The sequence below is a fragment of the Streptomyces sp. NPDC047028 genome (assembly GCF_040644095.1).
Taxonomy (GTDB): domain Bacteria; phylum Actinomycetota; class Actinomycetes; order Streptomycetales; family Streptomycetaceae; genus Streptomyces.
Genome location: NZ_JBEYVS010000039.1, coordinates 18,643 through 73,140, shown reverse-complemented (window position 1 = coordinate 73,140; position 54,498 = coordinate 18,643). Strand labels below are relative to the sequence as shown.

Here is a 54,498-nt window from a genome sequence, read left to right as displayed (position 1 = left end):
AACGGCTCGATCACCGCCCACGATTCATCGGTCAACTCATGACGACGCACCACGAACAGACCAACGACGCCACCACTTTGCGGACACGACCTAGGCCGTCGCCAACCTCGCCCCCGTCACGCCCGCCCGCGCACTCGGACGGTGAACTGACGGAGGCCGGTGTCTGATCGGTGCAGAAACATCCTTTATGGGCGCCAATGGCAGATATCGGAGCCGGTATGTGGAAGCAATATTCCCATCATTTCCAAGAATAGAAATGTCGAGTTCCGCATGTGCCAAGCAGAAAAGAGCAGTCGTGTGCAGGGTTGGGCTTGTATGTGCTGACTGTGCATGATCGATTCGAACCAAATACCTGCTATGTTGATGCATGTCGGGCGGGTCGGCATCTCGCCCTTTTCGGTAGGTGTGACTGCCGTCAGCACGAGACCCTTCGGCAGGCACACCGCCGACCTCCGTACGGCAGACCATTCAGAATATGCGACCCTTTTCCGCACGTATGTGCAGACAGTGGTCCCCTTTCACTCAGGAGATTTCGAATATGGCAGGCATTCATAAGAGGCTCGCTGTTGTCAGCTGTACTGGCGCACTGATCGCAACCTCACTGCTCAGTGGCTCGGCTTACGCGGCGTCATCGCATGCTGGGTCTCATCGTCCGGGCCGTCAGTATGTGGCGACGATAAATGTTCAAGGAGAGACCTTCCGGGTGCGTCTGGTGAAGGCCGACGACGTCGTGGATGCCCGATCCCAGATGAACGGGGAAACTGCCACCCACATAAACGGCAGAATTGTTGCCGGGACCGACGTAAACACCGGCTATTCCTGGCACCTGGATCCTGACGATCTTGATTTCGTGGATATGTCCACCGAAGTATGCGACGGGGTCCCCTCCGATGTCGAGGCCGGGACTGTGACGAGTGACCGCTATTGCCCGTGGAGCGGCAAGGTGACTTCACTTTCTCGACTTCGCTGAAACAGTGTGACGAACCCGGGTCGGGTAAGGAGACGGCGGCCAGCGTGAGCGCGCTGGTCAGCACTCGGACATGGCGCTGGCTCCCGCGGGCGACAGGCTGCGGCCGGGCCCACGGCGGCCGCGATGCGCCGCGCGCTGTGGTGCCGTCGGCAGTCTGAGCGACCGCGTCGTGTGCGCGGTCAGGCGGAGTCGGCGGCACAAGTGAGGGGCGGAGGCCGGCTCGGTCACGATCGACCGCCGCCCCTTTCGTCAGCTGGAAGTTGGAAGGCCGTATCGGCCAGCCCCAGCATCTCCGCGGCGATCGTCGCGGGTTCGCCTTCCTGTGGTCGAAGGGACCGCCGTACCCGCTGAGCGCCTGCCGACGCCACCGCGGGCTTCGTCCGGCATTGGCCCCCGGTGCGTGGGGACAGCGGGAACGTCGTGGCCTGTGCGGATGCCGGTGTGGAGTGGATGGCCGGCTTCGCGCATCTGGACCCGGCGCAGTTCCCGATGGTGTGGGCCCTGGCGCCGTATGGGGATGCGGTCTTCAACCAGCGGCAGGTTCCGCTGCTGCCGGCCGAACTCGACGGGCTTTCGGCCGGCTTGGCCGGCGACTGGGTCGGGCAGACTCGCGAACTGTGCCAGGTCTCGCGCGTGGTCTGCACCTGTGTCTGTAATTCTTGGCGATTGACTGCGGTCAGGCGACCATGTACTTCCCACAGGAATGAACAACGTCGTTTCCTACGCGGCGTACGTTCCGGCTCGATCTCTCGCGGCCCGAGGCCGACCCGACCCGGCCCCAGCCGCACCCCGTCGGAGTGCACAGGGGCCGTCGGCGCGTTACCGCTCGTCGCGCCAACCTGCTCAGTCACGCCCTGGTCGGTGCCACGGTGGTCGAAGACGTCCCAAACCAGACTGTGGCGGCGTTGGATTACGGGGCGGGCGACCGCGAGCGGATACGGTTCCCCCATGACGAATACCGCCCGGACCATGAAACGTACGGGATCCCTCGTCGCGGCCACCGCCGCGGCCGCGCTCGCTTTCCCGGCCCAGGCCCACGCCGCTGCGGTCGCCTGCGGCGGCGGGGTATCGACGCAGAGCATCGGCGCTCGGGGTTGCGTTTCCGCCGAACGCTGGAAGGACGGGAAGATCTTCTGGCGCGACATCACCGCCCACGCTCTCATCACCAACTCCCGCTCCCACGCCTCCTGGGTCGAGTACGAGGCGTACCTCCACGTGCAGGGGGACGGCGACGACTGGATGAAGATGGGCAGCGGCCGGACCCTGGTGCAGCGGCGTTCCACGGTCGGCCCGATCGCCATCGCCACCTCCACCCGCATCTGCGGCCCGGTGAAAATCACGATCCGCGTCCACGTGAGGCCCGCGGGGGGCGCCTGGTCGAACTGGTCCAGCGCGGCGACCTCGCAGTGCCAGACCTGACGCTGACAGACCTCGTACCCCGCAACGCCCCCGCCTCCGCGACCAGGAGGACGGGGGCTCTCGTGTTTCTGCGGGGAATTGTCCCAGCGGCCACGGGACACCTGAGCAGATCCTTCGCCGCCGTCGCGGTCTCCCGCGTCAGACGCGCCTCGAACTCCTCGCATATCTCCACCTCACCGGCTTCCACGAGTCGTCGTATGACTGGACTTGCCGGGGGTACGCGCTGCTCATCAGACGTTCCGAATGAAGGAGGCGGCGTCACATGTCTGCATCTCTGGTGGAGACCGTCGATCTCGAAGCCCCTGTTTCCGTCGCGTGGATGCTGTGGAGCGACGTCACCCGGTGGCCGACCTTTCTGAGTCACGTGGCTGAAGTGCACAAGCTGGACGACCGGTGCTTCTCCTGGCAGTTGAAGCTGGCGGGAGCCGAGAAGTCGTTCGTCGCGGAACTCACGGAGGTGATCCCGGAAGACCGGATCGCCTGGCACACGGTCGACGGCGTCGAACACGCAGGAGTGGTCACGTTCCATCGTCTGAGCGATACGACGAGTCGCGTCACCCTGCAGATCGAGTACGACCCGAAGGGGTTCATCGAGCACCTCGGCGCGCTCACCAATCTCGATGCGACCCTTGCGAACTACGATCTCGGCGAATTTCAGCGGCTGGCCAAGACAGTCGCGGCATCCTGACCCGGCCGAGTGGCACACCCACACGGCGTTACCGGGCCGACCGACTCCACGCACAGTGCAGCGGGTCACTGACGACACCGGCCAAGAACTGTCCGGCGAGGAGATGCGGAAGCCCTTCCACGCGCTATACCCCGCGCGCCTTCTTGGTGATGCCGCGTGCCGCGCCGGCAGAACGGCGCGGCGCGCGGCTCACTCGGCTTGCACTGCTCGGTGGGGCAAGGCCGCGGCGTCGCTGCGGGTGAAGCGTTCGTGCCAGCAGCGCCACCACGCCAGACCAATGTCAACCGTCAACTGCCTCACCCAAAGGGCGATATCAGCTCAAAGCCCGACATCATACAATCGGAGCTGCACCGGCCCTGGACGGTGGTCGTGTCGGCCACCACCACGGCGCTGTTCCTCAGCGGACGTGTACCGTCACCACGTCTGAGGCGTGGAGGCGAACGGGATGCTTGTCGTGCGTGCCGGTCAGCCCGTACAACACCCCACGGAATTCCAGGTTGCCGCGGTGCGCGGACGCACCTCGCGCGGTGACTCGCGCATCGCCTTTGACTGCGCTGCTGCAGATCTCCTGGTGCCACCCCTCGCCGAAGCCGTTCTCCTCCAGACAGAGCTGATGCAGGTAGCCGGCGCTGTCGTCACCGCCGTGGGCCTTGACCGTGATGGTCTGTCCGGCCCGGGCGGTGTGCGGCGCTGTGATCTCCACAGAGCCCTTGGCGAACGCCGGCGCCGCGGCCAGAGCTATCGAGGACAGTCCCAGCGCACCGATCACAGCCATCCGGCCACCCCGCGCCCTCGTCCCGCTCTTCTTCGTCTTCGTCCTGGTCATGGACTTTCCTTCCTAGGGTCTCCTCAAGCGGATGAGACCCAACCCCCATCGCGAAGGCGCCCGGTGCGCCTTGCTGACTACCCAGATGACCTGGTCGCGCCGCACGTTGCACCCGGTTCGCCCCGTTACGGATCCACGACACAACCCGCACCGGGTCCGACGCAGGCAAGGGCCTGAGTTCCCGCATGTCGGCCCCCTGCCGGTAGCCTGTCGCGCGCGGTCGTCGATGGCGGCGTCATCGAGGTGACGGGGCGGTCAAAGGACGGCTCGGCCGCCGTGACCACACCAGCCCGGGCGAGACCGTTTCGGAGATCGACGGCACGGCACGATATCCGCCACGTCAGGTCAGGTTTGGGTGTCACTCATATCGCTGGGCGGCGTTGGTTTCCGCTCGAGCGCGGTTGGCAAGGGCGCCGGCCACCGAAACCCCAAAGGGATCCGCTCTGGTTCAGGAGGCCCTCGCTTGGTGCCTGTGACATTTTGGGGGTATGTCACATGTCCGCCCATGGACCGCCTCCCGCCACTCTCGTCAGCCCGGTCGCCATGGTGGGCCGGCAGCGCACCGTTGACGTGGGGACGGCGGGTTTCGGACCGGAATGGCGAGTGGTAGAGGTCTATGCGGCGCGGCTGCCAACGCAGGACGGGAGTGAGTGCAGTGTCACCGACATGCTCGTCGAAGGCGCGGCTGCGGACGTGGGTTGAGGTGTGATGTCGGCTCGGTACCGGCGCGCCGCCAGGAGCCGGCGGCCCGTGACTCGGCCGCCCGGTCCAGGTGGCGGGCTGCGGGTGGGCTCGTCCGCGGCGCGGTGGGTGTTGGCGGCGACGGTGCTGGGCTCGGGGATGGCGCAGCTGGACGCCACGGTGGTGAACGTGGCGTTGCCGTCCATCGGGCGAAGCCTGCACGCCGGGGTGGGACCGTTGCAGTTGGTGGTGACGGGGTACTCGGTGACGCTGGCCGCGCTCATCCTGCTGGCCGGCATGCTGGGTGACCGGCTCGGGCGGCGGCGGGTGTTCGTGGCCGGGGTGGTGTGGTTCGCTGTGGCGTCGCTGCTGTGTGCGCTGGCCCCGACGGCGGGGATGCTGGTCGGGGCGCGGGCGCTGCAGGGTATCGGAGGCGCGTTGCTCACGCCGGGCAGCCTGGCGATCATCGAGGCAAGCTTCGATCCCACGGAACGGGGCCGGGCGATCGGGGTCTGGTCCGGCTTGGGGGGTGTGGCCGCTGCGGTCGGCCCACTGATCGGCGGGTACCTGGTGCAGACGGTCTCCTGGCGGGCGATCTTCCTGCTCAACCTGCCGCTCGGTGCGGTGGTGTGGTGGCTGGCGGTGCGGCACGTGCCGGAGAGCCGGGACGAGACGGTCACGGGTCGGCTCGACTATCCCGGCGCGATCCTGGCCACCGCTGGGCTTGCCGGGGCGACCTATGCGATGGTCGACGGGACGGCCCGCGGACTGGGCTCGCCCGCGGTAGCGGCCGCGGCACTGGTCGGCATCGTGGGGCTGGGTGGATTCGTGCTGGTCGAGCGACGCAGTGCCCACCCGATGCTGCCGCTGGACATCTTCGCCGCGCGGCAGTTCACGGCCGCCAACCTGGTCACATTCGTCGTCTACGCCGCCCTGGGCGGGGTGTTCTTCCTGCTCGTGGTGGTGCTGCAGGACGCGCTGGGCTACTCGCCGGTCCAGGCAGGCGCCGCGTCGCTTCCGGTGACCGCGCTGATGCTGGGCCTGTCCTCGCGCAGCGGCGCGCTCGCGCAGCGGATCGGCCCGCGGATCCCGCTCACCGTCGGGCCGCTGCTGATCGCGGCCGGGATGCTGTTGATGACCCGCATCGGACCCGGTGCCGGCTACGTGTCGGCCGTGTTGCCCGCGGTGGTGGTGTTCGGCCTCGGCCTGGCGGCCACCGTCGCGCCGGTGACCGCCACGGTTCTCGCTGCCGCCGACTCACGGCACGCCGGCACCGCCTCCGGGGTGAACAACGCGGTGGCCCGTACGGCCGGCCTGCTCGCCGTCGCCCTGCTTCCGCCGATCGCCGGGCTCACCGGTGACACGTTCACCCAGCCTCATGCGCTGGCTACCGGCTTCCATACCGCGATGGTGGTAACCGCCGCCCTCGCCGCGGCAGGGGGCCTTCTCGCCTGGCTGACCATCTCCGACAACGCGCTCGCCGGCACCTCGCCAGACCACCACCCTCCGTCCTGCTCCCTCGCCGGTCCGCCGGCACTCCCACGGCGACCGTCACACTGACCCGATCCGGCCCACAGCAGGCCAGGCCGGCCGTCCGGAACCCACAGGCCGGCTGCGCCTCGCGGCAACCGGCGTACCCCACCCGGCTGCCCTGGGCTGCTTCGCCGCTCTGACGGACCTGATCCCGGTCGTCCACTCAACGGCTCCCTCGCTGGTCGTGAGCCTACGGCACCACCTGCGGGGCATGTTGCTTCTCGGGCTCGTGCAGTAGCCCCCAACGATTCGTCCCCATGGTCGAAGAAGGAGATACGGCGTGATCCTCGACGGCACACCCGCAGCCCCGGCGTGTGGCACCACCCCCGGAGCGGCGGCGCGGAAGCAACGGCTGCGTCGCCGTCTGGAGCGGCTGATCGGGGTCGCGGCCACCGAAGGAAACGATCTCGTACCTCTGCGCAACGGCGATGAGATCTTCCCCGCGATGCTCAGGGCGATCGAGTCGGCCCAGTACACGATCGACCTGATGACGTTCGTGTACTGGCGTGGTCAGATCGCCCGGGACTTCGCCCTCGCGCTCGCCGACCGCGCCCGGGCGGGGGTGCGCGTCCGATTGCTGCTGGACGGCTTCGGCGCCAAGGAGATCGAACAGGAACTGCTGGATCTCATGGACACGGCAGGCGTCCAGGTGGCCTGGTTCCGCAAGCCGGCCTGGCTGTCGCCGTTCAAGCAGAACCACCGCTGCCACCGCAAGGCGCTCATCGTCGACGAGCACACGGCCTTCACGGGTGGCGTCGGTATCGCCGAGGAATGGTGCGGGGACGCCCGCAACCCGGGGGAGTGGCGCGACACACATGTACAGGTGCGTGGGCCGGCCATCGACGGCATCGCGGCCGCGTTCGCGCAGAACTGGGCCGAGTGCCACGACGAACTCTACGACGACCGCGACCGCTTCTGCGAGCACGCGCAGGCCGGCTCGGCGGTCGTCCAGGTCGTACGCGGCTCGGCCAGCATCGGCTGGCAGGACATGCAAACCCTCATCCGCGTCATGCTCACCTCCGCCGAGGAACGCTTTCGCCTCGCCACCGCCTACTTCGCTCCGGACACCTACTTCGTCGAGCTGCTGTGCCGGACCGCACGCCGAGGGGTGCGCGTGGAGATCCTGCTGCCCGGCCCCCACACAGACCAGCGTGCCTGCCAGCTCGCCGGTCAGCACCACTACACACGTCTGCTGGAAGCGGGTGTGCACGTCCGCCAGTACCAGCCGACCATGATGCACGCCAAGATCATCACTGTGGACTCGGTCGCCGCCCTGATCGGATCGACCAACTTCAACCGCCGGTCCATGGACCACGACGAAGAGGTCATGCTCGCTGTCCTGGACGAGGAATTCACCGCCGAACTCGACCGTGACTACGACGCGGACCTCCTGCGCAGCGTCGACATCGACCTCACTCGATGGAGACGGCGCGACGTACTTCAGCGCGCCAAGGAAGCCGCCGTCACCCCGATACGACGATTCCTGTGAGCGGAGCTCCGTCGGGGTGAAGGAAGACAACTGGTCATGGTCGGACGACATGCACCGCATGTACGGCTACGCACCCGGACACGAGCGCGCCGTCGTCAAGCGCAGAGACGACGTTTGCGCCACTGCCCACCTTTCGGGCGAACATCCATCCCCGAGGCGCGGGAAGGCGAAGACGAGAGATCCGACGCGCCTGCAAGGAGGGAACAGTGACCGAATCCGGTGAGAGCGAAGATCTCAGTGAGCCCCGACGCCTGGTACTCCGCAACCGTTCAGACGCTGCGGCGAAGGCGCGCCAGGTTTCCCGGCGCTTCGTGCGGCGGCTCGCTCCTCCGGTCGATGCCAGGGCCGCCCAGGACGTGGACCTCGTCGTCACGGAGCTTGTGACGAACGCGGTGCGGCATGCCCGGGGAATGACGTGCGTGCTGAGCCTCGACGCCCGGCCGGACGCCGTCGAGGTGACCGTTCTCGACTCGGATCCCGAACCGCCTTGTCCCCGGACACCGGACTTCAGCGGTCGTATGGGTGGGTTCGGCTGGCCCGTGGTCCGTCGTCTGGCCAGAAGGGTCACCGTGGTGCTCGTCCCCAACGGCAAGGCGGTCTGCGCGCTCGTCCCCAGGTGAACCGGCTCGGCCTGCGTGGCGGCCGAACACCGGGAGGGGGCGTGCGAAGCCCGCGCAGACAGTCCGTGCTCGTCCTTTCCAACTGGGTCGTGACCGCGTCCAATTCGGCGGTAAGCACCATGAGGTCGGGTACGCCTTGGCAGCCCCGCGCGGCGGCGGGTGAACCCTCCGCGCGGCCGAGCGTCCATTGCTGGGCGACCGCTTCTCCGGCGCGGTACTCGGCGCTTCAGGCCGACCGCACGGACGGAGCCTCGGGGGAGAGGGCTCTTTGTGCCCGCCCAACAGGTGGTTCGAATTTTCGAGGCATAGCCCACAGTCGGCTTTCGGTGTTCTCGGGGTATCCGGAGCCGGGAAGGCTCCTCAAGGCGTCTGTTGCCGTTCGGCAGCAAAGGCCCGGGGACAAGAAAGTAGCCGTGTCTTGCTGCACGGGGAAGGAAGCGGAATGTTCCTGTGGGCGGATACCCCTCCGTGTGCTGACCTCGGGCTCCCCGTGCTGGAGCGGCCCGGCGTTCAGGCAGTCCGGTCGTCCGGCTGCTGGCCCTGGTCGTGTATCTGCCACGCTGCCGCGTGGCAGAACGCCTCGAGACCCTCCAGCAGCGCGGTTCGCTTGTACGCGGGCATATGGGCCAGCACCGCCTGCAGTTCCTGCTCCCGGCGTACGCGTAGGTCGTCCAGGTGTGCCCGACCCCGGGCGCTGAGGTGCAGCCGAATTTCGCGCCGGTCGGCCGCATGGACCACACGCTCGACGAGGCCGGCCGCGACCAGGCGATCGCACAGCCTGCTGGTGGACGGGGGAGTGGACGACAGTGCGTCACTGAGCGTGCGCAGGTTGATTCCGTCCTGGTGCTCCAGGGTGAGCAGGACGCGCATCTGGGAGGCCGACGCCGGAGCGGTGGAGGCCCGGCCCCACAGGACTTCCAGCAACTCTCCGGTCCGCGCGGTCACACGGGCGACCTCGACGGGTTCCGGGCGGGGGCGGAAAGCAGCCACTGTCACACTCTCGCAGGCACTGGGACGGCCGCCAGCCTACTAGGCGCCCTCAGGAGCCAGGGAGGGCTGCGACCGCTCGGACGACTCGGAGCTGCTGAATCGTACGACCTCGTCACCTGAACCAGGTCGGTCAATTGTCCGCCGAAAGATTGGTTTATTTACCATCGTGAACAGATTTGTGACCGCCGAGCGCGCTCTGCGCACGGCGGCGTCCCACGAATTGCTCGACACTGTCCGTCGTGTTCTGGCCGAACAGTACGGCGCGGAGTCGGTGGAGCTCTTCATGGCCGACTACGGCCTGACGGTGCTCCAGTCGGTGACGGTACTGCCGCACACCATGAAGCCGGTTTCCGTGCACAACAGTGTCGTGGGCCGGGCCTTTCGCGCGCAGGAACCGGTCATTGAGGCGGCCTCCGCCCGCCATGCACAGGTCCACCTGCCGGTCAGTGTCCGCGGGGACCGGCTCGGTGTGCTGTCCGTGACCCTGCCGTACGACGGTCAGGCGCAGAGCCTTGTCGGCGAACTCGCCGACATCGCCGAGGTGCTCGGCCACGAGGTGATCGTGGCCGAACGCGACACCGACATCTACCTGCAGGCTCGCCGCAAGGACCGGCTCACGCTGGCCGCCGAGATGCAGTGGCAGCTCCTGCCGGCCCGTTCCTGTTCCCGCTCCGAGTACGAGCTGGGCGCGCAGTTGGAGCCGGCGTACGCGATCTTCGGTGACAACTTCGACTGGTCGGCCACGGCCGACCATCTGATGCTGTACGTCACCAACGGCATGGGCGAGGGCATAGAGGCATCCCTGCTGACGAACCTGGCCATCAACGCCCTCCGCAACGCCCGGCGCGCCGGGATCGCCCTCGCCGACCAAGCGGCCCTCGCCGACCAGGCGGTCTACGCCCACTACCAGGGTCGCTGCTACCTGTCGGTGCTGATGTTCGACTTCGACCTCGCGACGGGCCACGCCACAGTCGTGGACGCCGGCTCCCCGCAACTCCTGCGGCTGCGCGACGGCAAGGTGGAGCGCGTCCCCTTCGAGGCGCAGCTTCCGCTGGGCATGTTCGAGGAAACCGACTACGTGGCTCAGGACTTCCGGGTCGAACCCGGTGACCGACTCCTCTTCGTCAGCGACGGGGTGTACGCGGTCGGCGACTCCCGGGGGGAGGCGTACGGCGACGTCGCGCTCGCGCGGGCGATCCAGGCCACCCGGCTGCTGCCGGCCGCCGAAGTGCCGCGCGCCATCCTGAGCGAGCTGACCGGACACCGCGGTCGGCCGGCCCCCGATGACGACGCCCTCGTCGTCTGCCTCGACTGGCACGGACGCTGACGTGCCCGTGTCGTCCGAAGCGAGATGTGGCGGTCGCGTGTTGTTCGCGCCACGGCCTCGACGCTAACGTTTGTCATGAGGCAATAATTGTCCTCACGGGTCTGGTCGACCGACGGACGCTGAACCTTGAAGAGGAGAAGATGCAGGTGTCGGAGCAAGAGGCGGTCGCGGATACGGCGCGAGAACTGGGGGCTTTCCTGGAACGCCGCCGGGAGCAGATCGCTCAGCGCTGGGCCGATGCCCCGCTGTTCCGTGCGGTGTTCACCGTCTCGCGCGATGAGACCGTGGAGGCGTGCAAGGCGGTGGTGGACGCTCTGTCCGACGTCGCGTCCGCCGGACGGCTGGAGGACATCGCGGCACCCGGATTCGAGACCGTGCGCGAGCAACTCGGCCGTATGTCCGGCGTCCGGACCCGCACGGGATCCGACCCCGCCCAGATCGCGAACGAGGTCGCTGTCCTGCGGCCGCCGGTCGCCGAGCTGTTGCGGGCCGAGTACGCCGATCCCTCCGTCCCCGAGGTGGCAGAGATCCTGCTGGCGCTGACCGCGCTGATGGGCACTCTGCGCCTGGTGGTGATGCAGACGGGACTCAGCGCGGGCGAGGAGCTGATCGCGCGGCAGCGGGAGCAACTCCTCGAAGTGGCCACCCCGGTGATCAACCTGTGGGAAGGCGTCGTCGCCGTGCCCCTGATCGGCACGCTGGACAGCGCCCGCAGCCAGGTTGTCATGGAATCCCTCCTCGAGGGCATCGTCAGCCAGCGTGCTCGCTACGCCATCCTGGACATCACGGGTGTACCCACGGTCGACTCGCTCGTCGCCCAGCATCTGATGAAGACGGTCGCCGCCGCCCGCTTGATGGGCGCCGAGTGCATCGTCTCCGGCATCCGCCCAGCCATCGCACAGACCATCGTGCAGCTCGGCATCGATCTCGGATCCGTCCTCACCCGAGCCTCGCTCGCTGACGCTCTGGCCTACGCGCTTGGTCAGCAGGGCATCGAAGTGTCGCCCCGTGCGAGCGCCCTGTGACCGCTCCTGTCCCGGATCGCTCGCCCGCGGTGCCCGTCCTGGCGCTGGGGAAGACCCTGCTGGTCAGCCTCCAGGGGGAACTGCACGACAGCCTCGCCGAGCAACTCCAGAACGACATCGCCCAGCGCATCGCCGACAGCAAGGCCACCGGCGTCGTCATCGACATCTCCGGAGTGGAGATCGTCGACTCCTTCTTGGGGCGTGTCCTCGCCGAGATCACCGCCGGCGCCGGCCTGCTGGCGGCTCGCACCGTCCTGGCCGGCATGCGACCGGCGGTGGCCATCACCCTGGTCGAGCTGGGCCTCACCCTGCCCGGCCTGGCCACCGCCCTCGACGTGGAACGCGCACTGGAGCTGCTCGCGCGCCCGTCGACGCCGGGCGCTTCCGACAGGCGCGAGAGGGGGACATGATGCCGGCCTCCGACCCCACCACCGTGACACGTCTGCCGATCGGCTCGGACACGGATCTCGCGTGGGTCCGTCAGCAGGTACGTCAGCACGCCGCCGAACTCGGCTTCGGCCTGGTGCAGCAGACGAAGCTGGTCACAGCGGCCAGCGAACTGGCCCGCAACACCTTGGTCCACGGTGGCGGCGGGCATGCGGAGATCCGTCCGCTGTTCCGAGACGCAGTTCGCGGCCTGCGCCTCTCGTTCGTCGACGCAGGGCCGGGAATCCGCGACGTCCGGCTGGCCATGACCGACGGGTACACCACAGGCGGCGGTCTGGGACTCGGTCTGAGCGGCGCCAAACGCCTCGTGAACGAGTTCGAGATCGACACCGAACCCGGCCGAGGCACGACCGTCACCGTCACCGCCTGGGCGACGGGCATCCCCGCAGCTCGTGGGGGGTTGTGATGGCTCGCGTCTGGGACATCCCGGTGCACGACTCCACCCGGGTACGGGATGCCCGGGTGGCGGTCGAGGCGGCAAGTCTCCTCGCCGGCCTGGACCCGCACCGCACCGCGGTCGCCGCCTTGGTCGCCACGGAACTGGCGACCAACCTGCTCAAGCACGCAGGCGGCGGCCGTATCGTGATCGGTCTCGTCGAACCCCTGCGGGAGAAGACCCGCCCTGCGGCGGTGCAGCTCACCGCCCTCGATCACGGCCCCGGCATTCCCGATGTCAACACGGCCATGCGTGACGGCTTCACCACCACCGACGCATCGCTGGGCGCCGGCCTGGGCACGTGCCTGCGCATATCCAGCGCGTTCGACCTGTACAGCACGCACCGGGGCACCGTCGCGGTGGCACGTATCGACCAGGAGCCCGGCACCACCCGGTCGACGAAGGAACGACCGGGCCCGACCGTAGGCGGGATCAACGCACCGCTCGCCGAAGCCGAACAGTCCGGAGACGCTTGGAGCTGCGTCCGCGTAGGCACTTGCCTGACCCTGATGCTCGCCGACGGCCTGGGCCACGGCGCCAGGGCCGCGCACGCGTCCAGCGCAGCGGCCCACGAACTACGGCGCGCCGCGCACTTGCCACCCGCGGAGATTCTGCGCCGGCTGCATCCGGAGCTGCGCCCCACCCGAGGGGCGGCCGTCGCCGTGGCCCAGCTCGACACGGACAGCGGGGAACTGCAGTTCGCCGGAGTCGGCAACATCGGCGCCCGGCTGTACACCACTCGCTCCTGGGAGCACCTCGTCTCCCACCCCGGCATCGTCGGCGCCCAATTCCCGGCGACCGTACCTGTAAAGCTCAGGCCCTGGAGGCCGGGCAGCCTGCTCGTCCTGCACAGCGACGGCCTCCCCAGCCGATGGGCGCCGCCGGAAGATCCCTACCTCCTCACCCACGACCCGGCGGTAGTGGCCGCCACCATCCTGCGGGACGCGAACAGCCCCGCCACCCCCCTACGTGATGACACCAGTGTGGCCGTCCTGGCCTCCGATCCCGCGGAACTGCACCCATGATCACGCCTGACGTCCGGAAGATCACCTCCGTTGCGGAAGCCGCCCACGCCCGGACCTTCGCAGCGCGCCTCACCGCTGCCCTGGGCGCACCCGAGGTCGAGCGGGCCCGATTCCTGACGCTGCTCACAACGCGGCTTCGGCAAGGTCTTGATCAGGGTGGCGCCGAACTCACCCTCACGGTCAGACAGGGCGGCCCCGACGGAGCCTCGCATGTCCGGGCCGTCGTACGACCCACCAGTCCGACGCACGAGCCGGCGCCGCCATGCCGCCTCGCGCTCGCCTGCCCCGGCCCAGTGACTGAGGACCAGTCCGTCGCGGCGGCCCTCGACGACGACCCCGCCGAGGCCGTCCTCGCGGCAGACGAGGAGACCGCGGCGATCCTCACGAGACTGGACGAGACGGAGACGCAACTCGGCCTGCACCGCGAGGAGCTCCACCAGACCAACCAGGGCGTGCTGGCCCTGCACGCCGAACTGGACGCCGCCGCGCTCACCCAGCGGGAACTCCTCGACGCCGAACGCGCCGCGCGCGGCGAGGCGGAAAAGGCACGACGCCTGCTGACCTTCCTCGCCGACGCGAGCGCGGTGGTGACCGCGTCCCTCGACCCCAAGGACATCCTGCGCCGGCTCCCCGAACTAATCGTCCCGGAGTACGCCGGCTACGTCGACGTCTGGATCTTCGACGAGGAGCAGACGGACCGAAACCGTACTCATTCAGTCGCTGCGGTGACCGCCGCCCGCACCGACCGCCCACAGCACGCGGCACCATACCCAGGAGGACTCGCGGGTATCGACGACCTTCCGCCCTCCGCCCTGAACCCCACCGGGCCCGTTCTGAGCATCCCCCTGACCGTCCGCCGGACTCTGGGCGTTCTCACCCTCATCCCACACGGCGGTGACCGCTTCGACGCGGACACCAGCGTCATGCTGGTCGAACTGGCCCGACGCACCGCTGTCGCCCTGGATCACGCACTGCGCTACGAGCAGCACCGGGACACCGCCGACACCCTTCAACGCGCCCAGCTCACCGACTTGCCCACCACCGAAGGGGTCAGCCTGGCCGCCCGCTACCTGCCCGCCACCCGCGGCCTCAACATCGGCGGCGACTGGTACGACGCCTTCTTCCAGCCCGACGGAAGCCTGCTGGCAGTCATAGGAGACGTCACCGGGCACGGGCTGCGCGCCGCAGTGATCATGGGCCAGCTGCGCACCGCTCTGCGCGCCTACGCCGTCGAGAACGACAGCCCCGCCCAGATCCTCACCCGCCTGCACCGCATGCTGTGCCACCAGCAGCCGAACCTGTACGCGACCGCCATGATCGCCCGCATCCGGCCCGGCGACCCCCAGGTCGTGTGGGCCGCAGCCGGACATCCGCCTGCCCTGGTCCGGGCGCCCGACGGCAACGTGCGCGTGCTGGACGCCAAACCGGGAGTGATGCTGGGAGTTCCGCTGGCCTTCGAGTACCAGGACGACACAGCCGAACTGCCCACTGGTTCCACACTCGTCCTGTACACCGACGGCCTGGTGGAAAGGCGGGCCCACGGCCTCGACCCGGGTATCGAGCTGCTCAGCCGGACCCTGGCCGCTCTGCACGACACCGACCTGAAAGATCTCGAAACGTGCGCCGAGTCGCTCCTCAAGCCGCTCGTGCACGACTCCGAACGCGACGACGACGTCTGCCTCTTGATGTGCCACACCACGTCGCAACCGGCGCAGGACACAGCATCATCACATCCTCGCAGCGCCGGGACGTGACCCTGCCGCGCACCCCGCAAACGCCCCTGATGATCCTGCCCGACACAATCGGTGCCCATTTGGAGCCGGAGCATCGAAGCCTCCGCCGCACCATCGACAGAGCATGGCTCATTCCTGAAGGGCCCTGACCCTCACCGCACGTCCGGCAACTCACCCCGACGAAGCAGCTCTCTCCTCCGAGCAGCGAGGAAGGCCTTCATCCCGCGATTCAGTGCGGACCGCTCAGCGTGCTCCATGCCTGTCAGGGCAACCGCCAGAGCCCGGGCCCGCCGCGCTGCCACATCGTCCAGCACACGCCGTCCCTGCGGCGTGAGACCCAGCTGGACCTGGCGGCGCTTCTCCGGATGCAGCGCACGCTCCAGCATGCCGGCCGCCTCCAGCCGGTCACAGAGTCGGCTGGCCGTGGGCAGCCCTATGTCGAGCCGCGCGGCCAACGCGGTGAGACTGGCCCCCGGCGCCGTCTCCAGTGCACGCAGGGCGCGCAACTGGTGCAGGGACAGGCGCAGGGGCGCCTCGTGTGCGGCGAGAGACCACAGGGTGGCGAGACTCTCCACGGCATCGGCGATGTCCAGCGCGACTGCGTCCGGGCCATTGTCCGGTCCCTTCACACGGTCGCCGCCGGAGTCGTCGAGACGGGTCACGAACACATCGCTTTCAGTGAGTTCCGCATCCAGCTAAGACAATCCTCATCCCATCGCTCTACCCGAAGACAAGGAGGACACGCATACCGTGCAGTCCCCGACGCAGTCCGGGTACTGGCCTGAGAGCGGAAACAGAGCCCGTACCGACGTCACATGGGGGTGTCCGGCGCTCTGCCCCACCGAAGTGATCAGCGCTGGGCAGGGGCGCCGTCGCTGCGTGCCGGAACCGAGCGATCCCGGCGCCCGTCGCAACAGCCGACGCGCGTGCACCGCGGGTGACCGTCGACGGTCCGCGGACGCGCTCGTCGACGCGGCAGCTGCCATGAGCTCACATGCTTGGCCCAGTGCGAAACCCCCCCCGCCCCTCGGAGCGCCAGCGTCCCCCAGAGCCCCCGTGTCCCCCGGCGACCCCACACCGCCGCAGCGAGCCGGAACCGGAACCGGAACGCAAACGGTGACCGGCCCGTCGAGCCGTGTGCGCAGGCCCGTCAGTCCCCGTCCTGGCCGTCCTGGCCGTGCTCGGGTCAATACACCGGGAGGGCGCGGGGTCCTGCCGTTCGGAGCGCCCCTTCAGGTGGGCTCCGGCTCAACCGCCATCGTGCCGCCCCGCGCCCGCCCGGCTCCCAACCCATCCCGGGACACGAGCAGCCGTCCTCGGCCGCGCAGGTCACGGCCAGCGGCGTCCCGTTGGTGGGAAGCCAGGCATGGATGGAAAATGAGGGGGTAACCGCCGCCTAGTCGGCTCGCTTTGCGGCTGGCCGCGGAACTGACTCGACCTTGGGAGGGGATCTTCATGGCGCTCATGCGCACCCTGGCAACGGACACGCGGAACACCGAGCTGCCGGAAGTCGCCGACCCCTCCCGGGTTGCGCCGAAGAACGCCCGCGAGCTGTCACGCCTGTTCTTCGAGCAGCTGGCGGTGCTGGAAGAAGGGACCCCCGAGTACAGCTACGCCCGCAACACGCTGATCGAGATGAACATGTCCCTGGTCCGCTATGCGGCCGGCCGGTTCCGCAGCCGCGGGCCGGAGGAGATGGAGGACATCGTCCAGGTCGGCATGATCGGCCTGATCAAAGCCATCGACCGGTTCGAGCTGTCGCGCGAGGCGGAGTTCACCTCATTCGCCATCCCCTACATCGTCGGCGAGATCAAGCGATTCTTCCGCGACACCACCTGGGCGGTGCACGTGCCGCGCCGGCTGCAGGAGGCCCGCGTCCAGCTCGCCAAGGCGACGGAGGAGCTGCGCACCCGCCTGGGGCGTACCCCCACGGTCAAGGAGTTGTCGGAGCTGATGAGCCTGCCCGAGGAGGAGGTCCGGGAGGCGCGCCTGGCCGCCAACGGCTACAACTCCTCCTCTCTGGACGCCGCGATCGGCGGCAGCGAGGACGGCGAGGCGGCGCTGCAGGACTTCATCGGAACCGAGGACACTGCGTTGGAGCTGGTGGAGGACTTCCACGCCCTGGCGCCGCTGATTGCCGAACTCGACGAGCGGGACCGGCAGATCATTCACATGCGGTTCGTGGAGGAACTCACCCAGGCTCAGATCGGCGAGCGTCTCGGGGTCTCCCAGATGCACGTCTCCCGACTGCTTTCGCGCTGCCTGACCCGGCTGCGCGAAGGCCTGCTCACCGCGAACTGAGCGCCGGCCACCAAGGGGAAGCCCGCTGCGTTGCGCAGCGGGCTTCGGCATACAGCCGAGCGCGACGAGCCGCACCACTACCGGGCATCGCGAGAACGTCTTCTCAAGACTGGTGCGAGGCTTGCCACCGGACAAGGCTGGCTGCCCTTCGAGCGTCGCACGGAACAGCCCTCTCCGCCCCGACGCCTCAACAGAGTGATTTGCTGTTCACATAATGCGGCCGACACGCTATCTGCTGTCGGGCTCGAGCGGGAAGATCTGATCGAGGCCGACGACGCGGAGCACGCGCAGCGTATGCGCGGGGACCGAGGCGAGTGCGACATCCGCTTGTTCGGCGTGGGCGTGGTTGCGGGCGGCGATCAGGGCGCTGATGCCGCTGGAGTCGCAGAAGGTCATGCCGGCCAGCTCCAGGACCAGGCGCTGGCCAGGTCGCAGCGCCAGGGTCGTGAGCTTTTTGCACAACTCGGGGGCTGTGTTGTAGTCGAGTTCGCCGCTGATCTCCCAAACGGGACCGGTCGTGGCGTCTCGGGTGGTGATCTTGAGTGGGCTCATTCGTCGTTTCTGGTCTCAGGGTGGGAGGCGGGGACGCCGAGGGCGAGTAGGGCGGTGTCGTCGTCGAGTCCGGTGCCGAAGCTGTCGAGCAGGCCGGTCAGGGCCTGGATGACAGCGTGGGGTGGCTTGCCGGCATGGCTGGTCGTAAAGGCGAGCAGGGCGTCGTCCCCGTAGAGGACGGTGCGGTCTTTCCCGGTGCGTGCTTCGGTGAGGCCGTCGGTGTAGAGCAGGAGGGTGTCACCAGGGGTGAGACGGGTGACGGCGGCGACGAAGCGGGCGTCCGGCAGGACGCCGACGAGGAGGCCGCCGGGGGTGGGCAGATAGTCGGCTGTGCCGTCGGCGCGCAGGGCCAGGGCCGGCGGGTGGCCGCCCGAAGCGAGGTGGACGGTTGTCTGCCCCGTGGCGGGGTCGGCCTCGAGGGTGCCGAATATGGCAGTGCAGTAGCGAGGGTCGCCGCTGCCCGAGTAGCGCTCGTAAAGCACCTTGTTGAGTGTGGTCAGAGCGGCGACGGGGTCGGGGTCGTGCAGGGCGGCGGCGCGCAGCGTGTAGCGGGTCAGCGAGGTCAGCGCGGCGGCCTGGGGACCCTTGCCGCACACGTCGCCGAGGAAGAACGCGAAGCGTTTGCCGTCGACGGGGAAGACGTCGTAGAAGTCGCCGCCGAGCCGATCGGGAGAAGCAGTGTGGTAGTACACCGACGTCTCCACTCCCGGGACCCGCGGCAAGGCGTCGGGCAGCAGCGACTGCTGCAGCACCGCGAGGGCGTCCTGCAGCCGGGCGCGGTCGGCCTCCGCTTGCTTACGTGCCTCCTCGGCTGCCTTCCGGCCGCGCAGGAGCTCGTCCTCGTAGGCCCGGCGGTCCCGGGCGTCGAAGACGGTGGTGCGGATCAGCAGGGGTTCGCCCATGCTTCCCTGCTTGACCGTCGAGGAGACCAGCACGGGTATCCGGCCACCGCCTGTCGGCTTGATTTCCAGGGCGATTCCGCTGATCTCGCCCTGCATTCGCAGCAGCGGCGCGAAGTGGGTCTCGTGGTACAACTTGCCGCCCACGGTGAGCAGGTCGGTGAACCGCATGTGGCCCACCACGGCCTCGCGCTCGAGGCCCAGCCAGCCCAGTAGCGTCGTGTTGACCTTGGCGATGGTGCCATCCATCAGCGTGGACAGATATCCGCACGGCGCGGACTCGTACAGTTCCTCGGCACTGTCCTCCAGCAGCGCGGCGAATGCCGCATTCGACGCCTTTTCGTCGCCGGCCTCGTGTGGGTCGGGCTGCTGCCCGGTGCGGCACATCACCGCAGAGCCGCCAGGAACTTCAGGATCGCTTCATTGGTGGCTTCGGGCGCGGACAGGTGGGGGCAGTGCCCGGTCGCATCCAGGGTGACCAGCTTCGAGTCGGGGATCGCCCGGTGGACGAAGGCGCCGACCTCCCGGGGAGCGATGACGTCCTGGGTGCATTCCAGTACCAGCGTCGGCACCACCACCTTCTTCAGGTCTTTCCTGGAGTCGGACAGGAATGTGGTGCGGGCGAAGACGTGCGCCATCTCTGGGTCGGTGGCACAGAAGCTGTTCTTCAGCTCCTCACCGAGCTCGGGTCGCTCGGCGTTGCCCATGATGAGGGGGGCCATCGCCGCCGACCAGCCGAGATAATTGGCCTCCAGTGAGGCGAGCAGTTCGTCGATGTCTTCGGCGCTGAAGCCGCCCCGGTAGCCGTCGTCGTCGAGGTAGCGGGGAGACGGGGCGACCATCACCAGAGCGCCGAGCCGCTCGGGAGCCATGCGGGCGGCCAGCACTCCGATCATCGCGCTGACCGAATGCCCCACGAACACCGCATCGCGCAGGTCGAGTGCTTCACACACCTCCACCACATCACGGGCGTACCCGTCCAGAGAGGAGTAACGGGCTTCCGAGAACGCCGACGGTTCCGAGAGCCCGGAGCCCACGTAGTCGAACAGCACGACGCGATAGTCCTCGGCCAGCGCAGGGACGGTCAGCCGCCACATGTTCTGGTCACAGCCGAAGCCGTGGGCCAGCACCACCGTGCGCCCGAGCGGGTTGCCGGTGACAGTGACGTTGTTCCTGCGAACGGTATCCATCTCCTCAGTCTCTCAGGCTCTGGCCAATGCGCCGGTACGGCATCGCATCGCCCCAGGGTCCACACGCCACCTCTACACGGGCGCCGCGGCCTCTACACGGGTCCGCCGCGGCTTCCGCCGGTGGGGCGAGACATAGGGGAGGGCGCGCGGCCCACGAGCCGGCCGGCCGGACGCCGGGGAGGTGTGACCTGGCCAGTGCGCGGCGAGACGCATGCTGGGGCCGGCCGGAGTCCGCGAAGTTCCCGACCTGTCGATTCGAAACACCGACCGGTCCTGCGGCGGACGGCCCACGCCCCTGCCGCCAGAGCGAACCCGTAGACGGGAACCAGTCCGTGCCCCTTGTCCTGGGCGAGCCACGTTCCGAGGCCGAGTGCCGGTACTCCGGCTGCCAGGGCGATTTCCTTGGAAACGCGGGAGCGAGTGGCTGGGCTCGGTGGTCAGGTGGCCAGTGCGAGGTTGTGCACGCGGGCCACGGCCGGGACGGCGTGGTGAAGGCCGTCACCGCGCCGTCGGCAGCGGCGGAGGAACTTGTGCTTCTTCATGCGGGAGAAGCCGTGCTCGACGTGTGCGCGGACTGTGCGGTGGGGCTTGTTGTCGTCTCCCTGGGCAGGCACGAAAACTCCATCAGCTCTCCACGCGGCCCGGTGCCGCGGCCAGACCCGCCCGGCCGGGGTGAGGCGGTACTGCCACGCGCCGGCGCCCTCGAAGCAGCCTCGCCCGTGCGGGCCGAGCCGACGGTCGCCACCCGCCCATGCCAAGCCTTGCAAGGGGCCGGCCGGAGGGCGACGCCTCCGGGCGCGGCCTGCCGCCACTGGGGTACCAGACAGGGTGGAGGCCGCTGCCGCTGCCGAGCCCGCCCGCGGCCGCCGCCCGTGAGGGCGCCGGGCCGCGAGGAGAACAGACGCGCTCAATGCATGGAGCCCGCCAAGCCCGAGAGGGGCCCGCTCCTCGGCCGTATATCGAAAGCATGGACGGGCCGGACGAGGTGATGTCCAGGTCCGGCCCGTCCGTCCGCCGCTAGAGGGCGAGTTGGTACTGGTGTGTCGTGTGCGTGGGCGTGTAGCCGAGACTGTCGTTGATCTGTCTCATGTGCGCGTTGCTGTCGGCGGTGTCGGTCAGGAGACCGCCGAGTTCTGGATAGCGCGCATGGGCGTGCCGGATCGACTCGGCCTTCATCCATCGGCCGAGGCTGTGTCCACGGTGCTCTGGCAACACGCCGGTGCCGTAGTGCTGGCCATCACCTCTGCCGTTGCCGGGGACGACCAGCTCGGTGAACCCGGCGACCGAGCCGTCGGAGGCGTCGACGGCAACGACGGTGTGCAGGTGGTCGCCACGCTGTGCGACAGCCGCCGCCGCGGCCCGGACACGGTTCGCGTCCCAGGTCACCGTGCCGTAGTCGGTGTCGTCCATGGGCATGTCGTCCATGACGCGACGCGACGCGGCGAACGTCTCGGCGAGGCCGTCCGGCACGGTTCCGTACCAGGACATCAGCCGGTAGCCGGGATGCGGACGCTCGATGATCGCGGCGAGGGCGGCGGTGTCCACACCGGCCAGTGGCAAGCGGGAGAACCTCAGCGCGAGGACCTTCCCGAAACCGTTCGCTGGCAGGAAGTGATCGCCTGGCGATCCGGCCTCGGCCTGCGCGATGAGGCAGCGTCGGGCGTCGGCCCGGGCAGCGGTCACGGCGGCGTCGAGGAGCTGCGAGCCGACGTGCTGGCGTCGTTCCGCGGGATGGACACCGAGGGTCAGTTCGGCCAGGTGCTCCTGTCCGGGGCTGTTGAACAGGCGCAGAAAGGCGGTTCCGGTGGGGATGGAGTCAGCGTTGGAAGCCAGCCATGCAAGGCGCCGGCTGTTGGGCCCGTGAACGGGGTCGGTCAGTGGGGTGATGCGAGACGACACGGTGTCTCCGTCGTGAGGAAGTGGCAGAGGTCAGTACGCGGACTCAACTGCTGGGCACTCCTGCGCATGTGCTCCACACCTCCTCGTCGACAGGGCCGGTCCCGAACAACGTCGGACGCTGGGAGAACTTAGCTGGACCAACGGCTCCTCGGCAAAGGGTTAACGAAAGACCGGGTGCGAACGTGCGGTCCCAGCCACTCGTTGATGGCCGCGACCAGCGGTTGCCTCGTAGGGGACCGCCGGCTTGCCGTACCTGGTGGCCACGAGCGAGGCGCTGCGGCGCGTCGAGCGGGAGCCGGGGCGACGCCCACTCGTGCAGGTGCGCTGAGTCAGCTGTCGCGGTGGGCACGGAGGACGAGCATGGAGCGGGCTTCGACCTCCACCTCGGAGGCCCTCTTGATCAGTGGCCGGTACTCGGTGTACGGGATGGCGGTGTCAACCTCCACCGCCCACCACGAATCGAGCCCTTCGGGGACGGTGAAGCCGAGAGGCCGGCGGTGGGCGTTGAAGAGCAGCAGGAATGAATCGTCCTCCACCCGCAGGCCACGAAGGTCGGGCTCCGTGATGGCCTTGCCGTTGAGATGGACCATGAGTGACCTTGCGAAGCCGGTGGCCCAGTCGGTGTCGGTCATCTCGCGCCCGGCGGGGGTGAACCAGGCGATGTCCTTCACCGCCTCCCCGGTTGCGTGCGCCGGTCGTCCTTGGAAGAACCGTCGCCGGCGGAACACGGGGTGCTCGCGGCGCAGGGTGATCAGTTTGCGGGTGAAGTCGAGCAGCTCGCTTCCCTCGGCGACGTTCGGCCAGTTGATCCAGGTCAGTTCGTTGTCCTGGCAGTAGGCGTTGTTGTTGCCTTGCTGCGTGCGGCCGAGTTCGTCCCCGTGCAGCAGCATGGGCACGCCCTGGGAGAGCAGCAGAGTGGCCAGCATGTTGCGCTGCTGACGGGCGCGGAGCGCGAGGACGTCCCTGTCGTCGGTGGGACCCTCTGCGCCGCAGTTCCACGAGCGGTTGTGGTCCTCGCCGTCACGGTTGTCCTCGCCGTTGGCGTCGTTGTGCTTGCCGTTGTATGACACCAGATCGCGCAGAGTGAAGCCGTCGTGCGCGGTGACGAAGTTGACCGAGGCGTAAGGCCGGCGGCCGTCGTCTTGGTACAGGTCGGAGGAGCCGGTGAGCCGGGAGGCGAACTCGCCGAGGGTGCCGCCCTCGCCTCGCCAGAGGTCTCTCACGGTGTCGCGGTACTTGCCGTTCCACTCGGTCCACAGCGGTGGGAAGTTGCCGACCTGGTAGCCGCCTTCGCCGACGTCCCAGGGCTCGGCGATGAGCTTCACCTGGGAGATGACCGGATCCTGCTGAACGAGGTCGAAGAACGAGGACAGCCGGTCGACTTCGTGGAACTGGCGGGCAAGAGTGGCGGCCAAGTCGAAGCGAAAGCCGTCGACGTGCATCTCGGTCACCCAGTAGCGCAACGAGTCCATGATGAGCTGCAGAGTGTGCGGGTGGTTCATCCGCAGGCTGTTGCCGGTGCCTGTGGTGTCCCAGTGGAAGCGGGGGTCCTGGTCGGACAGGCGGTAGTACGCCCGGTTGTCCAGCCCCCGGAGCGACAGGACCGGCCCCAGGTGGTTGCCCTCGGCGGTGTGGTTGTAGACGACGTCGAGAATGACCTCGACACCCGCTTCATGCAGGGTCTTGACCATCGAGCGGAACTCCTGCACCTGCTCACCTCGCTGGCCCGAGGAGCAGTACGCGTTGTGCGGGGCGAAGAAGCCGATGGTGTTGTAGCCCCAGTAGTTCGACAGGCCCTTGTCCACCAGCACGTGGTCGTGGACGAACTGGTGGACCGGCATCAACTCCACCGCGGTGACGCCCAGCTTGACGAAGTAGTCGACCATGGCCGGATGCGCCAGCGCCGCATACGTGCCCCGCATGGCCTCCGGTATCGCCGGATGGGTCTTCGTCATGCCCTTCACGTGGGCCTCGTAGATGACTGTCTCGTGATACGGGGTTCGCGGCGGGTGGTCGCTGCCCCAGTCGAAATAGGGGTTCACCACCACCGACTTTGGCGCATAGGGGGCGGAATCCAGGTCATTCCGTCGACCTCGAGCGTCGAAGTGGTAGGGGAACAAGGCCTCGTTCCACTCCACCTCGCCCTCGATCGCCCTGGCATAGGGATCGAGCAGCAGCTTGTTCGGGTTGCAGCGTTCACCGCGTTCGGGCCGGTACGCCCCGTGCACCCGGAATCCGTACCGGCGGCCGGGGCCGACGTCCGGCAGATGGATGTGGTGCACGAAACCGTCGACTTCTTTGAGTGCGACGCGCTCTTCGGTGCCGTCCTCGTCGAAGAGGCACAACTCCACGCACTCCGCTGCTTCAGAGAAGACGGCGAAGTTGGTCCCTGCGCCGTCGAAGCCGGCGCCCAGCGGCGACGCTTGTCCCGGCCGCGGGCCCACCTCCGTGCTTTCCTGCCAGATACGCATGACCACGTCCTCCCAGCACGGATCGAGGCAGCCACCTCGTTCGTTCCCTACTGCCCGGGGCACGGAGAGAGCATTCCCGCCTGGCCGCCCAGGTCCGAGAGACGACGGCGGGTGGCGGGAATCGCTCTTGGACACAGTGAAGGGCCGGCGGCCGGCAGGTGTTCCGTGCCGGGGCTGCTGCCCGCCGCCTCATCCGGCTTCGCCCTGCCCCTTGCCCGGGCGGGGCACGGCCTTCTCAGAGCCTCGAGCGGGGTCGAGGTACCCGAGCCAGGACGCTCACCTTCCCGTGAAGCTGGTCAAGGGTGTCACGCAGGACCGGACGATCGTGTGGGTCGACTGTCACCAGTGCCCGGTCCAGGAGTTGACGGCGGCGCTGCCGCAGTGCCTCCAGTACGCACTTTCCGGCACCGGTGACGCAGAACTGCCCGGCAGGGAGGCGGCGCACCAGCGTCCGGCCTTCCAGCCGGTTGAGTAGCTTCGTGGCCGCCGAAAGGCTGACGCCGAGCTCGGCGGCGAAATGGTCCGGATCGGTGGGCTCGCCTCCCATGGCGAGCAGACCGCGGACCTGATCCTCGGAGATCGTGGGGGCGACGTCCTCATGTGCCCGCTGGCACAACTCGATCATCAACTCGGCGAGGCGCTCCACCACATGCGCTGTTTCGGCAGGTTCGGGATCCAATGCCATGGCTTGCCCCTTCCATCGTGCCGTTGAGTCCACGCACTTACCCAGTCGGCGACGGATCAACTCCGCCTTTGTGTTCGAGAAGGCTGCTAGCTGGGGCATAGGCGGAACAACGTACGGAATCGGTGGGTCATTCGGGTGAAGGCGCAGGGGCGAAGAGAGCCACATAGTCCGCCGAGGCATGCCGATAAACTTCGGTGAGGGTCGCAGCCGCCTCATCCACGTGCCACGAACGTCGATAATCCGGTCCATGTTCAGTCCTGCGGAGGCGCAGAACGCGATGCCTGCCAGGCTGCCGCAGCGGGTCTTCCTGACCGACGGAGCATGCTCTACCTGGCAGTGGCGTGGGCTGCCAAGAAGGGGGAATTCGCAGTGCAGTGCACCCCACACGTCGCCCGGACGGAGAGAAGACCATGCTGGCCATCGTTTCCGCTGTGCTGTTTTTCATCGCGTTCCTGATCAACGCGGCAGACATCTCCACCAACCACACCTTCACCTCGACCAACCTGATGCTCCTTGGTCTTACGGCGCTGGCTTTGCACCTCGCGGGCCTGGGAGGCGGCTGGACCCTCCCCAGGCGCCGACGATGACGGCGTCGTAACGCCCCCAGAGGATCGCCTGGGTAGTGCAGTAGAGCTTGGCCAGAACCGTTCACGTGCGGTGAGGAGAACTGCGCATGACCCGCAGCGATCGTTTCCGCGCCTACAGCCTTGTGTGCGGGTCGAGAAGAGACCGGCGAGGCTGCCGCAGGCCGGCGCCGGAGCGCTGAGGGTCGCACCACGGAAAGGGTCGGGGCAGAGGTCGAACTCGGCCTGACCGGCGAAGTGCCTCGTGGCTACGAGCAGGCTTCGGCCTCGGCCTGGGAGCCCCTCTGGCCTGGCTGTTGGTGCACACGGTCCTGCAGATCGGGGAACTGCTGTCACTCTTCCTGGCAGCCGTCTTCATCGCGATCGGCCTCGAGCCACTGATCGCCCTGCCCGAGATCAAGCAATTCGGGTTCCGCTTCGTCGCTGCGAGCAGGCGCACGCGGGTCGAGACGGTGACGGAGGAGATCCTCGCCCGTACCGGCCGGTTCATGCTGGCCAACCTCGCTACCTCGGGCATCGCAGGTGTCGACGCGGAACGACGGTGTAGCCCGTTTCACTCCTACTACCGCTGATGCGCCCGGAGGGGGCCTGCTCACACTCCGAGTGACGGCGGTATCGGGTTCACCCGGGGGGTCCTGTCAGGGCCTTGATGGCAGGGCGGAGCAACGCGGCGACGTGATCCGCCGGAACCTCACGCAGCGCGGCCAGGCCGAGGAGCTGATGGCCGATGGTAACGCCCAGCAACGCGGTGACCACCAGTGCGGCGCGCGGTTCGGGATCCTCAGCACCGGGCAGTGCGGCAGCGACGCTGTCGATCTGCCGACCGAGAGCGGCGCGGACGTGGTCGGCCGCAGCCTGGTCGGTCAGCATGGATCGCATCATCGCCAGCGTGCCTTCCGGAAGACCGCCGAGCTTGAGGCCGAGCGAGGCCAGCAACTGATCGACGAGCTCGTCTGTGTCAGTGGCCGTCAGCGCGGCGGGGACCACGCGCACGGCTTGGCTGAACAACTCCCGCTTCGAGCCGAAATACTGCATGACCAGAGCCGGATCGACACTCGCCGCGGCCGCCACGGCGCGAATGGTGGTGCGCTCGAATCCCTTTTCGGCGAACAGCTCCCGGGCGCTGTCGAGGATGCGCGCCTCGGTCGCTCGGCGTCGGTCGGCGCGGGACTGGCGAGAAGTGGACACCGATTCACTCTACAGCCGTTGACCGAACCTCCCGTCGACCGTACGGTGAATGGGTCAACAAGTGTTGAGCGAATGGAACAGCCCAGTGTCACCTCTCGATGCGCCTGCTGCTCGCACCCCTCACGAGGTGCTGACCTGCTACTACCAAGCCATGCTCGACAAGTCCCCAGACGATCTCGCTGACCTCTACGCCATCGACGCGGTGCACGAGTTCCCGTTCGCCTCACCCGGGTTCCCTCCATGTTTCGAGGGCCGGAAGGCCGTGCGCGCCGGATACCGGGCAGCCTGGGGCGCCAGCCCCGTCCAGGTGCTCGAGGTCAGGAGAGTCGCGGTCTACGAGACCGCCGATCCCGAAGTGATCGTCGCCGAGCATGTCGTCGTGGGCACCCTGCCGGCCAAGGCCACCACGTTCACCGTCCCCGGCCTCCTCATACTCCACGTCCGCAACGGACTGATCACGCGAGTCCGCGACTACATGGACGGCATGGGCGTCGCCAGGGCCAGAGAGTAAAGGCCCCGAGCAGCACAGCGGATGTGGTTTCCCCGATCGGCGGAGTGACGCCCGGCGGCTGGGCGCGTCGGGCAGGCGCGGGTCCTGGCCACCCTACGACGGGACCCGTGGAGGGAGTTGCGAGCCGCGCCCGCACGGAGGGGTCCGAAATCTGGAATCCGCCCGTCGCCCCCAATGGATCATGACAGGATCCTTCCGGGTGCCGAACGGGCGCCCGAAGAGCGATCCAACGGGGGCGGAGAAGTGGCACAGGAAATCATCGCCGAACAGGTCGACATCGACGTACCGGCCGGCACAGGAGGCGGCAGCGGGGGGACGGCGTCGCTTATGGGCGCCTACGTGGCTCGTCCGGCCGCGCCCGGCGATCACCCGGTCGTCCTCATAGGCTCCGAACTCTGGGGGGTGACCGACGATGTCCGCCGTACCGCCCGGCAGGTAGCCGAGCTCGGGTACGTGGCCATCGCCCCGAACCTCTACCACCGGGCCGGCCCCGACACGGCCACCGGCATGCCGCAGACCGACGCCAACCGCCGGCGTGGGTTCGCGCTCATCGGCGGCCTCACTCGTGGCGAGGTCGAGGCAGACCTCCGGGCCGCCGTCGCCCACGCCCGCGCCTACGCGGGGGCCGCGGAGAAGACCGGGATGCTGGGCTTCAGCTTCGGCGGGCACGTCACCTACTTCGCCGCCGCCTGCCTGGGCCTGGACGCCGCCGCGATCTACTTCCCCGGCTGGCTGACAGACGCGGGCACCGCACTGAGCCGCCCCGACCCACTGCTGGACGCGACCGCCCGCATCACCGAACACGGCACGCGCCTGCGCATGTTCTTCGCCGGCCGCGATCACATCATCGACGCCGACCAGCGCCGGCGGATCGGTGAAGCGCTGACGTCCGCCGGTGTACGCCACGAGATCACCGTCTATCCGGACGCCCAGCACGCCTTCTTCTTCCCCGGCCCCGAGACCTACGACAAGCAAGCCGCCGAAGACTCCTGGCAGCACGTGGTGGAACTCTTCGCCACCGAACTGCACTGAGGTTTTCCCGGAACGCCCCGGGCAGCGCGCCTAGATGGCGGCCGCGGGCGGTGTCCACCGCTGCGTGCGACGCACGGTGTTGCTGACACCGAAGTCCTTCTTCAGTTGTTCGGGGATGGCGTAGTGCATGACGCGTCCTCGAGTGAGGGAGTACAGCTCGAGGACGGTGGTGAGGTGACCGAGGCGGTCCAGCGCCCAGGCCCCGAGGGGTGAGCGGTCCTCGATGGTCTCCAGCACGCTGAGCAGGTGGGGCACCGTCTTGACGACGGTGTCCCACGGCGTACGGGGGACCTGCAGCCAGTCGGCGCAGGTGTCGCCGATCAAGTAGCGGATCAGGGCGGAGACGACGGGGTCGAAGAAGGTGCCCGGCACGACCTCCTCGTAGAGATCGATGAGTTGCCGGGTCAGGTGGGCGCCTTCGGCGGATGGCCCCATGTGCCGGACCATGTACAGGTCGAGGAACTGCCGGGCTTCTTCCAGGGACTTGGGGACGGCCTCCTGGTCTACGCCCAGCATCGCGCCGACCACACGCCAGGCGTAGAAGTACGCCTCGGCTCCCTCGACGCTCATGTGGATGCCGAGCCGGTGCAGGCTGTCCAGGACGAGGAGGGAGAAGAACATCTGCCCGCCGATCATGTCCTCCTGGCAGATCGGCGCGCCCATCGTCCCGGTGTCCCAGTGGTTCTCCCGTGTGAGGTGGTGGCGGATGGAGGCGTGCAGCAGGCGCACTTTCTGGGCTGCGGGGATGAACCGGCTTCCTGCCTCGAAGGCGTCGGGCTGCATGAGGTAGACGGTGAACTGACCCGTCTCCGCCATCCGCTTGGAGGGGTGTGGAACTGTTCTCGATTGAGTGTCTATGAGTGTCCATGAGTGTCCTTTAGGTGGCACTAGTGTTGTATAATCTTGTGTATGAACCTGACGGACTGGGCACGAGCGCAGGGCATTGCCCCGCGTACTGCGTACCGCTGGTTCCGTGAGGGCACGTTGCCGGTCCCTGCGGAACGTGTGGGGCCGCGCACGATCTTGGTGAACATCGAGGCGAACACCGCGCCGGAAGCGGCGGGCGGTCTGGGCTTGTATGCCCGTGTCTCCTCGCATGACCAGAAGGCCGACCTTGAGCGGCAGGTGGCCCGCTTGTCCCGTTGGGCTGCGACCACCGGGCGTCCGGTGGTTCGGGTGGAGTCGGAAATAGCGTCCGGGATGAACGGGGCGCGGTCGAAGGCGAAGCGGCTGCTAGCCGATCCTGCGGTGACCACGGTCGTGGTCGAGCACAAGGACCGCCTGGGCCGGATGAACGTGGAGTTGGTCGAAGCGGCGCTGTCCGCGACCGGTCGTCGTCTCGTCGTGCTGGATGACGGCGAGGTCGAAGACGATCTGGTGCTGGACATGGTGGAGGTGCTGACGTCGTTCTGCGCCCGTCTGTACGGGCGCAGGTCGGCGAAGAACCGCGCCGCGAAGGCTCTTGAGGCGGCTGAGCATGGCTGAGCCGGTCAAGAAGAAGCTCAGGGAGATCGCCCGTCCGTTCGTCGCCGACGGACCGTCGGGTGTGTCGATACGCGACCGCCTCAGGGGCCTGACTGCCGAGGACGAGAAGGTGTTGCGGCTGGTGGGCGAGCACATGGGACGGCTTGCGTCCCGTGATCTCGCTGCCCGTGTCCGTGACGCCGGTGACCACGGGAACGAGACGTGGGCGGCCCGTAAGCGGGACCTGACCGCGTTGTCGTCGTCGCGGTGGGCCGGTTCGGTCACCTCCAACACCCACGACCAATGGGGCCTTTCCCGCCGCGCCCAGCACGGGCATCTCCAGTCCCTGGACGCCGGTATCCGGATGCTCCGGCACCGGCTCGCCCTGCCGATCGGGGAGAAGGGCTCCAAGGGGAAACCCGGCGGCTACCGCTCCAAGCGCGAATGGTTCGTCAAGACGCGCCGCCTGCACATCCTGGAGCACGAGCACGCGCAGGTCAGCGCGCAGCGGGAGGCCGGGAAGGTCTCTGTCGTGCGCGGGGGCCGTCGGCTGCTCCACCAGCGTCACAACCTGGCCGCCGCAGGGAAGACTCCCGAGCAGTGGCGTGCCGAGTGGGAGGGCGCCCGCTGGTTCCTCACCGCCGATGGCGAGTCCGGGAAGCGGTTAGGCAACGAGACGATCCGCGTCACCCCTGATGGTGAGGTCAGCATCAAGCTGCCCGCCCCGCTCGCCGACCTGGCCAACTCCCGGCACGGCCGGTACGTCCTCGCTGCCCGCGTCGGCTTCCCCCACCGGGGCGAGGAATGGCGCGACCGCATAGAGGGCAACCGGGCCGTGGCCTACCGCATCCGCCTCAACACCTCCTCCGGCCGCTGGTACCTCGACGCATCGTGGAAGCGCGCCGACCTTCCCGTCATCCCGCTGAACGCACTGCGGGCCGGTGGCGTGATCGGCGTGGACACCAACGCCGATCACCTCGCCGCCTGGCGACTGGACGAATACGGCAACCCGGTCGGCGAACCCCGCCGATTCGACTACAACCTGTCCGGGACCGCCCAGCACCGTGACGCCCAGCTCCGCCATGCCCTCACCCGCCTCCTGTACTGGGCACGGACCTGCGGTGTGCAGGCCATCGCGATCGAAGACCTCGACTTCACCGACTCCAAGACCCGCGAGAAGCACGGCCGGAAGAAGAAGTTCCGGCAGCTCATCTCCGGCATCCCCACCGGCAAACTCCGCGCCCGACTCCTGTCGATGTGCGCCGAGACCGGAATCAGCGTCATCGCCGTGGACCCCGCCTACACCTCGATGTGGGGCGCACAGCACTGGCAGAAGCCGCTGACCAGCAAGAATAGGAAGACTTCCCGACACGCCGCCGCTTCGGTGGCGATCGGTAGGCGCGCTCTCGGGCATGCGATCCGGCGACGGACGGCACCGCCCCCTGCACACCAGAGCGATGTGCAGGGGCATCGGACCGCCCAGGCCCGACCGTGTGACCAAGGGCGTGAGGAAACCCGCCCCCGCGTACCCGGACCACGCCCGAGAGACGTGCAGCCGGACGCGGAGCGAACGCGGGCGACCAGGACACCCAAAACCGTTCGGGATGTCCCAGTTATCCAGGATTGGGTCCAAGACTCACTCCTGATCACTGATTAGGAATGGTAGTTCAGCCCGTGCGTGGCCGACAGCAGCTTCGCGACGTGAGGGACGACGTAACAGGCGGGCATGGAGGCGAAGGACAGCGCGGTGGAGATGTGCACGTTGTTGTCGATGAAGAACAGCCGGGCCTTCTCCATCTCGCCCCAGTCCACCCAGGCCGGTGGCGCGCTGGTGACCTGGAGGTACTCGCGCGCGACATCGGGCAGCCCGTCCGGCAGGGGGGCCCCGGCGACGGAGACATGGCGCATCAGCGTGTTGAACGTGCCCACTTCCCCCCGCTCGAACAGTTCGGCGACGACGGCGTCGGCGAGTTCGTCACCTGCCCGGCGCAGGGCGTCCATCGAGGCCTCGGTGCAGGTCATGCCAGAGCTCCTTGTACGGGCGGTTTTCCACGAGGCAGGGCGGCGGTCGGCGGAGAACACGAATCGCCACCCGGGTGAGAGATCAGAAGCGGCGGACCGCCGCGGAGTGCGCCAGCGCGGTCAGAGCGGCGACAGCGGGTGCGGGAACGTCGAGATCGTGCAGAGTTCGGAGAGCCAACTCGACCCGCGTGGCGATCATGCCCTCGATGAGGTCGGGAGTCTTCAGCCTGCGCATCAACTCGCGGACCCTCTCCAGGCCGCCGGTGTCCAGGTCGCGTCGGCCGAGCAGGCCGCGCAACTGCTCTCGCTCCTCCTCACCGGCGATACGCCAGGTCTCCGCCAGCAGAGGGGTCGGTCGATGGCCGCGCACATCGTCGATGTTGGCCTTGCCGGTGTGCTCCGGGTCGCCGAACAGGCCGAGCAGGTCATCCCGCAGCTGGAACGCCTCGCCCAGCGGCAGCCCGTAGGCGGAGTAGCCCTCGCGCAGCCGCCCGGCGGCACCCGCCAACGTACCGCCGATCAGCAGGGGTTGTTCGACCGTGTACTTGGCGGTCTTGTACCGGATCACCTTGAGCGACGCAGCCGTGTCCGGGTCGGCCGCGGTACGCAGAATCTCCAGACACTCGCCCGCGATCAGTTCCCGGGCCATCACCGACCACAGGGGGCGGGCCCGGGCCAGGTACGCCGCGGGCAGACCACAGGTGGCGAACAACTGCCCGGCCAGCGACATGAGCAGGTCCCCGACCAGCATCGCCAGCGACCGGGCGGCGGAGACGGCACGCGGTCGACGGCGTACCGCGGCGCGCAGCGCGACATGCGCCGTGGGCCGGCCGTGCCGCAACGGGCTGTCGTCGATGAGGTCGTCATGCACGATCGCGGCGGCGTGCACCAGCTCCAAGGAGGCGGCCGCTCGCACCAGCGCGTCACTGTCCGGCTGCCCCGCCGCCCGCCAGCCCCAGTAGCAGAACGCCGCGCGCAGCCGTTTGCCGTCCGCGACGGCCGCCTCCACCTGCTCGGCCACCGGCCGCAGGACGGAATCGATCGCCGCCAGCTGGTCCGCCTCCTGCGCGACGAACTCATCCAGCACTGTGTCGACGCGGCTCTTGAACACGGCCGACTCCCACCGCTCAGACACCACCGGCTGCCCGCCGGGACAGGGCGTGTTGGGCGAGAACCTCCAGATGGGCCGGCGGAACGGCCGTGTACCGGTCCAGCACGATACGGCCGCGCGCCACCAGATCCTCCTCGGCCTCGGCGGCCAGATCCGCGGCGTCCGAGCGGCGCAACAGCCCCCGCACCGTCCCCAGAGCCGACCCCAGTGCGCTCATCGCCACATCAGCCACCCCCGCCACGAGCAGCACCGCCCGCTCGTCCAGCTCCCCACGCCGTCCCACTCCCTGTGTCACGCCGCCCCTCCCGGTCCAACACATCCGAACGGCGCCGGTCACCCGCCGCCCTGCCAGAATCCCGTCACGCGCCCCTCACGCGGGCAAGAACTCACGATCGAGTGATCACATCGCACACCCGCCCGACACGTCCTGCGTGAGCCGCCGCCGGGCGCCCTACCTCTCGAACGCCTCAGGGGACGCAAGCCGAAGGAGTTCCCTCCGCGTTCACCGGCCCCGGCCTGCGCCCCCGGGTACGACCGCCAAACCCACCACAACTCGCATATCCAGCACGTGGCATCGGCACGCTCTGGGAAACGCGGCCTGCCACAGACACCTCCAGTACCGCGCCCCGTCCTCGGCCGCTCACGAACCCTGCTGACCGAACTGGAGACCCCGGCCTCCACCACCGAACTCGCCCACCGCACCGGACTCTCCCCAGCCGGGGTATCCCAGTACCTCACCGCGCTACGTAACGCGGGACTGGTCAGCGCCCACCGCGCCGGCCGTTCCGTCCTCTGGGACACGATGGGACCTCCGATCCGGCGGGGCGTGGGGATGGTTGCGAGCTGCAAGCGGTGATCGCTGAAGGGGAGGAGCTGCGGGGTGGCCCGCGCCTTCTCGTCGGCGGGCAAGGTGCTGACGCTCCTCGGTCACCGAATCTCTGAGATGGCGCCCGTGCGGATGACCTCGCGCGACGACGGTAGACCTCCGGCCATAGCCACACGTCAAGTGAGCGCTGAGGCGTGCTGGTGATGCGTGAGACACGGGAGAGCGGGAACCATGTCGGACGCGCACATGCCCCGAACCACGTGAAAAATTCTCATATTTTGTGGGCTTGTAAGCCAGGAGTAAGGGCAATCGCTGGCCAGGAGGTTGATAACGATGGTTCCCCTGATTCTGGTTCTTCTGCTGGCTTTGATCCTCTTCGGTGCGGGGTTCGCGCTGAAGGCACTGTGGTGGATCGCGGTGATCGTGCTCATCGTGTGGCTGCTGGGCTTCGTCGTCCGCTCCGCCGACGGCGCGGGCCGCAAGGGCCGCTGGTACCGCTGGTAGGTGCAGGTGTTGGGAGCGAGCGCGCGCGGTGCACAAGAGCGCCACGCGTAAGGGAAGTTGACGTGGGGCCCGGCCGGTGCGGCCGGGCCCCACCTCGCGCGTGCGTGAGGGCGCATCGGAGACGCCGGGGACGGATAGGGCGTATCGGACGCCGCACTGGGTACATGTGCCATGCATCGGCCTCGCGGAGCAGCAGTGGAACCCTGCGCCTCCTAACTCTGCGGGGCCGTTGCGCCACCTGCTCCCGCGCGGGCTGCACCTGTAACTCCGGTTCATCGGCGGCTGACCGCGTTCAGTCGGCCTTCCGCTTCCCAGCTGTTGTCTGCTGCCGCCTTCCCAGGGCTTGCTAGGCGATGGTGCCCTCTGGACTGAGTAGGCCTCTTCCGCACGGACGACCTGGCCGAGGGGCTTACGCATCCCCGCGCTCTCCTCGCGGCCAGACGCCCCGTACTTCAGTGATGCCGAGCGTGCCGCCCTGTTGGTGGAGGCCACCCTCCAACCCGAGCCACTCGGTAAGAAGCGTGGCACTGACCTGACCCGTGCACCGGCCGGAGACCTCACTGGCCCGAGCGTCCCGGCAACCCGTCCGCGGGACAGCTCGCCGTGTTCAAGCGACGCTCGATTCCCAGGCCAGGACACGGCACCAGCCGTCGCGCACTTGGTCCCGGTCCATGGGAGCAGGGTCGGGCCAGGCTGGGCCTGATACTTGCTGATCTTGGACTGGGATGGCTGGAGGCGGCCCACGATGATCGGGGGAACGGTCTCCTGCCCGGCTTTCGAGCGCACGTTCGGCTCGGCCTACCAGTCCCACACGTGGGTACGCCATACCCCGGACGGCAATGTGGTCACGCTTCACAGGCATGCGGGCGCACGTGCAGCGTCGATCGCTCCGGGCGCCGGCGTCTTCGACGGTGGTGCGCGGAGGGGGTGGCTCGGTGCTAAGTGCCCGTTTCTCATCCTCGTGGCTCGACCGGGGCAGTTGTAAAGGTTCCCTTGACAGGAAGGACCCGTAAAGGCAGTCTTGACATGTGACCGATTCTCCGATCTCCCTCGGCGCCCTGAGCGATCAGCTTGCTCAGCAGGCGTCTGCTCTGGCTGAGGCACTGGGCAGCCCCCTGGGAACGCCGGCCTACCTCGACCTGGTCCGGCGCTCTCAAAGGGTCGACGCCATGGCGGGACAAGTCCTGAAGCTCTGCGTACAGCAGTCGCGGGATGCCGGCCATACCTGGCAGGAGATCGGAGACCTGCTCGGCGTCACTCGTCAGGCCGCCTTCCAGCGGTTCGGTAAACCCATCGATCCCAGGACGGGAGAACCCATGGACAAGACGGTGCACATGGCCGACGCCGCGGAGCGTGCTCTCGCCATCGTCACGGACGTACTCGAAGGCAGGATGGACCGAGCGCGACGGTCGTTCAACGCCGAACTTCTGAAGGCGCTCACCGATGAAGTGCGAAGCAACGGCCTGGCCACGGTCACCGGCCTGGTCGGCGCGTTCGAGGGCTTCGGCGAGGGCGAGCCGTTCGTCCGGCGCATCGGCGACCACACGGTCGTCGACATCCCGCTGCGCTATGAGGCCGGCGACATGAAGGCCCGGGTCGCGTTCGACACCGACGAGAAGGCCGCCGGGATCTTCATCCTCGCGCCCGAAACCCCGTGAACCTTGGGCCCGGCCACGGTCGAAGGCGTGGTCGGCGGCCCGGCGGAGGAGTCATGCCCACAGGAAACAAGCCGGACGCGCGGATTCTCGCCGCGATCGCCGTGCTGCACACGGCAGCTGCGGTCCTCACATGGCGGGACCTGCGTACCAGGTCGGCGCGGCGCGTGCGCGGTGAAAAACGGATATGGCGGGTGGCCAGCACGGTCAACACCCTCGGGTCAGTCGCCTACTGGCTGTTCGGACGCCGGCAGGACCCCCTCCCGTCGACGGGCACCCACACGCGGGAGGCATGAGTGAGCCGGGAGAGTACGACCACCTACGACGACGGCGAAATCCGCTGCGACGACCAGTGCCTGACCATCCGCCACTACTACCCCTGGGGGGCCAAGCGGGTTGCCTACACCTCGATCAAGGGCATCAAGACGCTCGACCTGACCGGCATGAACAAGGTGCGCGCGTGGCGGATCTGGGGCACCGGCGACTTCCTCCACTGGTGGAACTTCGACGCACGGCGCCCCCGGAAGAACTGCGCGCTCGTGATCGACGTCGGACGCCGCGTGCGCCCCACGATCACCCCGGACGATCCGGACGCTGTCCTGCGCATCCTCACCGCAGGCAGAGGCAGCAGATGACCGGACCGGCTGACGCAAGCCCGTGGGTGGCGATCGTGCCCCTGATGGCGATACTCCCTGCCATCCTGTGCATGATCGACATCGTGAGACATCCGAACACCCGGAGCCTGACGCCTCAGGCGTGGCTGGCCATGTGCGCATTCGGGAATATCTTTGGGCTGATCGCGTATCTGAAGTTCGGCCGGAGCGAAAACCGCTAGCAGCACTGGGTGCCAGGCCCGGTCGTTTCGATCCAGTCATGCCGCCTGTGCCAGGTAGTACGGGCTGACGTCGCGGCGTTCGACGGGCCGGGCGGTGCGGCGGGTCATCCGCCTGGTCATGAGCGTGATCGCCGCCCATGTGATCAAGGACTCGCTGACCTGGGGCAGTCGTTCGTGGTCGCGGCAGTGCCGTCGGGCCCTCATGATCCACGACCAGGAGCGTTCGACGACCCAGCGGCGGGGGAGGACGACAAAGCCCTTCGCATCCGGCGGGCGCCGGACCGTTTTGACGGTGATGTCGAGGTAGGTCTTGGCCCAGGTCACGAGCTTTCCGGCGTAGGCGGAGTCGGCCCAGACGATGGAGATCTCGGGATGTGTGAGCGCGAGGCGGAACAGCGGTTCCTTTGCGGCGTCCCGGTCGCTCACGTTGGCGGCAGTGACCATGACCAGCAGTACGAGACCTCTGTTGTCGCAAATCAGGTGTCTCTTGCGGCCATTGATCCTTTTGGCTTCGTCCCATCCGCGAGTGTCCTGCACGGGACGGCACGCGCGACGGGGCCGTGCGGCTCGCACAGCCCCGGTCGCGGCCGGCCCAGGCGCCGTCAGGCTCGCCGGAGCATCGTCATCCGCCCGGCGTGATACGACCGCGCCACGCCCCCGACTCGCCTCCGCGATGTTCGACGTACTCCTTGAAGCGCTTCATGTCGCCCTTGACCCTCCGATCGAGGGTGCCCGTCATGTCAGCCACCTTCTCGGCAGCGCCGCCGGGCTCTACCTCCATCACGAGTTCCACCCGCGTGTGCATGTCGTCCACGCGCTGGAAGCGGACCGAGCCCTTCTGCGAAGTGTCACCGCTGGTGGTCCGCCATGTGATGCGTTCATCCGGCAACTGGTCGACGATCTCCGTGTCGAACTCCCGCCGCACTCCGCCGATCTTGGTGGTCCAGTGGTTGTGGCGGTCGTCCACCTGCCTGACCTCCTCGACCCCTTCCATGAAGTCCGGGAACTGCTCGAACTGCGTCCACTGGTTGTAGGCGGTGCGAACCGGTACGTCGACTTCCACTGCTTCCTTGACCGTGCTCATCAGCATGCCTCCATCGCGTCGATCTCCTTGCCGGCACCGAGTACCCGACCGACGCCGACCGGCACCCTCGGGATCACATACCGACTCCCGGCCCAGCACGAGCGAGCCCAGCAATCGAGATCGGCCGAGCCGTTGGCGTCCGCGACCACGGCGGACGCGCCCCGGCGCGTCACCCCTCGACAGAGCCGGAGGATCAGCGGTAGTCGTCCGGCGAGCCGTCTTTGCCGCCGTACCTGACGTCCTCGAAGTACGCCCAGGCGTCAGGCTGGCTGCCGTCCACATCCCGCACACCGTAGGTCCTGGCGAGCTCCGCGCTGGAGGCGGATTTGCCGTTCCAGCGGGCGGCCCGGTCCGGGTCGGCGGCCAGCGCGGCGACCGCGCGGGCGAGGTAGTGCGGAGACTCGGCGATGGCGAAGTCAGGTTCCCGGGCGACGGCGTCGCGCCAGTTCTCCTCGGCCACGCCGAAGTGGGTGAGCATCTGCTCCGAGCGTAGGAAGCCCGGCGTGACAGCGACCGCCGTGCCCCCGTAGCCCGCCAACTCCTCGCCCAGCCCGAAGGCGATCCGGATCGGGGCGTTCTTCGCGAGGTCGTAGTAGAGGTTCTCGCGGTAACGGCGGTTGGAGACCGCTGTGCCGTCGGTGACTTCCACAAGCAGCGGCGCGTCCGAGCGGACCAGGAGCGGCAGGGCGAGCGCTGCGGTGATCACGTGCGAACGCACCCCGAGTTCCAGAATCCGCAAGCCGTCCGCGAGCGGTGTCTCCCAGCTCCGCTTGCCGAAGACGGAGCCGACCAGCAGGTGCTCGCCGCCCCAGAGATCATTGACCAGGATGTCCAGCCGCCCCTGCTCCCCGTCGATCCGCTCGACGAGACAGCCAACCTGGTCCGCATCCAGGTGGTCCGTGGGAACAGCGATGCCGGTGCCGCCGGCCGCCGCGACCAGCTCCGCGGTCTCCTCAATGGTCTCCGTGCGCCGGCCGACCTCACTGGCGTGCTCGCCGGTGGTGCGGCCGGTGACATAGACGGTGGCCCCGGCGCGGCCGAGCTCGACGGCGAGTGCACGCCCCGCGCCACGGGTAGCCCCCGCGACGAGCGCGATCCGCCCGGCGAGCGAGCCTCGCTGACCGATGCCCTGCGTGCTGGTGTCCTTGTCCATGGCACCACGATGCACCCCGAAGCTGACAGCCGACCTCACCTTCTCCGACAGCCCACGCGCTCAGCAGTGGCACAGACCCTTCCCCACGCGGCAGACGCCGGACGGGACGGCACCCCGGTCCCGCTGGAGACCTTCGACCGGATGCGGAGCGCGAGCGAACCGGCACCCCGCTGGTCGGCCCGCCGCAACCCCTGCCACGACGGCGCCGAGGAGCACCGCCCGCTGGAGGCGGCGGCCCTCGCCGGCGCCGCCGCCGTACTCCTCGTCCAGCACCTCACGTAGACCGCCGACGCCCTCGCCGAGCGCGGTGCCGACGCGCCGGAGCAGGTCAGCAGTAGGGCGGTTGGTTGGTCGGGGACGCCTCCACGCGCATCCACACCGCGAGCTGGCGGTACAGGCCGGGAAGATGGCCCCAGGCCCGGAGTGTCCGGGAGTCCGACAAGGTGACGCCCGGGACTCCCAGCAGCGTCGAGGCCAGAATCGAGGCGATGCTCGAGTACGACCGCACCCGCAACACCCACTACGCCGCCTCCGTGCTGGCCTGACTGGACGCGATGGGCAACGTGGGCCGGGCGGCACGCCGCCTGACGGTGCACCAGAACACGCTCAAGTACCGGCTTCGTCGTACCCAGGAACTGTTTGGGCTCGACCTGGAGCACCCGGACGACCGGCTCTCCTGCTGGCCGCAGTTGCGCATCGGCACACCCCTCTGACCACCGCACGCACTGGGACCGACGCACATGCGCTCTCCCGAGCGGGGCCAGCCCTGCTACGCCCCGCTCCGGCCATGGCTTCAGATGCCGAGAGGGAGACCGAGCGGCGAACCCACCAAAGTGCTGACGGGCCGTTCGAGAAGACCGTCGGTGATGTCGTCGGGGTCCGGTGCGTGGGCGGCCATGGCGGGAACGATCGCTGCGATCGAGAGCAGCGCGCTCATCGCGGCAACGGTCATGATGCGGCGGACAGACAGCACGGTGATTCCCTCTCGGTGTACAGAGACGCCGGACATACGGCCGGCCAGAGTTTTCCACCTGCTGAGCCGGTGCACGCCTTACCTCACTCGTTCCAGGGACGGCTGCCCCCGCCCAGCCCCGGTGGGCGGAATCCATGCCGGCGAGTGTGGCGGCGGATGGGGTCCGTAGGCAGGCGCGTCGTCCGGATGCCCCTGTGCTGGGCTGCCGCCGGCCCGGAGTCAGCGATCGGACCCACCGTCCCGGCGCCGCACATGGCTGTGACCAGGAAGTCGTTCTGATCACTGCCGACCCCGGATCACCGGCCGGGTGGGCCCTGCACAGGCTGGTCAAGCAGGCGACTTCGAAACGAAGGAAACGCGCGGGCCTCTGCCGCATACGCATACCTGCGATGACGATATCGACCGGTACCTGGGCCGACCGCCACCCGACTCCAAGCGGCAGCGCTCTTACGGCCTGTGCGCGCTGCCACCGGCTGTGCGACGTGACGGACATCGACACCCATCTGGGCGACGGGAGCCGGTGGCAGCATCTCGGCTTCCCCTGGCCGGCCCGGTGCAGGTCGCGTCAACCCGTGCACCACGGGTAGACGCGACCGCACAGGGCCGGCCAGGGAAGGACCACCACAGTGAGCAATTCTTCGGTACGGGCAGTGGGCTGGGCGCGGTCCCTGCCGATGAGCAGCGACGTGAAAACGGCACGGGACTGGGCCCGCGAACGACTGCGGACGCTCGGCTGGACCGCCAGCGCTCCGCAGACGGTGGACGCGGTGCTGCTGACCGTCTCGGAACTGGTCACCAACGCCCACGTCCACGCCCACAGCGACGCCCAGCTGGTCATGACCTGGGACAACCGCTGTGTGCACGTCGCCGTCCACGATGCCTCCGCCAGCCTGCCGAAGGCGCGATCACCCAGTACGGAAGCCGTCGGCGGGCGCGGCATGCTCCTCGTCGACGCCCTGGCCGACAGCTGGGAAGCACGCCCCTGCCCGTACGGCAAGACCGTCGTCGCCTGTTTCCGGCCGCCCCCCACGGCCCAGAACAGCAACGAGGAGGACTAGACCGGCCCCCCACCCCCTCCGAGACGGCCCCGCGCCCAGTGACAACGACCGCCCGTGCAGCCGAGGACCCCGCAGTACGGGCGGCAGGCGCTGGAGGCACACCCCTGCATCAGTCAGGTAAAACGATGGTCTGTTCCTGGCGCGCCGCCGACGTGGAGACTCTGTAGACCGGCCACGCGACAGCGGTCGCCCATCCCTGCGCGGGCGGGTCAGCGTTGGGTGTAGATGAAGCCGACCTTGTCGACCTCGTCGCCGGAGCGGCCGTGGACGCTGAAGGTGCCCGAGCCGACGGCCGCAGCGGATGGCGCGGCGGAGGGCGCGGCGGCGGTGAGCCCGCCGAGGGCGGCCGCGGCCGCCTCCCGGCAGGCGAGGAGTCTGCGCATGGGGGATCTCCTGGAGAGGGAAGGCGCTTGTGACGGTCACTGGGCAGAAGCTACCGCTGGTTACACCATGCCTGTCGAGGGTTTGGAACTGTCTGGAAATGAATCGCCTTCTGTACGCAGCCGGTTCGGCGTCTCGTCATCCAGGATTTCCCGGAATGGATGTGCTCGCGGTGCCAGAACCGGGACCGGTGAAGAAAGGCGTCCCATGCGTCTGGGCCGCTGCGAGTGTCGTGGCCGCTCAGGCCGACCGAGGGCGAGCCGCGGTGGCGCGAACCTCAGGCTGGAGAGCTCGCCGCCCAGCAGGCAGGTGACCATCCCGTCCTGTCGTTCGCCGGCACCGGCCGGGCAGTTTGGTCACTCCACGCCACCGGACGGCTTGACCCGAGCCGGGGACCGAATCGGGTGAAGCGGTTAAGCGGTAGAGCGGTCCAGAGCGACCTCTGCGTTCGCTCCGGTTCTAGGGCACGACGTCCCTGCGATGTGAGGATCAGACAGAGAGGTCCAGCAGCAGCGGAACGGCACCGTCCGTCTCTTCCGTGACCACGCCGCTGTGTGAGCCGTCGGAAGGCGGTCGGTCTGGTGCGGCCGCATGGGCGGTGGGGTTGGCGGGCTGCGGGGATGTGGCGGTGGAGATGCTGCTGTGGGCGGGGCGGGGTCCGGCGAGTCCGTTGTCTGACCATCTCTGTGCGGTGAGGACGGCGGCCAGCAGGAGGAGTGAGGTGACGCCGCTGGCCGCGGTTGTCATGGTGCGGCTGGTGTGGGGCGGTGTGTTCCTGTGCCGGCCGCCGTGCTGGCGCAGTCGTACGCCGAGCACCCCAAGTACCGCCAGGAGTGGCGTCCGTAGGCCGACCTGAAAGACACGTAAAGCCGTGGTGCAGGAACGGCACGACGGGTACGTTCAGGCTCCCGAGATCGTCGTCTCGTCAGTGGGAGGCACAGTGCTGGATGGCAGGGGGGCCGTCGTCACGGGCGGATCCCGCGGCATCGGCCGGGCGATTGTCCAACGCCTGTGCCGCGAAGGGGCGAAGGTCGTCTTCAACTTCGCCACCAACGAGGAAGCCGCAGCCGAGGTTGTCCGCAGCGTCCAGGCGGATGGCGGCCAGGCCCACGCCGTCCGCCTGGACCTGGCCGACCCGGACGGACCAGAACAGCTCATGGAAACCGCAGAGACCCATCTCGGCGCCTTGGACATCCTGGTCAACAACGCCGCCATCTCGCACACTCCGACACCGCTCGCCGAGACCGACACCGCGGTGTTCGACCACGTGATGGCGGTGAACGCCCGCTCGGTCTTCCTGACCACCCGTCACGCGGCCAGGCGGATGCGCGACGGAGGCCGGATCGTCAACATCTCCACCCTCAATACGGTGCGGCCCGCTCCGGGCATCGCCCCCTATGCCGCCAGCAAGGGCGCCGTCGAGCAACTGACCGCGGTGGCGGCCCGGGAACTCGGGCCACGCGGCATCACCGTCAACACCGTCTCTCCCGGCGCCACGGACACCGAGATGCTCCACGCCGCGAACCCCCCACAAGCGATCCAGACGGTCGCCGGCATGACGCCCCTCGGCCGGCTCGGGCAGCCCGGCGACATCGCCGACGTCGTCGCCTTTCTCGTCGGCCCGGACGCCCGGTGGATCACCAGACAGAATCTGCGGGCGGCCGGCGGCCTGGCCTGACCTCCCCGAGTAGGGGCGGAGGCCCGACCAGGTGCTCAGTAACGTCGTGGCCATGTGCGAGGGAGTGCAGGGGTCGACGCGGAGCGTCTGCGTGAGGGCCGGCTGCATGGGCATTCGCCGCCTCTGGCCGACCCCTGGACAGCGGCCTGAGGGCGGTCGCGCAGTGCAGGGGTACGGCACTGGGCCGCTTGCGGCAGGCTGGGCTGGCCGTACCGCGCCGCGTCGAGGCGGGGCGGGGCGGCTGTGAGCGCGCCCCGGGTGCTGGCCGTCGAGCACGAGAACGGCACCGGCCCGGCGCAGGTCGGCGAACGCCTCACCGCCCAGGACCTCGACCTCGTCCTGGTCCTCCTAGTCCTCTTGTGTGTCTAGGTCATACCCCCGGATTCCGCGTCATGGGCAGGCACTCGGCGAGCAGGTCGACGACGTCGCGCCAGGCTCGCTGTGCGTGCCGTGGGTGGTAGCCGACGCCGGGGACCGTGGGGTGATCGACCGGCGGGTGGTGGAAGGCATGCCAGGCGCCGCCGTAGACCGTGAGGCGCCAGTCGACGCCCGCTGCCTGCATCTCGGCGGTGAACGCGTTCCGTTGCGCGGGCGGCATGATCGGGTCCTCCGACCCCACCCCGGCCCACACCGGGCAGCGAATACGCGCCGCTTCCCCCGGTCGGCCCGTGGTCAGTGCGTTGACGGTCCCGATCGCGCGCAGGCTGACGCCGCCCCGCCCGAGTTCCAGCCCGACGGCGCCCCCGGTGCCGTAGCCGACGGCGGCCACCAGGTCGGGGTCGGTCCGTGGCTCGGCGCGCAGCACGTCGAGCGCCGCATGGCCGATGTCTCTCATCCGGTCGGGTTCGGCGAGCAGCGGCAGGCAACGGGCCAGCATCTCCTCGGGGTCAGCCAGATAGCGCCCACCGTGGAGGTCGAAGGCCAGCGCGACATATCCCAGTTCGGCGAGAGCATCGGCGCGGCGGCGCTCCACGTCGCTGAGCCCCATGCCCTCCGGTCCGAGCAGCACCGCGGGCCGACGGCCGACACCGGCCGGAAGCGCGAGATGCCCGAGCATCGTCAAACCGTCGGCCGAATACTCGACCGTACGTGTCGTAATCGTCGCCATGTGACTGGACTGTAGCGATCGGCGGGCCCGGTCCGGCCGGTGTTCTGCCGCCGGCAGAACAGTCTGTGCGGGCGGTGTTCAAGCGGTGTGAGGTGGGCGGTTGAAGCGGACCTCGACGCCGGGGGAGTACAGCACGCTCACCGGCTTCTGCGGCGGGGTGGGCAGGCCCGCGGCGGCCAGGAGGTTCTCGTCCAGCCGCAGCAGTTCGGCGCGGAAGAGGGGCCAGCGGGGGTGGGAGTTCGGCAGATATACGGGGCGCCCGAACATCGTGCTGTGCATGCCCCAGCGTGCCGTCACGAAGTGCTCCAGCTCGGACGGCTCCGCCACCGGTTCGCCGGCCCGGACCGTGATGCTGCTGTACGCGCCCCGGGGGCCGGGCAGGCGCCGTCGGCTGGTGTAGGTGAGCGTGTCGCCGTCGCGCCGGACGTTCATCTTCGACCAGATGTAGGGGAGGCGGAACGCGGTCCGCCCGATGGCCACGGGCAGCAGGCGTGAGGCGTCGAGCGAGCGGAAGACGACACCGCGCCGGCCGAGGGCGTCCACCGAATACAACCGGACGTTGGTCTCCGGGAACGACCCGAGATAGGGGATCCCGGGGAGCCGGAACCATCCCACCCGGTGCATCCGGAACGCGACCAGTCCGACGTACGTCACTCCGTCCAGCGTGTCCGGCCGCGTACCCGGCGGCAACAGCGGCGCCACCACGGCGGGTTCGGCCGGCCAGTGCAGGAAGGCCAGGTCGAGCCAGGACTGGGTGAGCAGCGGCCGGCCCGCCACATGCGGCGGATCGACCGTCACGGGCACGGGGTCCGGGTACGGCGGCGACGGCATCGTACGAGTGTGGCAGAGCGGTGTTGGGGCAGCCGCCGGGGGCCCGTCAGCGTGCCGGTTCGACAGGGCGCCCCCCGGGCCCCTTCAGCGTGCCGGTTCCGTCGTGCCGTCGGGCCCGTACAGCGGCACGTCGAAGCGTGTGGAGGCCGCTTCGAAGGCGCGGCTCTCGGCGGCGAGGCGTTCGGCGAAGTCCGGCTGCGCGGTCGTACCGAAGCCGACGGCGGCGTGCGAGCCGTCGAGGAGAGGGAAGACGGTGTCGCAGAAGTCCTCCGGGTCCGCCCCGTGGTTGGGGCCCGGTCCGGCGAGCCGGGTGGCCACGGCCGGCGGGATCAGTGCCACGACCCGGCACGGGGTGGCCCGCAGCGCGTGGCGCAGGTTCACGGTGTCGCTGTGCAGGGCCGCTTTGGCCGCGCTGTATAGCGGGGCGACGGGCTGGGGCAGGAAGGCGCCGCCCGAGGCGACGTTGACGTACACGCTCGGGCGCCCGCCCACGCGCGGGCCGTTCGTCGCGCTCTGCTCCGCCACGCCACCACGGACCGCGAGGCCTTCTGGGGCACTGTCCACGCCATCACCGACCCTGGCGGGGATGGCCGGTGAGCGCCCGATGGCCTGCCTCGAGGCCGGTGCGGGGGTGTCAGGCCGCCGGACGCGGGGGTGACCCGGGCCGGCGGGTGGCAGGTCGGCGGACGCGGGGTCACCAGGGCCCGGGTGACATCATCCGGTAGGTCTCGCCGGCCTTGAGACCGGTGGAGGAGTCGGGGACCTGCGGCGCGCGAAGAGGAGTGCCCCCGGCACCGTCTCGTCGGGGGCGGTCAGTAGGTGGGCCTCGACCGTGAACCCGGCGTCGCGCAGCCAGGTCGCCACTTGGTCGGGCTGCCGACGGTGGACGTAGACGTTCATCGGGTGACCGCCGTAGCCCTGCGTCTTCAGCCGGGACTCGGCGCCGACGTGGAAGCCGAGCAGCAGTGGTCCGCCGGGCCGGACCACCCGCCGGAAGTGCGCGAAGACCCCGGGGACCGCGTCGTCGGGGATGTGGATCAGCGACCAGAACGCGAGCAGGCCGGCGACCGACTCGTCCGCGAGATCGAGGTCCGTCATGGAGCCCACGTCGAACCGCAGGCCGGGATGGTCACGCCGAGCCACGTCGATCATCATGGGTGACAGGTCGATCCCGAAGGCGTCGAGCCCCAACTCGTGCAGGTGGGCGGTGACATGGCCTGGCCCGCAGCCGACGTCCGCCACCGGGCCACCACCGCCGGCGTGCACCAGCTCGGCGAACAACGCCAGAGCCGCCCGAAGGTACGGCGCCCCCGCCAGCGCCTCGCGAATGTAGTCGGCGTAGCTGACTGCGACGGTGTCGTACGAACTCCGGGTGTCCGTCAACCAGCCGTCGGCATGCATGCCCGACACCGTAGCCCGGCGGTCGGACTCCGTGCACAGGGGTTGAGTCAGGCGGGCACAGGGTTTGAGTCAGGAACGCCTGTGTTCGCCGTCGCGTTCGCGGTGGCCGCGAAAGTCGAAGAAGCGCAGGCCGTCGATCGCTGCTCCGGACAGGATTTCGTGCAGGGTCCATGGGCGGGAGGTGTAGTCGTCCGTTGCCACCCCTCCCTGCTCAAGCAGGAGAGCGATCATCTGGTGAACCTCAGCGGTGCCGTCGATCCGCCCGGAGATGTCGATCCGCACCGCCCAAGTGGGGCGATGTCCGATGGCCGCTTCGATGACCGCGACATCCTCCGGATCCCAGTCGGAGAAGAGACGGCCGGTCTGCTCATCGTCGGTGTCGATGTAGAGGTTGCCGTCCAGAGTCCACGGATGACGGTGCTGGGGCAGATGCCGATCGAGCGAGGCGACGGTCTCGGCTCGCTCGACTGTGGGAAACACGAAGACAGTTCGCACGGTGGGAGCGTAGGCGGTCCAGCGGCGCCGACAGGGACCGGCCGGTGGTGGCCGGCCGGCGACCGTCGGGCGGTGTCGGTCAGCCCAGTGTTGCGGTTGCCGCGCGTAGGTCTTCCAGGGCTGCCAGGGCGTGGGGCGCGAGGCCGTCTGCGTCGTCACGATGGCTTTCGGACCACTGGGCATAGCCTCGCTTGAACGCGAGGACGCCCAGTTCGCCCGCCAGGTGTGCGGTCGGTTCGGGGACGCCGCGGGTGATGAGCGCGGTTGTCATGGCGGCCGCGAGACCGATGCTCTTGAGGGCGTCGCGCTCCTGGAGTTCCGTGCTGGCCGCCACCGCCGCCTTGAGGCGGGGGCCGAGTTCGCGGTTCGCCGGTCCCATGGCGCTCGACGCGCGCTCTAGGCCGGCTGCCACCGCCTGGAGCGGGCTGGCGTCCGCCGGTGCCTCGGTGATGCCCTCGGCGAGCAGCCTGCTGAGCGTCTCCTGACCGGCGACCAGCACCTCGCGCTTGTCGGAGAAGTGCCGGAAGAAGGTGCTCTTGGTGACGCCGGCGCGCTCGGCGATCTGCGCCACCGTGGTCGCGTCGTACCCCTGCTCGGTGAACAGGTCGACGGCCGCGACGACGAGTCGCTGGGTCGCCCCTGGTTCCCATCTAGCCATGGGACCAGGATAGGTGATGGGACCATTGTCCCGTCACGATGTATCGTCGGTGATGGGACAACAGTCCCATCACTTTGAGGAGGCTCATGCACGTCTTCGTCACCGGCGGTACCGGCACCATCGGCTCCGCTGTCGTCACCGAACTGCTCGGCAAAGGGCACACCGTTCTCGCGCTGGCTCGCTCGGTCGCCTCCACGCAGATCCTCGAGACGGCTGGTGCCAAGGTGTTGCAGGGAGATCTGGCGGACCTCGACGTCCTGCGGTCCGGCGCCGCGCAGTCCGACGGTGTGATCAGCCTGGCGTTCGGACGCGACTACGGCAGTCCGGACGCGCTCGCGCGGGCCATCGCCGAGGAAAGCGCCGCTCTCACCGCCCTGGGGCAGGAACTCATCGGAAGCGACCGCCCGATCGTCACGGTCTCCGGTACGCCCTGGGTGTCCGGACGCGCCTCCACCGAGGCCGATCCGCTGCCGACCGACGGACCGGTGGGCGGCCGGGGCCGTTCCGTCACAGCGTTGCTGGATCTCGCCTCGTGCGGTCTGCACGCCATGGCTGTCCGCATGCCGCGCACGGTCCACAACGACGGCCGGGGCGGATTCCCCGGACTGTTGGCCGACGCGGCGCGCCGCACCGGCGTGGCCGGCTACCCGGGCGACGGCACCCAGCGCTGGCCGGCCGTGCACGCGCTTGACGCGGCGGTCCTGTTCCGCCTGGTCCTGGAGTCGGCGCCGGCCGGGACCGCCTGGCATGCCGTCGCCGACGAGGGCGACACGGTGCGGGACATCGCCACTGTCGTCGGCCGGCGACTGGGCCTGCCGGTCGAGCAGGTTCCGCAGGATAGCTTCGGCCCGTTCGGCCCGATCTTCGCCATGGACCAGCCGGCCTCCAGCGCCCGCACCCGCGACGCCCTCGGGTGGCAGCCGACCCACCCCAGCCTCCTCCAGGACCTCGAGAACGTCCAGCCCTGACGGTGCACGCGCACTGCGTCCAATCCCGGCGCTCCCCACGTTCAGCCCCCGGAATCGACCCTCTAGGCTGGCACGGTGACTGATAAGCAGGAGCAGGTGCGGCCGTCTGGAGTGTGGGCCACGGCCGTGGGGGTGGCCCGGGTGCGGGCGCTGGAGAGCGAGCAGGAGAATGCGCTGTTCCGTGACCCGCTGGCAAGGGCCTTCGCCGCCGCCGGCGGACTGTGGTCCTCCCCGCCGCAGCTGCCCGACGACGAGGCCGCGCGACGCCGCTGGCTGGGGGTGGCGTTCTCCATCGTCATCAGGACCAAGTTCCTCGACGACCTGCTGGAGCAGGCCTCCGCGTCCGGGGTCCGGCAGGTCGTGCTGCTCGGCGCCGGGATGGACAGCCGGGCCTTCCGGATGGACTGGCCCGAGGGCATGCGTCTGTTCGAGGTGGACACCGTCGCACCACTGGACTTCAAGGCTTCGGTGCTGCGCCAGGAACGGGCCGTCGCACGCTGCGAGCGGATCACCGTCCCGGTGGACCTGCGTGACGACTGGCCGGGCGCGCTGGCCGCAGCGGGGCACGACGCGGCGGCGCCGACCGTGTGGATCGCCGAAGGACTGCTGATCTATCTGCCCGAGGACGCGGTCGAGTTGCTGCTTGCCCGTATCGGCGCGCGGTCGGCGATCGGCAGCCGGATGGGGCTGACGCTGGGCTCGCGCGGCGTGATCGAGCGCTTCGGCGCGGACGCCGTACCGGGATCGCCGGCGTCCATGTGGGTCTCGGAGATGCCCGACGACCCGGTGGGCTGGCTGGCCGGCCACGGCTGGGAGGCCGACTGCCACACCGTGCGCGAACGGGCCGCCGTCTACGGCCGCCCGATCAGCACCCCGCCGCAGCACCCGGAGGGGCCGGGCGGACTGGTCTCGGCGGTCCGCCGGTAGTGCGTCTCCCGGCTCGAAGGGAGGCCCCCTGGGGCGACGACTCACGCCGCCCCCAACGGCCGTATAGGCGGCGGCCGTTGGGGCGGAAACCCGCGGCGGACGTCGGCCCTTCCGGCAGCCTGTCAGCCTGCTAGGCCGGTTGGTTTTTGCCGAACCAGCGGTCCGCTGACCGTTCGAACTCGGAGTGGTCGAAGGCGGGTTCGCCTGCCCAGGCGATGATGCCGTCGGGGCGGACCAGTACGGCGTCGAGGCCGAGGGAGTCGCGGGCCGGGCCAGTGGCGTACTGGAGCCGGTGGGCACGGAACCCGGCCGCGTTCCGTAGGCGGTGGCCGGGGGTGAAGTCGAGGACGGCGCCGTGTCCTTCCCGCATCAGGTCGGCGAGGCGGGTGCCGTCGGTGAAACGGAACTCGGGGGCGAGGCGGCCGGTCAGCGGGTGGTCGCCGCCGAGGTCGTGGCGGACCGAGAGGCCGGACAGCTTCTTATACACGTACGTCGTTCCGGCAGGGGTCGCGAGCAGGTCGCGGACGAGTGCCTGGACCGCCCGGCCGTGCGGGTCCGGCTGCATGGTGGCCACCTGGGCGCGGGTCCAGTCCAGCACCCACGCGCCCACCGGATGGCGCTCGGCGGTGTAGGTGTCGAGCAGTCCGTCGGGGGCGTCGCCGCGCACGGTAGCCGCGAGCTTCCAGCCCAGGTTGAGGGCGTCGCCAATACCGGTGTTGAGTCCTTGTCCGCCCATCGGGGAGTGGATGTGGGCGGCGTCGCCCGCGAGCAGGACGCGCCCCTGCCGGTAGGTCGTCGCCTGCTTCGCCCGGTCGGTGTAGGTGGAGGCGTGGTGAACCTCGTTCAGGGTCACGTCGCTGCCGGAAACGCGCCGCAGGACCGTCTGGAGATGTTCGCGGCTCGGCGCCTGCGAGCGGTCGAACGTGCCACCGTCCAGCTCCATCACCCCGATGTGCCCCGGGGTGCGCATGCACAGGTACAGGCCCCTCGGCGTCGGGTTGAACCCGGGGCGCAGCTTCTCGGGATCGGCGATGTCGGCGAGCATGGTGTAGCCCGTGAACCGCGGCTCGGTACCGGCGAAGCCGAAGCCCGCCTGCCGGCGTACCGTACTGCGTCCGCCGTCACAGCCGACGAGCCAGCGCCCCGTGTACGTCTCCTCGCCGGCGTGGGCGACCACGCCCTCGTCGGTCTGCGTGACGGCCGAGACCGTGACGCCGCGCCTTGTCTCCACACCGAGTTCGGCGGCCCGTTCGGCCAGCACGCCCTCGATCGCGTCGAGACTGGTCATCATCGCTTCCGCCGCCGGGCTGGGGAGCCGGTACGGCAGGGCGACGAGGTCGATCTTCGCCGGGTCCAGCATCAGGCCGGCGAAGTGCCCGGCCTGGGCGGGGCGCTCCGCTCCGTCCGCGTCGGGGTCCACGCCGGAGAAGCGGGGGAGGCCGGGGAAGTCGTCGACATCGGCGGCCTTCAGCAGGTCCGACAGCATCCCCCGGCGGTGGAACGCCCCGAGGGACGCGGGGGACAGGCCCCTCAGGCCGAGCGGTGCCGTCCGCCAGGGCGAACCCGGCCGCGGTTCCTGCTCCAGCACCAGGACGGAGCAGCCGGCGAGTCCGAGCTCGCACGCGAGGAACAGGCCGACCGGGCCGGCGCCGACGATCACTACGTCGTACATGGAGATCACCTTCCATAGCGGAGATGGACACGAGGCCGAGCCGCGGTGCCCGGCGGGTCCACTTGAAAGGTGTCAACTCCCACCGACAGGCGACCGACAGCTCGTCTACATCGCGTCGACAACGCATCTACATCGCGTCGATACCGCCATCGGCTGCGCGTCGGCTGTGCGTGGCTGCGCATCGGCATCGCACTGGTATCCGCCGACCGCCCGGTGACGTTTGTGGGCCAGCGTCTGCCGGAGGTGTAGCCCGCGTCCGCGTCCGCGTCCGCGTCCGCGTCCGCGTCAGCGGGCGAACTTCGCCCTGGCCGCCGCCGTGACCGGTGTGAAGAAGTTGACCAGGTTGCCGTCGGGATCACGGAACAGCAGGGACCGGTTGCCCCAGGGCATCGTGGTGGGCTCGTTGACGAAGTCGGAGGCGGGGACGCGGCCGCTCAGCCTCTCGTACGCGCGGTCCACGTCGTCGACCAGGAACTCAAGGATCACGCTGTGGTTGTCGGCCGGGCGCGAGGAGCCCGGCGCGAACAGGGGGACGGTGCGGGTGGCGGCGATCGCGAGGGTCGCGTGGGGCGTCCTCAGCTCGGCGAAGTCCTCGGTGGACCAGACCGCGGGCACGCCGGTGGCCTTCTCGTAGAAGGCGACGAGGCGTGCGACGTCGGCGGTGATGACGCGGATCGAGAGGAAGTCCATGGTGCTCTCCCTGGAGAGGGGCGGGGCTGCTGCTTGCATCTCGACGCTAGAACGAATAGAGGACAGAATCGGTCCACTATTCACGCTAGATTCGCCGGCATGTCCCGACCCACCGGCCGCGTCCTCACCCTCCTCGAACTCCTCCAGTCCGGCGGCACCCGCACGATCGCCGAACTCGCCGGCCGGCTGGGCGTGGACGGCCGTACCGTGCGGCGCTACGTGGACCACCTGATCGACCTCGACGTGCCTGTCGAGGCCGTGCGCGGCCGCTACGGCGGCTACCGCCTCGCCCCCGGCTACCGTCTGCCCCCGCTCATGCTCAACGACGACGAGGCACTCGCCGTACTGCTCGGACTGGTCGCGGGCCGCCGAGCGGGGCCCGCGCCGGCGACGGGCACCGCGAGCGAGACGGCGGCCGCCAAGATCCGCCGTGTGCTACCGGCCCACCTCGCCCGTAGGCTCGACGCGGTCCTGGAATCCCTCGCTTTCAGCGAGCCGCGCGGCGCGTTCGCCGCCCCGGACGCCGCCGTCCTCCTCACCCTCGCCGACGCGGTACGCCACCACCGGCCGGTCACGATCAAATACACCGGCCGCGACGGCCGGCGCAGCGAGCGCGCATTCCACCCCTACGGGATCGTGGCCCACTCGGGCCGCTGGTACGTCACCGGTTCCGATCCCGGGATCGGGGAGGACCGTACCTTCCGGCTCGACCGCATCGCGGACGCCAGGACCCTGCCCGGTACGTTCGATCCGCCGATTGGCCCCGACCCGGCGCAGCGTCTTGTGACCGGGTTCGCCACCGCGGCCTACCGGCACGAGGTGACCCTGCGGATCCACGGCACCCCCGACCAGATCCGCGCCCACCTGCCCGCTACCGTCGCCACGTTGAAGGAGCCCGACCCCGAGTCCGAGCCCGACCCGGAATCGGAGCCGGAACAGCGGCCGGGGCCGGGCCCGCGATCCCCGGACGCCGTCGAACGGTGGCTGCTGGTCGAGTTGCGGGCCGAGCGGCTCGACTGGCTGCCACCGGTACTCGCAGCCCTCGACCGGCCGTTCGGCATCGAGCGCCCCCGCGAACTGAGGGAACTTGTAGCGCAGTTCGCCGACCGCCTGGCGCGCCGGGCCCGCGGCGACGTGACGGAAACCGGAGGTCACCGGCCGCCGACCGCCCGGTAGTCGGCCCCGATGAAGGCGACGACCGGCGCGCACGCCGCTTCCCGGCCCCCTCCGACCCGTCGTACAGCATCAGCGTGCTGTGTCAGCGGCACTCGGCAGCGCCGCGCAGTGGAACTCGGCGCCCGCCACCTCCCTGCGCGATCTGCTGCTCCGCCCGGCCGCGAGGAGCTGACCTGACCACTCGCTGAAGCTCACAGGTCCAGGATGGCGTGCGCGTCGGCGTAGGAGGTCTTCGTGCGGGCGAAGAGGTCCTCCTCCTAGGCCGTGCGGGCCGCCTCGGTGTCGTCGGGGTGGGCGGCGATCGCCTTCGCGAGTTCGGCGCCGTCGAACATGGCAAGGTTCGCGCCGTCACCGGCCGGCGGCACCAGGTGCGCGGCGTCGCCGAGGAGCGTCACGCCGGGCACGCGGTCCCACCTGTGCCTCACCGCGTTGATCACGGACGGCGAGCCCCCCCCGGTCGTCCGCATGATCCACACGCTCCCGAAGGGCACCAACAAGGACGAGCTGCTGGCGGCGGCCACCAACGACGTCATCGCCCGGGCCATGGCGGACGTGACCGGCGGCGACGATCCGAGGGAGTCGATCCGGGCCGTCGCCCTCGGCGTGTACGAGGCGATCGACGCGCACCCCTGGGTGGGCGCCCAGCTCTCCAGTTCGCCGTCACTGGCCGCGATCCCGGAGACCGTCGAGGCCTTCGGCAGCCGCATCCAGGCTCGCCGTCCCCGAGCGGGCCTGGTTCCACTCCGCGACCGCCCTCGTGCTCTACGTCCTCGGCGCCGCCGCGCAGAACGCCGCCAACGCCCACCGGCACGTGGACGGGCTCCACCGCGACGACGTCCTCGGCTCGGTCGCCGAGCACTGGGCCGGCCTCGACCCCGCCCGCTACCCCTTCGTGCGCCGGCTGGCGGCGGAACTGCCCGGCCACGACGACCAGGAGCAGTTCCTCGCCGGGGTTGACCTCGTCCTGGCCGTATCGAAGCCGGTATAGAAGCCGGTGCCGCCGACGGTGACTGAGCAGCCTGAGCGCTGAGTGTTCCCGCTCCCGTGGCAGGGCCGGCCCCGCCTCGCCGTGCCCCGCGCCACCCCCTTCGCACTGGGCATCCGGCCCGCCCCGGCCGCGGCCCAATCACCCCCCACTGGGCCAATGGCACAACTTTTCCAGGCATTGTTGTCAGCTGGTCCCCGACGACCCCATACTCCTGGCCCAACAGCCCAACAGCCCAACAGCCCAACAGCCCAACAGCCCAACAGCCCAACAGCCCAACAGCCCAACAGCCCAACAGCCCAACAGCCCAACAGCCCAACAG

At 69.2% G+C, this 54,498-nt stretch carries 59 protein-coding genes and 6 pseudogenes; 35 read left to right on the top strand and 30 right to left on the bottom strand.

The window, feature by feature from the left end:
* Positions 1 to 703 precede the first annotated feature (703 nt).
* From ABZ854_RS29060 to ABZ854_RS29050, 3 genes are all read left to right on the top strand, one after another.
* Positions 704 to 970, top strand: a complete 267-nt coding sequence (locus tag ABZ854_RS29060) for a hypothetical protein (protein WP_361216376.1) — start codon at positions 704 to 706, stop codon at positions 968 to 970.
* A gap of 948 nt (positions 971 to 1,918) precedes the next feature.
* Positions 1,919 to 2,389: a hypothetical protein gene (locus ABZ854_RS29055; protein WP_361216373.1), complete on the top strand. Its 471-nt coding sequence runs from the start codon at positions 1,919 to 1,921 to the stop codon at positions 2,387 to 2,389.
* A gap of 262 nt (positions 2,390 to 2,651) precedes the next feature.
* A complete protein-coding gene (locus tag ABZ854_RS29050) occupies positions 2,652 to 3,077 on the top strand; it encodes an SRPBCC family protein (RefSeq protein WP_361216370.1) in 426 nt (141 codons plus the stop codon).
* Positions 3,078 to 3,474: 397 nt separating this feature from the next.
* Here ABZ854_RS29050 and ABZ854_RS29045 read toward each other — a convergent pair whose 3' ends face one another.
* On the bottom strand, positions 3,475 to 3,852 hold the full coding sequence (locus ABZ854_RS29045; RefSeq protein WP_361216367.1) for a hypothetical protein: 378 nt from the start codon (positions 3,850 to 3,852) through the stop codon (positions 3,475 to 3,477).
* 759 nt (positions 3,853 to 4,611) lie between these two features.
* Here ABZ854_RS29045 and ABZ854_RS29040 point away from each other — a divergent pair.
* From ABZ854_RS29040 to ABZ854_RS29030, 3 genes are all read left to right on the top strand, one after another.
* Entirely contained in the window at positions 4,612 to 6,144 is a 1,533-nt protein-coding gene (locus tag ABZ854_RS29040; RefSeq protein WP_361216364.1) for an MFS transporter, read from the top strand.
* A gap of 253 nt (positions 6,145 to 6,397) precedes the next feature.
* Positions 6,398 to 7,606, top strand: coding sequence for a phospholipase D-like domain-containing protein (locus tag ABZ854_RS29035; protein ID WP_361216361.1), 1,209 nt, complete (start codon positions 6,398 to 6,400; stop codon positions 7,604 to 7,606).
* Between the two features lie 206 nt (positions 7,607 to 7,812).
* Positions 7,813 to 8,226 (top strand): ATP-binding protein, encoded by a 414-nt coding sequence (locus ABZ854_RS29030; protein WP_361216358.1) that lies wholly within the window; start codon positions 7,813 to 7,815, stop codon positions 8,224 to 8,226.
* Positions 8,227 to 8,736: 510 nt separating this feature from the next.
* Here ABZ854_RS29030 and ABZ854_RS29025 read toward each other — a convergent pair.
* Positions 8,737 to 9,222 (bottom strand): MarR family transcriptional regulator, encoded by a 486-nt coding sequence (locus ABZ854_RS29025; protein ID WP_361216355.1) that lies wholly within the window; start codon positions 9,220 to 9,222, stop codon positions 8,737 to 8,739.
* Positions 9,223 to 9,382: 160 nt separating this feature from the next.
* Between ABZ854_RS29025 and ABZ854_RS29020 the strand changes: the two genes are divergently transcribed.
* The 6 genes from ABZ854_RS29020 to ABZ854_RS28995 all read left to right on the top strand — a co-directional run bounded on the left by ABZ854_RS29020 (position 9,383) and on the right by ABZ854_RS28995 (position 15,230).
* Positions 9,383 to 10,543 carry a PP2C family protein-serine/threonine phosphatase gene (locus ABZ854_RS29020; RefSeq protein WP_361216352.1) on the top strand — a complete coding sequence of 387 codons (1,161 nt, stop codon included), beginning with the start codon at positions 9,383 to 9,385 and terminating at the stop codon, positions 10,541 to 10,543.
* A gap of 140 nt (positions 10,544 to 10,683) precedes the next feature.
* The gene (locus ABZ854_RS29015) at positions 10,684 to 11,568 is read left to right on the top strand and encodes an STAS domain-containing protein (RefSeq protein WP_361216393.1); all 885 of its coding nucleotides are present in this window, start codon (positions 10,684 to 10,686) and stop codon (positions 11,566 to 11,568) included.
* Positions 11,565 to 11,978 (top strand): STAS domain-containing protein, encoded by a 414-nt coding sequence (locus tag ABZ854_RS29010; protein WP_361216349.1) that lies wholly within the window; start codon positions 11,565 to 11,567, stop codon positions 11,976 to 11,978. The genes ABZ854_RS29015 and ABZ854_RS29010 overlap by 4 nt, the downstream gene beginning before the upstream one ends.
* A complete protein-coding gene (locus ABZ854_RS29005; protein WP_361216346.1) occupies positions 11,978 to 12,421 on the top strand; it encodes an ATP-binding protein in 444 nt (147 codons plus the stop codon). The genes ABZ854_RS29010 and ABZ854_RS29005 overlap by 1 nt, the downstream gene beginning before the upstream one ends.
* Positions 12,421 to 13,476, top strand: coding sequence for an ATP-binding SpoIIE family protein phosphatase (locus ABZ854_RS29000; protein WP_361216343.1), 1,056 nt, complete (start codon positions 12,421 to 12,423; stop codon positions 13,474 to 13,476). Before ABZ854_RS29005 ends, ABZ854_RS29000 begins: the two co-directional genes overlap by 1 nt.
* Entirely contained in the window at positions 13,473 to 15,230 is a 1,758-nt protein-coding gene (locus tag ABZ854_RS28995; RefSeq protein WP_361216340.1) for a SpoIIE family protein phosphatase, read from the top strand. The genes ABZ854_RS29000 and ABZ854_RS28995 overlap by 4 nt, the downstream gene beginning before the upstream one ends.
* Before the next feature lie 131 nt (positions 15,231 to 15,361).
* Here ABZ854_RS28995 and ABZ854_RS28990 read toward each other — a convergent pair whose 3' ends face one another.
* Complete coding sequence (locus ABZ854_RS28990) at positions 15,362 to 15,871, bottom strand: MarR family transcriptional regulator (RefSeq protein WP_361216337.1); 510 nt, start codon at positions 15,869 to 15,871, stop codon at positions 15,362 to 15,364.
* Positions 15,872 to 16,673: 802 nt separating this feature from the next.
* Between ABZ854_RS28990 and ABZ854_RS28985 the strand changes: the two genes are divergently transcribed.
* Positions 16,674 to 17,510: an RNA polymerase sigma factor SigF gene (locus ABZ854_RS28985; RefSeq protein ID WP_361216334.1), complete on the top strand. Its 837-nt coding sequence runs from the start codon at positions 16,674 to 16,676 to the stop codon at positions 17,508 to 17,510.
* Between the two features lie 228 nt (positions 17,511 to 17,738).
* On the opposite strand, the gene ABZ854_RS28980 is transcribed toward ABZ854_RS28985, so the two are convergent.
* The 7 genes and pseudogenes from ABZ854_RS28980 to ABZ854_RS28950 form a co-directional block, all read right to left on the bottom strand.
* Positions 17,739 to 18,062, bottom strand: coding sequence for an STAS domain-containing protein (locus tag ABZ854_RS28980; RefSeq protein WP_361216331.1), 324 nt, complete (start codon positions 18,060 to 18,062; stop codon positions 17,739 to 17,741).
* On the bottom strand, positions 18,059 to 19,348 hold the full coding sequence (locus ABZ854_RS28975) for a SpoIIE family protein phosphatase (protein WP_361216328.1): 1,290 nt from the start codon (positions 19,346 to 19,348) through the stop codon (positions 18,059 to 18,061). Before ABZ854_RS28975 ends, ABZ854_RS28980 begins: the two co-directional genes overlap by 4 nt.
* Positions 19,348 to 20,151 carry an alpha/beta hydrolase gene (locus ABZ854_RS28970; protein WP_361216325.1) on the bottom strand — a complete coding sequence of 268 codons (804 nt, stop codon included), beginning with the start codon at positions 20,149 to 20,151 and terminating at the stop codon, positions 19,348 to 19,350. Before ABZ854_RS28970 ends, ABZ854_RS28975 begins: the two co-directional genes overlap by 1 nt.
* 437 nt (positions 20,152 to 20,588) lie before the next feature.
* A pseudogene (locus ABZ854_RS28965) lies at positions 20,589 to 20,756 on the bottom strand (IS5/IS1182 family transposase); the annotation flags it as partial.
* Between the two features lie 412 nt (positions 20,757 to 21,168).
* Positions 21,169 to 22,050, bottom strand: a complete 882-nt coding sequence (locus ABZ854_RS28960) for a GNAT family N-acetyltransferase (RefSeq protein ID WP_361216322.1) — start codon at positions 22,048 to 22,050, stop codon at positions 21,169 to 21,171.
* Between the two features lie 329 nt (positions 22,051 to 22,379).
* Positions 22,380 to 24,521 (bottom strand): glycogen debranching protein GlgX, encoded by a 2,142-nt coding sequence (gene glgX / locus ABZ854_RS28955; protein WP_361216319.1) that lies wholly within the window; start codon positions 24,519 to 24,521, stop codon positions 22,380 to 22,382.
* Positions 24,522 to 24,756: 235 nt separating this feature from the next.
* Positions 24,757 to 25,206, bottom strand: coding sequence for a hypothetical protein (locus ABZ854_RS28950; RefSeq protein WP_361216316.1), 450 nt, complete (start codon positions 25,204 to 25,206; stop codon positions 24,757 to 24,759).
* Positions 25,207 to 25,616: 410 nt separating this feature from the next.
* On the opposite strand from ABZ854_RS28950, the gene ABZ854_RS28945 reads away from it, so the two are divergent.
* Both ABZ854_RS28945 and ABZ854_RS28940 read left to right on the top strand, forming a co-directional pair.
* Positions 25,617 to 25,793 (top strand): hypothetical protein, encoded by a 177-nt coding sequence (locus ABZ854_RS28945; protein WP_361216313.1) that lies wholly within the window; start codon positions 25,617 to 25,619, stop codon positions 25,791 to 25,793.
* A 296-nt stretch (positions 25,794 to 26,089) separates the two neighbouring features.
* Entirely contained in the window at positions 26,090 to 26,362 is a 273-nt protein-coding gene (locus ABZ854_RS28940) for a hypothetical protein (RefSeq protein WP_361216310.1), read from the top strand.
* A gap of 49 nt (positions 26,363 to 26,411) precedes the next feature.
* Here the strand turns inward: ABZ854_RS28940 and ABZ854_RS28935 are convergent, their stop codons facing one another.
* On the bottom strand, positions 26,412 to 26,978 hold the full coding sequence (locus ABZ854_RS28935) for a TetR family transcriptional regulator (RefSeq protein WP_361216307.1): 567 nt from the start codon (positions 26,976 to 26,978) through the stop codon (positions 26,412 to 26,414).
* Positions 26,979 to 27,129: 151 nt separating this feature from the next.
* Here ABZ854_RS28935 and ABZ854_RS28930 point away from each other — a divergent pair, with 151 nt between their 5' ends.
* Both ABZ854_RS28930 and ABZ854_RS28925 read left to right on the top strand, forming a co-directional pair.
* Positions 27,130 to 27,489, top strand: a complete 360-nt coding sequence (locus tag ABZ854_RS28930; RefSeq protein WP_361216305.1) for a nuclear transport factor 2 family protein — start codon at positions 27,130 to 27,132, stop codon at positions 27,487 to 27,489.
* A 243-nt stretch (positions 27,490 to 27,732) separates the two neighbouring features.
* The gene (locus tag ABZ854_RS28925; RefSeq protein ID WP_361216302.1) at positions 27,733 to 28,521 is read left to right on the top strand and encodes a dienelactone hydrolase family protein; all 789 of its coding nucleotides are present in this window, start codon (positions 27,733 to 27,735) and stop codon (positions 28,519 to 28,521) included.
* Positions 28,522 to 28,551: 30 nt separating this feature from the next.
* Here the strand turns inward: ABZ854_RS28925 and ABZ854_RS28920 are convergent, their stop codons facing one another.
* The gene (locus ABZ854_RS28920; protein WP_361216299.1) at positions 28,552 to 29,409 is read right to left on the bottom strand and encodes an oxygenase MpaB family protein; all 858 of its coding nucleotides are present in this window, start codon (positions 29,407 to 29,409) and stop codon (positions 28,552 to 28,554) included.
* A gap of 21 nt (positions 29,410 to 29,430) precedes the next feature.
* Here ABZ854_RS28920 and ABZ854_RS28915 point away from each other — a divergent pair, with 21 nt between their 5' ends.
* On the top strand, positions 29,431 to 30,006 hold the full coding sequence (locus ABZ854_RS28915) for an IS607 family transposase (protein ID WP_361216296.1): 576 nt from the start codon (positions 29,431 to 29,433) through the stop codon (positions 30,004 to 30,006).
* Positions 29,999 to 31,642 carry an IS200/IS605 family accessory protein TnpB-related protein gene (locus ABZ854_RS28910; protein ID WP_361216293.1) on the top strand — a complete coding sequence of 548 codons (1,644 nt, stop codon included), beginning with the start codon at positions 29,999 to 30,001 and terminating at the stop codon, positions 31,640 to 31,642. Before ABZ854_RS28915 ends, ABZ854_RS28910 begins: the two co-directional genes overlap by 8 nt.
* Before the next feature lie 5 nt (positions 31,643 to 31,647).
* Here the strand turns inward: ABZ854_RS28910 and ABZ854_RS28905 are convergent.
* From ABZ854_RS28905 to ABZ854_RS28895, 3 genes and pseudogenes are all read right to left on the bottom strand, one after another.
* A pseudogene (locus ABZ854_RS28905) lies at positions 31,648 to 32,007 on the bottom strand (DUF2236 domain-containing protein); the annotation flags it as partial.
* An 82-nt stretch (positions 32,008 to 32,089) separates the two neighbouring features.
* Complete coding sequence (locus tag ABZ854_RS28900) at positions 32,090 to 33,145, bottom strand: polyprenyl synthetase family protein (protein ID WP_361216290.1); 1,056 nt, start codon at positions 33,143 to 33,145, stop codon at positions 32,090 to 32,092.
* Positions 33,135 to 33,413: a polyprenyl synthetase gene (locus ABZ854_RS28895; protein WP_361216288.1), complete on the bottom strand. Its 279-nt coding sequence runs from the start codon at positions 33,411 to 33,413 to the stop codon at positions 33,135 to 33,137. The genes ABZ854_RS28900 and ABZ854_RS28895 overlap by 11 nt, the downstream gene beginning before the upstream one ends.
* A 194-nt stretch (positions 33,414 to 33,607) precedes the next feature.
* On the opposite strand from ABZ854_RS28895, the pseudogene ABZ854_RS28890 reads away from it, so the two are divergent.
* From ABZ854_RS28890 to ABZ854_RS28865, 6 genes and pseudogenes are all read left to right on the top strand, one after another.
* Positions 33,608 to 33,974 (top strand): annotated as a pseudogene (locus tag ABZ854_RS28890) (helix-turn-helix domain-containing protein); the annotation flags it as partial.
* 303 nt (positions 33,975 to 34,277) lie between these two features.
* A complete protein-coding gene (locus ABZ854_RS28885; protein ID WP_361216286.1) occupies positions 34,278 to 34,448 on the top strand; it encodes a hydrophobic protein in 171 nt (56 codons plus the stop codon).
* A 1,028-nt stretch (positions 34,449 to 35,476) separates the two neighbouring features.
* Positions 35,477 to 36,106, top strand: a complete 630-nt coding sequence (locus ABZ854_RS28880) for a DUF3887 domain-containing protein (RefSeq protein ID WP_361216283.1) — start codon at positions 35,477 to 35,479, stop codon at positions 36,104 to 36,106.
* Positions 36,107 to 36,159: 53 nt separating this feature from the next.
* Complete coding sequence (locus ABZ854_RS28875; protein WP_361216280.1) at positions 36,160 to 36,399, top strand: hypothetical protein; 240 nt, start codon at positions 36,160 to 36,162, stop codon at positions 36,397 to 36,399.
* Entirely contained in the window at positions 36,400 to 36,738 is a 339-nt protein-coding gene (locus ABZ854_RS28870) for a hypothetical protein (protein ID WP_361216277.1), read from the top strand.
* 71 nt (positions 36,739 to 36,809) lie between these two features.
* Positions 36,810 to 36,938, top strand: a complete 129-nt coding sequence (locus ABZ854_RS28865) for a PLD nuclease N-terminal domain-containing protein (RefSeq protein WP_361216273.1) — start codon at positions 36,810 to 36,812, stop codon at positions 36,936 to 36,938.
* 99 nt (positions 36,939 to 37,037) lie between these two features.
* On the opposite strand, the pseudogene ABZ854_RS28860 reads toward ABZ854_RS28865, so the two are convergent.
* The 3 genes and pseudogenes from ABZ854_RS28860 to ABZ854_RS28850 form a co-directional block, all read right to left on the bottom strand.
* A pseudogene (locus ABZ854_RS28860) lies at positions 37,038 to 37,475 on the bottom strand (transposase); the annotation flags it as partial.
* A gap of 85 nt (positions 37,476 to 37,560) precedes the next feature.
* A complete protein-coding gene (locus ABZ854_RS28855; RefSeq protein ID WP_361216271.1) occupies positions 37,561 to 38,022 on the bottom strand; it encodes an SRPBCC family protein in 462 nt (153 codons plus the stop codon).
* A 193-nt stretch (positions 38,023 to 38,215) separates the two neighbouring features.
* Entirely contained in the window at positions 38,216 to 39,175 is a 960-nt protein-coding gene (locus ABZ854_RS28850) for an SDR family oxidoreductase (protein ID WP_361216268.1), read from the bottom strand.
* 108 nt (positions 39,176 to 39,283) lie between these two features.
* Between ABZ854_RS28850 and ABZ854_RS28845 the strand changes: the two are divergent.
* Both ABZ854_RS28845 and ABZ854_RS28840 read left to right on the top strand, forming a co-directional pair.
* Positions 39,284 to 39,457: pseudogene (locus ABZ854_RS28845) on the top strand (GntR family transcriptional regulator); the annotation flags it as partial.
* 272 nt (positions 39,458 to 39,729) lie between these two features.
* On the top strand, positions 39,730 to 39,888 hold the full coding sequence (locus ABZ854_RS28840; protein ID WP_361216265.1) for a helix-turn-helix domain-containing protein: 159 nt from the start codon (positions 39,730 to 39,732) through the stop codon (positions 39,886 to 39,888).
* Between the two features lie 80 nt (positions 39,889 to 39,968).
* On the opposite strand, the gene ABZ854_RS28835 is transcribed toward ABZ854_RS28840, so the two are convergent.
* Positions 39,969 to 40,148: a hypothetical protein gene (locus ABZ854_RS28835; RefSeq protein WP_361216262.1), complete on the bottom strand. Its 180-nt coding sequence runs from the start codon at positions 40,146 to 40,148 to the stop codon at positions 39,969 to 39,971.
* A gap of 674 nt (positions 40,149 to 40,822) precedes the next feature.
* On the opposite strand from ABZ854_RS28835, the gene ABZ854_RS28830 reads away from it, so the two are divergent.
* The gene (locus tag ABZ854_RS28830; RefSeq protein WP_361216390.1) at positions 40,823 to 41,206 is read left to right on the top strand and encodes an ATP-binding protein; all 384 of its coding nucleotides are present in this window, start codon (positions 40,823 to 40,825) and stop codon (positions 41,204 to 41,206) included.
* A gap of 209 nt (positions 41,207 to 41,415) precedes the next feature.
* Here the strand turns inward: ABZ854_RS28830 and ABZ854_RS28825 are convergent, their stop codons facing one another.
* On the bottom strand, positions 41,416 to 41,589 hold the full coding sequence (locus ABZ854_RS28825) for a hypothetical protein (RefSeq protein WP_361216259.1): 174 nt from the start codon (positions 41,587 to 41,589) through the stop codon (positions 41,416 to 41,418).
* Positions 41,590 to 42,076: 487 nt separating this feature from the next.
* The gene (locus ABZ854_RS28820) at positions 42,077 to 42,334 is read right to left on the bottom strand and encodes a hypothetical protein (protein WP_361216256.1); all 258 of its coding nucleotides are present in this window, start codon (positions 42,332 to 42,334) and stop codon (positions 42,077 to 42,079) included.
* Positions 42,335 to 42,346: 12 nt separating this feature from the next.
* On the opposite strand from ABZ854_RS28820, the gene ABZ854_RS28815 reads away from it, so the two are divergent.
* From ABZ854_RS28815 to ABZ854_RS28805, 3 genes are all read left to right on the top strand, one after another.
* Positions 42,347 to 42,433: a DUF6221 family protein gene (locus ABZ854_RS28815; RefSeq protein WP_361216387.1), complete on the top strand. Its 87-nt coding sequence runs from the start codon at positions 42,347 to 42,349 to the stop codon at positions 42,431 to 42,433.
* Between the two features lie 94 nt (positions 42,434 to 42,527).
* The gene (locus ABZ854_RS28810; protein ID WP_361216384.1) at positions 42,528 to 43,265 is read left to right on the top strand and encodes a glucose 1-dehydrogenase; all 738 of its coding nucleotides are present in this window, start codon (positions 42,528 to 42,530) and stop codon (positions 43,263 to 43,265) included.
* 243 nt (positions 43,266 to 43,508) lie between these two features.
* On the top strand, positions 43,509 to 43,634 hold the full coding sequence (locus ABZ854_RS28805) for a hypothetical protein (protein ID WP_361216253.1): 126 nt from the start codon (positions 43,509 to 43,511) through the stop codon (positions 43,632 to 43,634).
* Between the two features lies 1 nt (position 43,635).
* On the opposite strand, the gene ABZ854_RS28800 is transcribed toward ABZ854_RS28805, so the two are convergent.
* The 6 genes from ABZ854_RS28800 to ABZ854_RS28775 form a co-directional block, all read right to left on the bottom strand.
* Complete coding sequence (locus ABZ854_RS28800; protein WP_361216250.1) at positions 43,636 to 44,373, bottom strand: dienelactone hydrolase family protein; 738 nt, start codon at positions 44,371 to 44,373, stop codon at positions 43,636 to 43,638.
* A gap of 78 nt (positions 44,374 to 44,451) precedes the next feature.
* On the bottom strand, positions 44,452 to 45,204 hold the full coding sequence (locus ABZ854_RS28795) for a DUF2071 domain-containing protein (protein WP_361216247.1): 753 nt from the start codon (positions 45,202 to 45,204) through the stop codon (positions 44,452 to 44,454).
* 84 nt (positions 45,205 to 45,288) lie between these two features.
* Positions 45,289 to 45,729 carry an SDR family NAD(P)-dependent oxidoreductase gene (locus ABZ854_RS28790; RefSeq protein WP_361216244.1) on the bottom strand — a complete coding sequence of 147 codons (441 nt, stop codon included), beginning with the start codon at positions 45,727 to 45,729 and terminating at the stop codon, positions 45,289 to 45,291.
* 189 nt (positions 45,730 to 45,918) lie between these two features.
* Positions 45,919 to 46,605 carry a class I SAM-dependent methyltransferase gene (locus ABZ854_RS28785; protein WP_361216241.1) on the bottom strand — a complete coding sequence of 229 codons (687 nt, stop codon included), beginning with the start codon at positions 46,603 to 46,605 and terminating at the stop codon, positions 45,919 to 45,921.
* Positions 46,606 to 46,674: 69 nt separating this feature from the next.
* Complete coding sequence (locus ABZ854_RS28780) at positions 46,675 to 47,100, bottom strand: hypothetical protein (RefSeq protein ID WP_361216238.1); 426 nt, start codon at positions 47,098 to 47,100, stop codon at positions 46,675 to 46,677.
* A gap of 79 nt (positions 47,101 to 47,179) precedes the next feature.
* Positions 47,180 to 47,758 carry a helix-turn-helix domain-containing protein gene (locus ABZ854_RS28775; protein ID WP_361216235.1) on the bottom strand — a complete coding sequence of 193 codons (579 nt, stop codon included), beginning with the start codon at positions 47,756 to 47,758 and terminating at the stop codon, positions 47,180 to 47,182.
* An 86-nt stretch (positions 47,759 to 47,844) separates the two neighbouring features.
* On the opposite strand from ABZ854_RS28775, the gene ABZ854_RS28770 reads away from it, so the two are divergent.
* Both ABZ854_RS28770 and ABZ854_RS28765 read left to right on the top strand, forming a co-directional pair.
* Complete coding sequence (locus tag ABZ854_RS28770) at positions 47,845 to 48,726, top strand: SDR family oxidoreductase (protein WP_361216232.1); 882 nt, start codon at positions 47,845 to 47,847, stop codon at positions 48,724 to 48,726.
* A gap of 111 nt (positions 48,727 to 48,837) precedes the next feature.
* Positions 48,838 to 49,653: an SAM-dependent methyltransferase gene (locus tag ABZ854_RS28765; RefSeq protein ID WP_361216381.1), complete on the top strand. Its 816-nt coding sequence runs from the start codon at positions 48,838 to 48,840 to the stop codon at positions 49,651 to 49,653.
* A gap of 130 nt (positions 49,654 to 49,783) precedes the next feature.
* Here the strand turns inward: ABZ854_RS28765 and ABZ854_RS28760 are convergent, their stop codons facing one another.
* Positions 49,784 to 51,325, bottom strand: coding sequence for an FAD-dependent oxidoreductase (locus ABZ854_RS28760; protein WP_361216229.1), 1,542 nt, complete (start codon positions 51,323 to 51,325; stop codon positions 49,784 to 49,786).
* Between the two features lie 285 nt (positions 51,326 to 51,610).
* Positions 51,611 to 52,015 (bottom strand): VOC family protein, encoded by a 405-nt coding sequence (locus ABZ854_RS28755; protein ID WP_361216227.1) that lies wholly within the window; start codon positions 52,013 to 52,015, stop codon positions 51,611 to 51,613.
* Positions 52,016 to 52,114: 99 nt separating this feature from the next.
* On the opposite strand from ABZ854_RS28755, the gene ABZ854_RS28750 reads away from it, so the two are divergent.
* On the top strand, positions 52,115 to 53,191 hold the full coding sequence (locus ABZ854_RS28750) for a YafY family protein (RefSeq protein ID WP_361216224.1): 1,077 nt from the start codon (positions 52,115 to 52,117) through the stop codon (positions 53,189 to 53,191).
* Positions 53,192 to 53,382: 191 nt separating this feature from the next.
* Here ABZ854_RS28750 and ABZ854_RS28745 read toward each other — a convergent pair.
* Positions 53,383 to 53,610: pseudogene (locus ABZ854_RS28745) on the bottom strand (FAD-dependent monooxygenase); the annotation flags it as partial.
* Between the two features lie 338 nt (positions 53,611 to 53,948).
* Between ABZ854_RS28745 and ABZ854_RS28740 the strand changes: the two are divergent.
* On the top strand, positions 53,949 to 54,179 hold the full coding sequence (locus ABZ854_RS28740) for a hypothetical protein (RefSeq protein ID WP_361216221.1): 231 nt from the start codon (positions 53,949 to 53,951) through the stop codon (positions 54,177 to 54,179).
* Positions 54,180 to 54,498: the final 319 nt, after the last annotated feature.

Bases quoted from the DNA above. Each gene is read 5' to 3' on its own strand.
- ABZ854_RS29055 (WP_361216373.1), top strand. From the start codon at position 1,919: ATGACGAATACCGCCCGGACCATGAAACGTACGGGATCCCTCGTCGCG.
- ABZ854_RS29050 (WP_361216370.1), top strand. From the start codon at position 2,652: ATGTCTGCATCTCTGGTGGAGACCGTCGATCTCGAAGCCCCTGTTTCC.
- ABZ854_RS29045 (WP_361216367.1), bottom strand. From the start codon at position 3,852: ATGGCTGTGATCGGTGCGCTGGGACTGTCCTCGATAGCTCTGGCCGCG.
- ABZ854_RS29040 (WP_361216364.1), top strand. From the start codon at position 4,612: ATGTCGGCTCGGTACCGGCGCGCCGCCAGGAGCCGGCGGCCCGTGACT.
- ABZ854_RS29015 (WP_361216393.1), top strand. From the start codon at position 10,684: ATGCAGGTGTCGGAGCAAGAGGCGGTCGCGGATACGGCGCGAGAACTG.
- ABZ854_RS29005 (WP_361216346.1), top strand. From the start codon at position 11,978: ATGCCGGCCTCCGACCCCACCACCGTGACACGTCTGCCGATCGGCTCG.
- ABZ854_RS29000 (WP_361216343.1), top strand. From the start codon at position 12,421: ATGGCTCGCGTCTGGGACATCCCGGTGCACGACTCCACCCGGGTACGG.
- ABZ854_RS28995 (WP_361216340.1), top strand. From the start codon at position 13,473: ATGATCACGCCTGACGTCCGGAAGATCACCTCCGTTGCGGAAGCCGCC.
- ABZ854_RS28985 (WP_361216334.1), top strand. From the start codon at position 16,674: ATGCGCACCCTGGCAACGGACACGCGGAACACCGAGCTGCCGGAAGTC.
- ABZ854_RS28980 (WP_361216331.1), bottom strand. From the start codon at position 18,062: ATGAGCCCACTCAAGATCACCACCCGAGACGCCACGACCGGTCCCGTT.
- ABZ854_RS28975 (WP_361216328.1), bottom strand. From the start codon at position 19,348: ATGTGCCGCACCGGGCAGCAGCCCGACCCACACGAGGCCGGCGACGAA.
- ABZ854_RS28970 (WP_361216325.1), bottom strand. From the start codon at position 20,151: ATGGATACCGTTCGCAGGAACAACGTCACTGTCACCGGCAACCCGCTC.
- glgX (WP_361216319.1), bottom strand. From the start codon at position 24,521: ATGCGTATCTGGCAGGAAAGCACGGAGGTGGGCCCGCGGCCGGGACAA.
- ABZ854_RS28950 (WP_361216316.1), bottom strand. From the start codon at position 25,206: ATGGCATTGGATCCCGAACCTGCCGAAACAGCGCATGTGGTGGAGCGC.
- ABZ854_RS28945 (WP_361216313.1), top strand. From the start codon at position 25,617: ATGCTGGCCATCGTTTCCGCTGTGCTGTTTTTCATCGCGTTCCTGATC.
- ABZ854_RS28930 (WP_361216305.1), top strand. From the start codon at position 27,130: ATGCTCGACAAGTCCCCAGACGATCTCGCTGACCTCTACGCCATCGAC.
- ABZ854_RS28915 (WP_361216296.1), top strand. From the start codon at position 29,431: ATGAACCTGACGGACTGGGCACGAGCGCAGGGCATTGCCCCGCGTACT.
- ABZ854_RS28910 (WP_361216293.1), top strand. From the start codon at position 29,999: ATGGCTGAGCCGGTCAAGAAGAAGCTCAGGGAGATCGCCCGTCCGTTC.
- ABZ854_RS28885 (WP_361216286.1), top strand. From the start codon at position 34,278: ATGGTTCCCCTGATTCTGGTTCTTCTGCTGGCTTTGATCCTCTTCGGT.
- ABZ854_RS28875 (WP_361216280.1), top strand. From the start codon at position 36,160: ATGCCCACAGGAAACAAGCCGGACGCGCGGATTCTCGCCGCGATCGCC.
- ABZ854_RS28865 (WP_361216273.1), top strand. From the start codon at position 36,810: ATGATCGACATCGTGAGACATCCGAACACCCGGAGCCTGACGCCTCAG.
- ABZ854_RS28855 (WP_361216271.1), bottom strand. From the start codon at position 38,022: ATGAGCACGGTCAAGGAAGCAGTGGAAGTCGACGTACCGGTTCGCACC.
- ABZ854_RS28850 (WP_361216268.1), bottom strand. From the start codon at position 39,175: ATGGACAAGGACACCAGCACGCAGGGCATCGGTCAGCGAGGCTCGCTC.
- ABZ854_RS28840 (WP_361216265.1), top strand. From the start codon at position 39,730: ATGGGCAACGTGGGCCGGGCGGCACGCCGCCTGACGGTGCACCAGAAC.
- ABZ854_RS28830 (WP_361216390.1), top strand. From the start codon at position 40,823: ATGAGCAGCGACGTGAAAACGGCACGGGACTGGGCCCGCGAACGACTG.
- ABZ854_RS28825 (WP_361216259.1), bottom strand. From the start codon at position 41,589: ATGCGCAGACTCCTCGCCTGCCGGGAGGCGGCCGCGGCCGCCCTCGGC.
- ABZ854_RS28820 (WP_361216256.1), bottom strand. From the start codon at position 42,334: ATGACAACCGCGGCCAGCGGCGTCACCTCACTCCTCCTGCTGGCCGCC.
- ABZ854_RS28800 (WP_361216250.1), bottom strand. From the start codon at position 44,373: ATGGCGACGATTACGACACGTACGGTCGAGTATTCGGCCGACGGTTTG.
- ABZ854_RS28795 (WP_361216247.1), bottom strand. From the start codon at position 45,204: ATGCCGTCGCCGCCGTACCCGGACCCCGTGCCCGTGACGGTCGATCCG.
- ABZ854_RS28785 (WP_361216241.1), bottom strand. From the start codon at position 46,605: ATGCATGCCGACGGCTGGTTGACGGACACCCGGAGTTCGTACGACACC.
- ABZ854_RS28775 (WP_361216235.1), bottom strand. From the start codon at position 47,758: ATGGCTAGATGGGAACCAGGGGCGACCCAGCGACTCGTCGTCGCGGCC.
- ABZ854_RS28770 (WP_361216232.1), top strand. From the start codon at position 47,845: ATGCACGTCTTCGTCACCGGCGGTACCGGCACCATCGGCTCCGCTGTC.
- ABZ854_RS28760 (WP_361216229.1), bottom strand. From the start codon at position 51,325: ATGTACGACGTAGTGATCGTCGGCGCCGGCCCGGTCGGCCTGTTCCTC.
- ABZ854_RS28755 (WP_361216227.1), bottom strand. From the start codon at position 52,015: ATGGACTTCCTCTCGATCCGCGTCATCACCGCCGACGTCGCACGCCTC.
- ABZ854_RS28750 (WP_361216224.1), top strand. From the start codon at position 52,115: ATGTCCCGACCCACCGGCCGCGTCCTCACCCTCCTCGAACTCCTCCAG.